Source organism: Phycicoccus elongatus Lp2 (assembly GCF_000367525.1).
Taxonomy (GTDB): Bacteria; Actinomycetota; Actinomycetes; order Actinomycetales; family Dermatophilaceae; genus Phycicoccus_A; species Phycicoccus_A elongatus.
In genome coordinates, this window is sequence record NZ_HF570956.1 from 3,129,811 (window position 1) to 3,174,691 (window position 44,881).

The following is a 44,881-nucleotide window of genomic DNA, read 5'->3' on the forward strand; positions in this document are numbered from 1 at the left end:
CGCAGGTTCAAATCCTGCCCCCGCTACGAATTTCAGGCGCGGAACCTACGGGTTCCGCGCCTGAAAGGTTTGTGGGACTTGATCATGTGTCCACTTAGGGTCCAGAAACTCTGTCCAGGAGCCCGTCTCGGAGCTGATCCCCGAAGCGGGTACGGAGTCGCACCGTTTGTTGGACTCAACCGGTGCCGACGTTGTGTCAGCAGGAGCAAGATGGGGCTATCTCCAACGACGGTCGGATCGGATATTTCCGGGCCCGCGTCACCCGCGACGGCGAAGCGATGGTGCGCCTGGGAAGCCACTGAATTGCTCAGCCGTGTGGCGGCAATCGGGTAGCGCATGGCGAGACGCTGGCTGTCCCAAGGACCAGAGGTAGCAAACCTCCGTCGGCGGTCGGATGTTCCCGCTAGCCTGGACGCGCACCGAGACAGGCCGCGAGGGAGGGGACACGTGAGGGAGCACCTCGCGACGCTGGGTGTCGTGTTGCGCAAGGTTATGGATCGGGAGCTTCCGTCCCTTGGTCCCGATTGGTGGCGTGAGGGTGTCCTTCTGAAGCTCTCCTACCAACAGCGCGCGACGGCCGATGAGAACGAGTGGTCGAGCCTGGTCGACCTCGATGTTGCTGCGCTCCTGCGCGTCGTTGACGGCAACTGGGAGCTGTTGCGGAGGCGAAACATCGTCAAGTGGGAAGCTCGCAACTGGCTCAAGGAGGCGGGCAGTGCCCGCAACCGGTGGGCGCACGAGGTTCCTGGACGAGAGCCGGGCGCAGACCGGATCTACCGAGATCTGGACACGCTCGCCCTCCTAGCCGAGGCCTTCTTGCCTGGTAGTGCTGAGGCGAAGCAGCTCGCTGACGCCCGAGCGGAGGCGCTGGCCGCTCTCGCCGCTGCGCCCGCAGCAGATGCGGCTGAGTCGGGGCCGACGACCCCAGCAGTGCCCGTTTCGGACTTCGCTCCTGGCGTGGTGGTGCGCGTGAAGGCTCGCCCCGAACTCACGGGCGTCGTCACACAAGTCGTCGAGTCGGGTTCACAGCTCCGCTTGACGGTCTTCCATGGGCAACTCACGCAGACGTATTACGAGTCGCAGGTGGAGCCGGTCGAATCAAGATCGGGCGAGCACGTGAGTGCCGAGGACCTCAAAGTGCGCCTCACTGCGGCGCACGTCCTTCACCCGTCTGTCAGCCGCCTCTACTCACTGAACAGCGGACGGATCGAGTACGAGCCGTACCAGTACCGCCCGGTCATGAAGCTCATCAACGCGGACCGCCCTCGGCTGCTGATCGCTGATGACGTCGGTGTCGGCAAGACGATCGAAGCTGGGCTCATCATCAAGGAGCTCCAGGCTCGTCAGAAGCTCGAGTCGATCCTCGTCATCTGTCCCAAGCCGCTGGTCGTCGAGGACAAATGGCGCCGCGAACTCAAGCGCTTCGACGAAGACTTCGCCCATCTGGACAGCGGGACCCTGCGCCACTGCATCGACGAGACCCGCGCCGAAGGCCGCTGGCCGGCTCGCTACCGGAAAGCGATTCTCCCGTACTCCCTGCTCGACGAGAAGCTGCTTCTGGGGGATGACACCGGACGGCGTTCTCGGACGGGCTTGGTCTCGCTCATGCCGCCAGTCAAGTTCGATCTCGTGATCATCGACGAGGCCCACCACGTCCGCAACAGCGCCACCTGGAGCCACCGAGTTGTCAAGCACTTCCTCGACTCTGCCGAGGCTGCTGTCCTGATCTCCGCGACCCCGATCCAGACCGGCAGCGAGGACCTGCGGACGTTGCTACGCCTGCTGCGTCCCGACACCTTCGTGGACAACCAAGCCTTCGACCTGATGCGGGAGCCCAACGCCCACCTGGCGAGCGTCGAGAGCGCAATCCGCCTGGCGGGCGAGGGATGGCAGCGTGCAGCGCTCAAGGAACTTGCCGGCGCACTAGAGACGTCGTGGGGGAGCCGAGTATTCCGAGCAGACCCGCGGGCGCAGGAAGTCCGCGACCTTCTCGACCAGGACGCAGTGAGCGACCGTGACCGGGTCAAGGCCCTCCGCATTGCGCAGTCGATGAACACTTTCTCGGGCCTCATCAATCGGACGCGGCGGCGCGACATCGGCTCCTTCACGACCCGCAAGCCGGAGACCTTCGAGGTCGACTTCACGCCTGAGCAGGGTGCGGTTCACGCCGATCTCCTCGACCTTGCTGGCCGGATATCGACAAGCAAAGGTCATGGCCAGTCCCTCGACTTTGTCCTCTCGACCTTGCAGCGGCAGGCGGCGAGCAGCCTCAATGGTCTGGCTCCGTTCGTCGAGGACCTGTTGCAGCATAAGCTCACCGCTGAGGAACTCAGCGAGGCCGACGCCGAGGTCGAGACGCTTGAGGCGTCCGCTCTCGAAGCTTTCGTGGCGGAGATCTCTGAGATCGCGGATCGGGCGGGTGCACTCACCGAGGACCCGAAGTTGGATCGCCTTCTCAGCTATGTCGACCAGAAGCGGCAACTGCCCAACAACAAACTCTTGCTGTTCAGCACCTTCCGTCATACGTTGCGCTACCTGCTCTCCAATCTGGAGGCCACCGGTGTTCGGGTTGGACTCGTGCACGGCGGGGTTCCAGACGACGAGCGCCGCGAGCTGCGAGCGCGGTTTGCCAAGGACAAGGGCGAGCCGGATGCGCTCGACGTGCTGCTGTCCTCCGAGGTCGGCACCGAGGGTCTCGACTATCAGTTCTGCGATGCCCTCGTTAACTACGACCTGCCGTGGAACCCGATGCGCATCGAGCAGCGCATCGGTCGTATCGACCGGCGTGGCCAGAAGAGCGAGACGATCGCGATCAAGAACCTCGTCGTCAGCGGTACCGTCGATGCTGTCATCTTCGACCGCTGCCTATCGCGTATCGGCGTCTTCCGTCGAGCACTCGGTGGCAGCGAGGAGATCCTCGGTGAACTCACTCGCGAGATCCGTCAGATCGGCGAGGACCTTACTCTCAGCGATGCCGAGCGAGCCCAGCGGCTGCAGCAAATTACCGACAACAAGATCGGCCGCATTCAGGAGCAAGAGGAACTCGAAGAGCGCGAAAGCGCGCTGTTCGGCCTGCCGCTCAAGAAGCTCGACGAGGAGGGTATCGAGCAGGCGGCCAGCCCGTGGCTCGCGCCCGACCAGTTGGCCCGCCTCGTAAAGCGCTACCTACTCGACCAGGGTTACGAACGAGCGGACTCGCTCTTTGATCGTCCAATCTCGCTCCTACGACCGAGCAAGGAAGTCCGAGCCACGTTGGCGGATGATCTCCGGGCGGTCGCTCCCGAGAGCACTTCTCCATGGAGCCGCTGGTTGGCTGGCGGTGCGGAGCAGTCGCGTCGCCTCACGTTCGATCCGAGCCAAGCGGACGGCGACGACGTCGAACTGCTCTCGCCGGTGCACGACTTGGTGCGCGCTTCGGCCGCCAGCCAGGCAGCGTTCGCTGCAGACTCGACTGTGGCGTTGCGAGTCGAGTCCAAGGCAGTCGCGCCTGGCCTGTACCCGGTCGCCATTCATGCCTGGACGTACCTCGGTGCGCGCGACGACTTCGAAGTCGTTGTCACGTCAGCTGAGGATGCATTGTCGGCGGACCTCGCCACACTTCTGGTTGCCGCCCAGGACTCGGCCACTTCATCCGAGCTGACTGCGCCGAGCGATCTGGAGGACCTCCACTACTTGTCGTGGACCGACGCCCGATCGGCCCACATCGATCGGGCTCGCTCTCATGTGGAGAGCCAGTTGGCATCGTTGAAGACCACGCATCAGGCGCGGGTGGAACTCGTTGAGGACCAGATTGCGGGTGCGTCCCACGAGAACATTCGTCGGATGCGCGAATCCGAGCTTCGGTCGGTAGAGGACGACTTCTCAACTCGGAGTGAGCGGCTGGAGGCCACGATCGCTCGGAGCGACGTGACGACGACGCTGCTGTGCGCTGGCATCGTGGAGGTCGTCTATGGCCAGTGAGCTGACGTTCGACGGCATCGCGGACGATGGACGCGCCATCGTGGAGGCGCACAAGCAGAAGCGGGGATTCGAGGAGGGCATCCGGCGCCTGCTATCGGAGCTTTATCCGGACAACGCCCACTTCATCTACGAGCTCCTGCAGAACGCTGAGGATGCAAAGGCATCGGTAGTTGAGTTCGAGCTCCGCGCCGATGGCTTGGAGGCGCGGCACAACGGCTCTCGTTCCTTCTCGCTGGAGGATATCGACTCGATTGCCAACATTGGCTACTCGACGAAGAAGGATGACGAAACCCAGATCGGCAAGTTCGGCGTTGGCTTCAAGGCGGTGTACTCCTACACCACCCGCCCGGAGATCCGGTCGGGTGAGTTTTCCTTCGCGATCTCCGATCTCTTCGTGCCAGAACGTATCGAGGGCCGCGCTCTCGATGGCTGGACAACATTTCTCTTCCCGTTCGATCGCAGCGACAAGCCTCCCGAGACAGCGGGTGCCGAGGTCGAGCGGGGCCTCCGCGAGCTGGATGAGAAGACCCTGCTGTTCCTCAGCAATATCCGCGAGATCACCTACGAGCTGCCGGGTGGGGATATCGGATTCTTCAAGCGGACAGACGTCGACGATGTCACGATCCGCGTAGAGGCATCCCAAGGCGAGGACTTCGTTGAGTCGAACTGGCTCCGGCTAGTTGGCCCGGCCAGCACAGAGCACAAGGGACAGCATCCCTTAACGGTCGCTGCTGCGTTCAAGCTGGAGCACAAAGAGCCCGGCCGGGGCCGCTCCGCTACTAAGGCCGGCACGCGTGCCGGCGCGCCGCTTGCCATCGTGCCGCTTCCAGTTGGTGACGTCTCGATCTACTTCCCGGCGGACAAGGAGACTTCCAATCTCAGGTTCCACATCCACGCGCCCTTCGCCTCGACTGTTGCACGAGACTCGGTGCGGGACACCTCCGAGAACGTCCAGCTCGTCGCTGACATCGGTGACTTGATTGTCCGTAACCTCAAGGGTTTCCGCGACCGTGGCCTGATCGACGACGGCTTCCTTGCTGCGCTGCCGAACGCCGAGGACAACCTGAAGCCGATGTATGGCCAGGTGCGAAGTGCGATCCTGGCGGCCTTCAACGAGCATGAGCTGACACCCGTGCGCGGTGGCGGATTTGGTGCCGCGCGAGAGCTGGTCTCCAGTCCCGGCGAGATCCGGCGACTCCTTCGCGAGCCCGATCTGGCAGTGCTGTTTGCTCTTACCAGCGTTGTGACGATGGGCGCGCCGCGATGGATCGCGGATCGCACCGGCCGCGCCGGCAAGTTTCTGGAGAGCCTGGAACCAATGGATTTCGGCTGGAGCGAGCTCACGGGCGCCTTCGGAGTCATGCAGCAGCGGACGGTCCCCAGCGACGTCGGGGGTCGGCTGGTCTATGGACCGCAGCCGGGCCAGCTGGCTGTGTTTGACGAGTGGATCACGACCAAGTCCGACGCGGAGCTGGTCGATATGTACCAGTTGCTCGGGATGGGTCGGATGACCCATCGGATGTCCTGGTCCGTCAAGCTCGGGTCAATCCCCATGATCCGGATCCGACGGCGGGGGAAGGCAGAGCACGTGCGGGGCGGCAGTGGCGACGTCTTTCTGCCCGCCAGCCGCAGCGACACCGTTCAGTCCCGCGTCCCGGTCGACCTGGCGTACTTCGACGACGAGGACGATGAGCGCGCGAACAATCTGAGGTCGTTCTACAACGCGGCCGGCGTTGCCCGATGGAACGAGAAGGCGCGGATTGCAGCGAAGCTCAAAGAGTACGGGTCGGGTGCTCGCGCCGTTCCTGACAATGACACGGAGGTGGCACGGCATCTGGAGGACATCCGTGGCTTCGCGCGCTTCGCCGCTGGAAACGAGAGCGTCGCGCGCGAGACCTTCGGGAACGTTCCATTCTTGCTCACGCAGGATCCTTGGGGTGCGCTGCGCTGGGTTGAGCCGAGTGACACTTACCTCGATGTGCCGTTCGTGACGACCGGACTCTCGGCGCTCTACCCCTGGAACCTCGTCACGGACGGCGATGACGAGTACGAAGTGTGGTGGGACGAACCCGAGAAGCATGCCCCCGCAGGCATTTACCTGAATGTTGAGGGCATCGAGGACTTTCTGCGCGCGGTCGGCTCTGGTGACGGGATCGACATCGCGCCGGCGGACGTCTTCGCAAACCCGAAGCTCAAGACGGAGTACTGGGTCAACAACCGGCACAGCGCGTATACTGTGACCCGCGACTGGCAAGTCGACGGGCTGTCAGAGATCGTCGCAACCGGTGACCCCACCCTGCTCCAGACCCTCTGGGACACCATCGTCGACTCCGACCAGACTTTTGCGACGGCGATCTACCAAGCAAATCGAAGCGCCGGGCGTCATCCGTTCGAATCGCAATTGGCGCAGCAACTGACCAGGATCCCCTGGATCCTTGATCGCGAGGGCGAGCTCAAGCTCCCACAGCAGATCTCGCTGGCAGAGCTCCGAGACGGGTGGAAACATCCACCAAGCAACTCCCTTGTGCTCAAGCTCGGTTTCGGTGCTGAGGCCGCGCAGTTCGAGCAGATCGAGGCAGACAAGCCCTTCCATGCAGAGCAGCTCGGCATCGAGGTCGAGGACGCCGAACTCCTAAAGGAGGCACACGCCGCTGGCATTACGTCAGATGACTTGCGGGAGTTCATCGCTCAGCGGCGCAGCCTAGAAGCCTACCCGAATGGGGCCTCGGATGACCCCGATCGGCGTTCTGCGATGGCCGCCCACGATGCAGATTCGGCGCCGATCCACACGACCGAGATCCGCGATCGCAGCGTCGTGGTCGGTCAGGGTCCCTCGGCTGAGGAGGCGAAGACCTACCTGCGGGGGCTCTACACCAACGCCGACGGGAACATGCATTGCCAAGCCTGTCACTTCGTCCTGCCCTTCAAGATCAAGGGCGAGTGGTACTTCGAGGCGATCCAGTTCGTCGGCAGTCGCAACCGAACTCATCGCCAGAACGCCTTGGCCCTGTGCCCGCTCTGCGCGGCGAAGTATCGGTACAAGCGCGAGACCACCGACGGAGCGATGCTGAACGCGCTTTCGGCGCTGGAGATCGAGGCTGGTGCGGGACGGATCGAACTCTCCGTCCTTGTGAACGGCGAGGTAGTTCGACTTTGGTTCACCGGAAAGCACGCTCTTGACTTGCAGGCCGCGATGGCTGTCGCTGGCGAAGTTCGGGGCGAAAGCTGAGCGGCCATGGCTCGCGGTAGTCCGTATCACCCAAGGGTGAGCGACTGGCTGACTCGGAGAAGACGGATAGCGGGAGGGTCAAGCCCGCTGGGGTGGTGTACGAGGTGATTCCTCGTTGTGAGGTTAGGCGCTGAGGGCGCTGGTGATGGTCAGTGGGTCCTCCTGGTCGGCGGGGGCGTTCTTCTTCTCCAGGGCGTGGCGGCACTCCTTGGGGACTTCGAGGCCGAGGTAGCGGCGTTGTTCGGTCCAGTCGTCGTGCTGCTCGGCGAGGACGGCACCGACGAGCCGGACGAGGGCCTCGCGGTTGGGGAACAGCCACGGCACCCACCGCCAGATCCGTCCGGGCGGGTGGCCTTCGGGAAACACCAGGAGCAGGGCGAACAGTCCGGCGAGGTTCACCGGCCACAGCCCGACCGCGACCGGTCCGACCAAGGACGCCGCCCCCGCCCCTGCGGCACCGTCGGCCACGTGCTCGGCCGTCATGCTTACCGCCACCGCGGCGCCGCACCACGCGAGCGCCGGACCGACCGGAGAGTCGGTGCGCCGCAAGACGATCAACCAGCCGAGCACCACCGCGCCCAGCAACGTCAGAGCGGGCAGCACCGCGTCTTGTGACGGACTCAACGCCACCGCCGCGCCCGTGACCAAGGTCGCCACGGCTGTGAGCCGACGGCGACCCTGGGAGACATGCCTCCATCGTCGCACCGGCGGCGTCGCCGGGAACTCCGTACTGGCACCTACGTCGAATCCCCATCGACTATCAGGCCCTGCGCCCATGTGTCTGCCGAGCAGCCACATGACGCTGGAAGACATCAGCCGTCTGCTCACCCGAGCCTGAGTTCAAGGGGTCCCATGAACGTCATCTACACCGTGTTGCTCGCCTTCGCGATCGGCTATTTCGTCAAGAACCGAGGCGTGGCAAGCGCCCTCTACCTGGCCGGCGGCGCCCTCGTCTTCGCGTTCCAGTCGGTCACCCTGCTCATCGAATGGGCCAGCGGAAAGAACACCAAGGCATTCGGCGACTTCCCGGACTACACGGCCTCGAACGTGTGGGGCTACGGCGTCGTCAACCTCATCATCACCATCATCGGCATCGGTCTGGTCCAACTCGGCGTCTGGGTTTCCCACAAACAGGCCGCGAAGAAGGGCGTGGTCCAAGTACCACGAGGGTGAAACTCGGGGGACAGGAATGCGATCACCGGTCGTTCCGGGACAGTCGTTCCGGGACTTCCACGCGCGCATTCTCGAGCCGCGCGCCCTACGCACGACGAGTCTGCCGGTCGCCTCGCCCCAGCGCGCGGGATCGGCGGTGCAGTCTTCAGCCAGAGTGCCTTCTTCGCTCAGGTCCCGAACAACGACCACGGCGTCGATGCCGTTGCCAGCCGTCGACGCCTACTGTTTCCCCTGCTCGCGGTTCTGCCTTGGGGTTGTTCATACCGGTCACCTGCATTCTCATGGGAGCGCCGCCGTGGTGAACCCAAGTGGGCACCGCTCCCGTTCTCCGCATTCCTCCGCCGGTCCCTCGAATGGAATGCGGCGCTGATCGCCCGGCTTCTGTGGAACTCACCTGGGCGGCCTGTCTGGGCCATGAGGGCGGAGTCGCCGGTCTCCCCACGTGGCGTGGATCGGCGCCCTCGTCGCAATCCAGCTGCCAGGCAGCCCACCGTTGTCGGTGCTCTGCTTGCAGTCGCGTGGGCGCGGGGGACGACGGACCTGGTTGACCAGATCGGTTGGTTCGCCCTCGCAGCCCTGACGTTCGCGGTAGGTCTAGGTTTCCGAGCCGAACGGTGAAGCAGCTCCGAAGACGCGCCGAACTCATAACCCGGAGGTCGCAGGTTCAAATCCTGCCCCCGCTACGAATTTCAGGCGCGGAACCTACGGGTTCCGCGCCTGAAAGGTTTGTGGGACTTGATCATGTGTCCACTTAGGGTCCAGAAACTCTGTCCAGGAGCCCGTCTCGGAGCTGATCCCCGAAGCGGGTACGGAGTCGCACCGTTTGTTGGACTCAACCGGTGCCGACGTTGTGTCAGCAGGAGCAAGATGGGGCTATCTCCAACGACGGTCGGATCGGATATTTCCGGGCCCGCGTCACCCGCGACGGCGAAGCGATGGTGCGCCTGGGAAGCCACTGAATTGCTCAGCCGTGTGGCGGCAATCGGGTAGCGCATGGCGAGACGCTGGCTGTCCCAAGGACCAGAGGTAGCAAACCTCCGTCGGCGGTCGGATGTTCCCGCTAGCCTGGACGCGCACCGAGACAGGCCGCGAGGGAGGGGACACGTGAGGGAGCACCTCGCGACGCTGGGTGTCGTGTTGCGCAAGGTTATGGATCGGGAGCTTCCGTCCCTTGGTCCCGATTGGTGGCGTGAGGGTGTCCTTCTGAAGCTCTCCTACCAACAGCGCGCGACGGCCGATGAGAACGAGTGGTCGAGCCTGGTCGACCTCGATGTTGCTGCGCTCCTGCGCGTCGTTGACGGCAACTGGGAGCTGTTGCGGAGGCGAAACATCGTCAAGTGGGAAGCTCGCAACTGGCTCAAGGAGGCGGGCAGTGCCCGCAACCGGTGGGCGCACGAGGTTCCTGGACGAGAGCCGGGCGCAGACCGGATCTACCGAGATCTGGACACGCTCGCCCTCCTAGCCGAGGCCTTCTTGCCTGGTAGTGCTGAGGCGAAGCAGCTCGCTGACGCCCGAGCGGAGGCGCTGGCCGCTCTCGCCGCTGCGCCCGCAGCAGATGCGGCTGAGTCGGGGCCGACGACCCCAGCAGTGCCCGTTTCGGACTTCGCTCCTGGCGTGGTGGTGCGCGTGAAGGCTCGCCCCGAACTCACGGGCGTCGTCACACAAGTCGTCGAGTCGGGTTCACAGCTCCGCTTGACGGTCTTCCATGGGCAACTCACGCAGACGTATTACGAGTCGCAGGTGGAGCCGGTCGAATCAAGATCGGGCGAGCACGTGAGTGCCGAGGACCTCAAAGTGCGCCTCACTGCGGCGCACGTCCTTCACCCGTCTGTCAGCCGCCTCTACTCACTGAACAGCGGACGGATCGAGTACGAGCCGTACCAGTACCGCCCGGTCATGAAGCTCATCAACGCGGACCGCCCTCGGCTGCTGATCGCTGATGACGTCGGTGTCGGCAAGACGATCGAAGCTGGGCTCATCATCAAGGAGCTCCAGGCTCGTCAGAAGCTCGAGTCGATCCTCGTCATCTGTCCCAAGCCGCTGGTCGTCGAGGACAAATGGCGCCGCGAACTCAAGCGCTTCGACGAAGACTTCGCCCATCTGGACAGCGGGACCCTGCGCCACTGCATCGACGAGACCCGCGCCGAAGGCCGCTGGCCGGCTCGCTACCGGAAAGCGATTCTCCCGTACTCCCTGCTCGACGAGAAGCTGCTTCTGGGGGATGACACCGGACGGCGTTCTCGGACGGGCTTGGTCTCGCTCATGCCGCCAGTCAAGTTCGATCTCGTGATCATCGACGAGGCCCACCACGTCCGCAACAGCGCCACCTGGAGCCACCGAGTTGTCAAGCACTTCCTCGACTCTGCCGAGGCTGCTGTCCTGATCTCCGCGACCCCGATCCAGACCGGCAGCGAGGACCTGCGGACGTTGCTACGCCTGCTGCGTCCCGACACCTTCGTGGACAACCAAGCCTTCGACCTGATGCGGGAGCCCAACGCCCACCTGGCGAGCGTCGAGAGCGCAATCCGCCTGGCGGGCGAGGGATGGCAGCGTGCAGCGCTCAAGGAACTTGCCGGCGCACTAGAGACGTCGTGGGGGAGCCGAGTATTCCGAGCAGACCCGCGGGCGCAGGAAGTCCGCGACCTTCTCGACCAGGACGCAGTGAGCGACCGTGACCGGGTCAAGGCCCTCCGCATTGCGCAGTCGATGAACACTTTCTCGGGCCTCATCAATCGGACGCGGCGGCGCGACATCGGCTCCTTCACGACCCGCAAGCCGGAGACCTTCGAGGTCGACTTCACGCCTGAGCAGGGTGCGGTTCACGCCGATCTCCTCGACCTTGCTGGCCGGATATCGACAAGCAAAGGTCATGGCCAGTCCCTCGACTTTGTCCTCTCGACCTTGCAGCGGCAGGCGGCGAGCAGCCTCAATGGTCTGGCTCCGTTCGTCGAGGACCTGTTGCAGCATAAGCTCACCGCTGAGGAACTCAGCGAGGCCGACGCCGAGGTCGAGACGCTTGAGGCGTCCGCTCTCGAAGCTTTCGTGGCGGAGATCTCTGAGATCGCGGATCGGGCGGGTGCACTCACCGAGGACCCGAAGTTGGATCGCCTTCTCAGCTATGTCGACCAGAAGCGGCAACTGCCCAACAACAAACTCTTGCTGTTCAGCACCTTCCGTCATACGTTGCGCTACCTGCTCTCCAATCTGGAGGCCACCGGTGTTCGGGTTGGACTCGTGCACGGCGGGGTTCCAGACGACGAGCGCCGCGAGCTGCGAGCGCGGTTTGCCAAGGACAAGGGCGAGCCGGATGCGCTCGACGTGCTGCTGTCCTCCGAGGTCGGCACCGAGGGTCTCGACTATCAGTTCTGCGATGCCCTCGTTAACTACGACCTGCCGTGGAACCCGATGCGCATCGAGCAGCGCATCGGTCGTATCGACCGGCGTGGCCAGAAGAGCGAGACGATCGCGATCAAGAACCTCGTCGTCAGCGGTACCGTCGATGCTGTCATCTTCGACCGCTGCCTATCGCGTATCGGCGTCTTCCGTCGAGCACTCGGTGGCAGCGAGGAGATCCTCGGTGAACTCACTCGCGAGATCCGTCAGATCGGCGAGGACCTTACTCTCAGCGATGCCGAGCGAGCCCAGCGGCTGCAGCAAATTACCGACAACAAGATCGGCCGCATTCAGGAGCAAGAGGAACTCGAAGAGCGCGAAAGCGCGCTGTTCGGCCTGCCGCTCAAGAAGCTCGACGAGGAGGGTATCGAGCAGGCGGCCAGCCCGTGGCTCGCGCCCGACCAGTTGGCCCGCCTCGTAAAGCGCTACCTACTCGACCAGGGTTACGAACGAGCGGACTCGCTCTTTGATCGTCCAATCTCGCTCCTACGACCGAGCAAGGAAGTCCGAGCCACGTTGGCGGATGATCTCCGGGCGGTCGCTCCCGAGAGCACTTCTCCATGGAGCCGCTGGTTGGCTGGCGGTGCGGAGCAGTCGCGTCGCCTCACGTTCGATCCGAGCCAAGCGGACGGCGACGACGTCGAACTGCTCTCGCCGGTGCACGACTTGGTGCGCGCTTCGGCCGCCAGCCAGGCAGCGTTCGCTGCAGACTCGACTGTGGCGTTGCGAGTCGAGTCCAAGGCAGTCGCGCCTGGCCTGTACCCGGTCGCCATTCATGCCTGGACGTACCTCGGTGCGCGCGACGACTTCGAAGTCGTTGTCACGTCAGCTGAGGATGCATTGTCGGCGGACCTCGCCACACTTCTGGTTGCCGCCCAGGACTCGGCCACTTCATCCGAGCTGACTGCGCCGAGCGATCTGGAGGACCTCCACTACTTGTCGTGGACCGACGCCCGATCGGCCCACATCGATCGGGCTCGCTCTCATGTGGAGAGCCAGTTGGCATCGTTGAAGACCACGCATCAGGCGCGGGTGGAACTCGTTGAGGACCAGATTGCGGGTGCGTCCCACGAGAACATTCGTCGGATGCGCGAATCCGAGCTTCGGTCGGTAGAGGACGACTTCTCAACTCGGAGTGAGCGGCTGGAGGCCACGATCGCTCGGAGCGACGTGACGACGACGCTGCTGTGCGCTGGCATCGTGGAGGTCGTCTATGGCCAGTGAGCTGACGTTCGACGGCATCGCGGACGATGGACGCGCCATCGTGGAGGCGCACAAGCAGAAGCGGGGATTCGAGGAGGGCATCCGGCGCCTGCTATCGGAGCTTTATCCGGACAACGCCCACTTCATCTACGAGCTCCTGCAGAACGCTGAGGATGCAAAGGCATCGGTAGTTGAGTTCGAGCTCCGCGCCGATGGCTTGGAGGCGCGGCACAACGGCTCTCGTTCCTTCTCGCTGGAGGATATCGACTCGATTGCCAACATTGGCTACTCGACGAAGAAGGATGACGAAACCCAGATCGGCAAGTTCGGCGTTGGCTTCAAGGCGGTGTACTCCTACACCACCCGCCCGGAGATCCGGTCGGGTGAGTTTTCCTTCGCGATCTCCGATCTCTTCGTGCCAGAACGTATCGAGGGCCGCGCTCTCGATGGCTGGACAACATTTCTCTTCCCGTTCGATCGCAGCGACAAGCCTCCCGAGACAGCGGGTGCCGAGGTCGAGCGGGGCCTCCGCGAGCTGGATGAGAAGACCCTGCTGTTCCTCAGCAATATCCGCGAGATCACCTACGAGCTGCCGGGTGGGGATATCGGATTCTTCAAGCGGACAGACGTCGACGATGTCACGATCCGCGTAGAGGCATCCCAAGGCGAGGACTTCGTTGAGTCGAACTGGCTCCGGCTAGTTGGCCCGGCCAGCACAGAGCACAAGGGACAGCATCCCTTAACGGTCGCTGCTGCGTTCAAGCTGGAGCACAAAGAGCCCGGCCGGGGCCGCTCCGCTACTAAGGCCGGCACGCGTGCCGGCGCGCCGCTTGCCATCGTGCCGCTTCCAGTTGGTGACGTCTCGATCTACTTCCCGGCGGACAAGGAGACTTCCAATCTCAGGTTCCACATCCACGCGCCCTTCGCCTCGACTGTTGCACGAGACTCGGTGCGGGACACCTCCGAGAACGTCCAGCTCGTCGCTGACATCGGTGACTTGATTGTCCGTAACCTCAAGGGTTTCCGCGACCGTGGCCTGATCGACGACGGCTTCCTTGCTGCGCTGCCGAACGCCGAGGACAACCTGAAGCCGATGTATGGCCAGGTGCGAAGTGCGATCCTGGCGGCCTTCAACGAGCATGAGCTGACACCCGTGCGCGGTGGCGGATTTGGTGCCGCGCGAGAGCTGGTCTCCAGTCCCGGCGAGATCCGGCGACTCCTTCGCGAGCCCGATCTGGCAGTGCTGTTTGCTCTTACCAGCGTTGTGACGATGGGCGCGCCGCGATGGATCGCGGATCGCACCGGCCGCGCCGGCAAGTTTCTGGAGAGCCTGGAACCAATGGATTTCGGCTGGAGCGAGCTCACGGGCGCCTTCGGAGTCATGCAGCAGCGGACGGTCCCCAGCGACGTCGGGGGTCGGCTGGTCTATGGACCGCAGCCGGGCCAGCTGGCTGTGTTTGACGAGTGGATCACGACCAAGTCCGACGCGGAGCTGGTCGATATGTACCAGTTGCTCGGGATGGGTCGGATGACCCATCGGATGTCCTGGTCCGTCAAGCTCGGGTCAATCCCCATGATCCGGATCCGACGGCGGGGGAAGGCAGAGCACGTGCGGGGCGGCAGTGGCGACGTCTTTCTGCCCGCCAGCCGCAGCGACACCGTTCAGTCCCGCGTCCCGGTCGACCTGGCGTACTTCGACGACGAGGACGATGAGCGCGCGAACAATCTGAGGTCGTTCTACAACGCGGCCGGCGTTGCCCGATGGAACGAGAAGGCGCGGATTGCAGCGAAGCTCAAAGAGTACGGGTCGGGTGCTCGCGCCGTTCCTGACAATGACACGGAGGTGGCACGGCATCTGGAGGACATCCGTGGCTTCGCGCGCTTCGCCGCTGGAAACGAGAGCGTCGCGCGCGAGACCTTCGGGAACGTTCCATTCTTGCTCACGCAGGATCCTTGGGGTGCGCTGCGCTGGGTTGAGCCGAGTGACACTTACCTCGATGTGCCGTTCGTGACGACCGGACTCTCGGCGCTCTACCCCTGGAACCTCGTCACGGACGGCGATGACGAGTACGAAGTGTGGTGGGACGAACCCGAGAAGCATGCCCCCGCAGGCATTTACCTGAATGTTGAGGGCATCGAGGACTTTCTGCGCGCGGTCGGCTCTGGTGACGGGATCGACATCGCGCCGGCGGACGTCTTCGCAAACCCGAAGCTCAAGACGGAGTACTGGGTCAACAACCGGCACAGCGCGTATACTGTGACCCGCGACTGGCAAGTCGACGGGCTGTCAGAGATCGTCGCAACCGGTGACCCCACCCTGCTCCAGACCCTCTGGGACACCATCGTCGACTCCGACCAGACTTTTGCGACGGCGATCTACCAAGCAAATCGAAGCGCCGGGCGTCATCCGTTCGAATCGCAATTGGCGCAGCAACTGACCAGGATCCCCTGGATCCTTGATCGCGAGGGCGAGCTCAAGCTCCCACAGCAGATCTCGCTGGCAGAGCTCCGAGACGGGTGGAAACATCCACCAAGCAACTCCCTTGTGCTCAAGCTCGGTTTCGGTGCTGAGGCCGCGCAGTTCGAGCAGATCGAGGCAGACAAGCCCTTCCATGCAGAGCAGCTCGGCATCGAGGTCGAGGACGCCGAACTCCTAAAGGAGGCACACGCCGCTGGCATTACGTCAGATGACTTGCGGGAGTTCATCGCTCAGCGGCGCAGCCTAGAAGCCTACCCGAATGGGGCCTCGGATGACCCCGATCGGCGTTCTGCGATGGCCGCCCACGATGCAGATTCGGCGCCGATCCACACGACCGAGATCCGCGATCGCAGCGTCGTGGTCGGTCAGGGTCCCTCGGCTGAGGAGGCGAAGACCTACCTGCGGGGGCTCTACACCAACGCCGACGGGAACATGCATTGCCAAGCCTGTCACTTCGTCCTGCCCTTCAAGATCAAGGGCGAGTGGTACTTCGAGGCGATCCAGTTCGTCGGCAGTCGCAACCGAACTCATCGCCAGAACGCCTTGGCCCTGTGCCCGCTCTGCGCGGCGAAGTATCGGTACAAGCGCGAGACCACCGACGGAGCGATGCTGAACGCGCTTTCGGCGCTGGAGATCGAGGCTGGTGCGGGACGGATCGAACTCTCCGTCCTTGTGAACGGCGAGGTAGTTCGACTTTGGTTCACCGGAAAGCACGCTCTTGACTTGCAGGCCGCGATGGCTGTCGCTGGCGAAGTTCGGGGCGAAAGCTGAGCGGCCATGGCTCGCGGTAGTCCGTATCACCCAAGGGTGAGCGACTGGCTGACTCGGAGAAGACGGATAGCGGGAGGGTCAAGCCCGCTGGGGTGGTGTACGAGGTGATTCCTCGTTGTGAGGTTAGGCGCTGAGGGCGCTGGTGATGGTCAGTGGGTCCTCCTGGTCGGCGGGGGCGTTCTTCTTCTCCAGGGCGTGGCGGCACTCCTTGGGGACTTCGAGGCCGAGGTAGCGGCGTTGTTCGGTCCAGTCGTCGTGCTGCTCGGCGAGGACGGCACCGACGAGCCGGACGAGGGCCTCGCGGTTGGGGAACAGCCACGGCACCCACCGCCAGATCCGTCCGGGCGGGTGGCCTTCGGGAAACACCAGGAGCAGGGCGAACAGTCCGGCGAGGTTCACCGGCCACAGCCCGACCGCGACCGGTCCGACCAAGGACGCCGCCCCCGCCCCTGCGGCACCGTCGGCCACGTGCTCGGCCGTCATGCTTACCGCCACCGCGGCGCCGCACCACGCGAGCGCCGGACCGACCGGAGAGTCGGTGCGCCGCAAGACGATCAACCAGCCGAGCACCACCGCGCCCAGCAACGTCAGAGCGGGCAGCACCGCGTCTTGTGACGGACTCAACGCCACCGCCGCGCCCGTGACCAAGGTCGCCACGGCTGTGAGCCGACGGCGACCCTGGGAGACATGCCTCCATCGTCGCACCGGCGGCGTCGCCGGGAACTCCGTACTGGCACCTACGTCGAATCCCCATCGACTATCAGGCCCTGCGCCCATGTGTCTGCCGAGCAGCCACATGACGCTGGAAGACATCAGCCGTCTGCTCACCCGAGCCTGAGTTCAAGGGGTCCCATGAACGTCATCTACACCGTGTTGCTCGCCTTCGCGATCGGCTATTTCGTCAAGAACCGAGGCGTGGCAAGCGCCCTCTACCTGGCCGGCGGCGCCCTCGTCTTCGCGTTCCAGTCGGTCACCCTGCTCATCGAATGGGCCAGCGGAAAGAACACCAAGGCATTCGGCGACTTCCCGGACTACACGGCCTCGAACGTGTGGGGCTACGGCGTCGTCAACCTCATCATCACCATCATCGGCATCGGTCTGGTCCAACTCGGCGTCTGGGTTTCCCACAAACAGGCCGCGAAGAAGGGCGTGGTCCAAGTACCACGAGGGTGAAACTCGGGGGACAGGAATGCGATCACCGGTCGTTCCGGGACAGTCGTTCCGGGACTTCCACGCGCGCATTCTCGAGCCGCGCGCCCTACGCACGACGAGTCTGCCGGTCGCCTCGCCCCAGCGCGCGGGATCGGCGGTGCAGTCTTCAGCCAGAGTGCCTTCTTCGCTCAGGTCCCGAACAACGACCACGGCGTCGATGCCGTTGCCAGCCGTCGACGCCTACTGTTTCCCCTGCTCGCGGTTCTGCCTTGGGGTTGTTCATACCGGTCACCTGCATTCTCATGGGAGCGCCGCCGTGGTGAACCCAAGTGGGCACCGCTCCCGTTCTCCGCATTCCTCCGCCGGTCCCTCGAATGGAATGCGGCGCTGATCGCCCGGCTTCTGTGGAACTCACCTGGGCGGCCTGTCTGGGCCATGAGGGCGGAGTCGCCGGTCTCCCCACGTGGCGTGGATCGGCGCCCTCGTCGCAATCCAGCTGCCAGGCAGCCCACCGTTGTCGGTGCTCTGCTTGCAGTCGCGTGGGCGCGGGGGACGACGGACCTGGTTGACCAGATCGGTTGGTTCGCCCTCGCAGCCCTGACGTTCGCGGTAGGTCTAGGTTTCCGAGCCGAACGGTAAGTCTCCGAAGAGGCGCTGAAGTCTCCCGGAGGTCGCAGGTTCAAATCCTGCCCCCGCTATCAAGGAATCGGCCGCTGATCTGCACACGCAGGTCAGGGGCCGCTTCGTGTGAGGTGACACGCAGCTGGGCCAAGGTGACGACGGGCCCGACACGTGGCGCGAACCCCGACGCTCGCCCGCGGTCAGGAGTGCGTGGCCGCGCGCACGGCCTGCATGGCCGCCGGCGTCACCGGATCCTCGAGATCCTGGTACTGCTCATGGCGCTCGATGAACTTCTTGACGTAAGGACACACCGGCACCACCCGCAGCCCTGCGTCGCGCGTCGCGTCGAGGGCCGCGGTCACGAGCACGGCGGCGAGGCCACGACCGCCGAACTCCTCATCGATCTCGGTGTGGAAGAAGATCCGCTGCAGACCCGCCTCGACGTACTGCGTGAAGCCGGCCAGGCTGCCATCCGAGGTGATCTCGAAACGGGTCAGATCCTCGTTCTGACTCACGGTGTCCGTCATGTCGACACCCTTGCACACCGTGACATCACGAACGTGTCCGTGCGTCAGATCATCTGCGCCCGGGCGTGGCGGTCCGCCTAAGGTGTCGGCATGCGCCTCGACTACCCGATCCATGAGCGCACCCTCGACAACGGCCTGCGGGTGGTCGTGTCGCCCGATCACACGGTGCCGACGGTGGCCGTCAACCTGTGGGTCGACGTGGGGTCGCGCCACGAGAGCCGGGGCAGGACCGGGTTTGCCCACCTCTTCGAACACCTGATGTTCCAAGGCTCGAGAAATGTCGCCTCGGGAGAGCACTTCTCGGCTCTGTTGGCCGTTGGTGCGCGTCTCAATGCGACGACCTGGTTCGACCGGACGAACTACTTCGAGACCGTCCCCACGGGCGCGCTCGACCTCGCTCTGTGGCTCGAGGCGGATCGCCATGGGCATCTCCTCGACGCGGTGAACCAGGCCAACCTGGACAACCAGCGTGACGTCGTGAAGGAGGAGAAGCGCCAACGCTACGACAATCCCCCCTACGGGCAGGAACTCCCCGATCTGTATGCCGCGTTGTTTCCCGAGGGGCACCCCTATGCCCACCCGACGATCGGGTCGATGGCTGACCTCGACGCGGCCACCCTCGAGGACGTGCATGCCTTCTACGAGCGGTGGTACGGCCCGAGGAACACCGTGCTGACCCTGTGCGGGGACGTCGAGGCGGAGGATGCCTTCGAGCGGGTGGAGCGCCAGTTCGGATCGCTTTCGAGCCGACCTCGCCCGGGCCACCCGATCCCGGTCGCTCTCGCTCCCCTCACCGAGCCCGTGCGGTTGACCCGTCGTGCTGACGTCCCGCACGACCGGCTGACCATCGCCTTCCGGCTCCCTGCGGACCGGACGCCGGGATTCCTGCCGGCCGCACTGGCCCTCGACATTCTCGGTGGGCTGGCGACATCGCGTGTGGTCCGACGACTGGTGCGGGGCAGCCAACAGGCGTTGAGCGTGCACAGCACGGCCTGGGGCCTGGTCGGTGGGGTGTCGATCGGCTTCCTTGCCATCGACGTCGCCAATGGCGAGGACCCAGACCGGGTCGAGGCGGCTGTGCTGTCCGAGGTGGAGGACCTCGCCCACGCCGGACCGACCAGTGAGGAGATGCAGGCCGTGCGCGCCCAATCGGAGCGCGGCTGGTTGCAGGCCCTCGCCCACCAGGACCAGCGGGCCGACCTGATCAGCCACCACACCCTGCTCCACGACGATCCTCACGCGGTCAACACCCACCTCGAGGAGGTACTGGCCGTGACGCCCGAGCAGATTCAGGCTGCGACCACGACTCTCTTGCGCCCGGAGCAGCGGGCCGTCGTGGCGTACCTGCGGGCGCCCCACGGCGCCGAGGAGGAGTCATGAGCGATCGACCCGGCGTCGAGCCACCCGGGCCCTGGCTCCAGCCCCTGCCGACCGAGGAGACCTTGTCCAATGGAGTCCGCCTGCTCAGGATGCATCTGCCCGGACAACAGGTCATTTCGGCGCGCTTGATGGTCCCGGTGACCCTCGCGGACGAGGAGCGTGTCCACGAGGGCGTCAGCGTCATGATGGCCCGACTGCTCGACGAGGGCGCGGGTGACCTCGATGCCGAGGCCTTCGCCGCCGCGCTCGAACGTCATGGGGCTGCCCTCGGCGCTTCCGCCGTGGAGGGTGGCCTCAGCGTCGACCTCGACGTCCCGGTGCGGCACCTGTCCGGGGCCCTACGCCTCATGGCCGACGCGGTCGGTCGGCCCACCTTCCCGGAGGATGAGGTCCGTCGGGTACTGCGCAACAGGCTGGCGGAGATCGACTATGAGACGGCGTCGGCTCCCCATCGCGCAGGGCGCGAACTGATCGCCACCCTCTGGGATCCGGCCAGTCGGGCGGCGCGTCCTGCGGCAGGGACGCCGAGCACGATCGGTGCCTTGACCCGATCGGCGATCGTCGAGCGCCACGCGGCCCTCGCAGCAGCTGGGGGCGCACTCGTCATCGCCGGTGATCTGCAGGGCATCGACGTCCGCGAAGCCGTCGAGGGGAGCGTGGGGGAGTGGACCGGCTCGGGCACGGCTGCGGCTGAGCCAGCAGCAGCGCTCCCACGCTTGGATGGACACACCGTTGTGGTCGTTGACCGACCTGGGTCGGTCCAGAGCGAACTGGCGATCGGTGCACCAGCGCCGGGGCGCGCCGACCCCAGCTGGGCGGCATACCCGGTCATGGCCTACCTCCTCGGGGGCAGTCCGGGGGCCCGCATTGATGCCGTGTTGCGTGAGGACAAGGGCTACACCTATGGCATCCGGGCCGCCATGCGCCCTCGGGCCCTCGGGGGCTCCTTCGCCGTCACCGGATCGGTGCGCACCGAGGTGACCGCGGAAGCTCTCGACCTCCTGAGGGGCATCCTCGCCGACACCGTGAAAGGCTTCAGCCGCGCCGAGCTCGCCACCGGCGTCGACTTCATCACGCGGGCGACCCCGGGCCGCTGGGCCACGGCCGACGTCATCGCGGACGAACTGAGTGCCCTGACCCTCGAGCGACTCCCGATGGACTTCCCATCGCTCACCCTCCGGGCCATGCGACGCCTCGCTCCCGACCAGGTGACCGAGGCGGCTGCCGCAGTGGCGTCCTCGGTGTGCTCGACGGTCATTGTGGGGGATGCCGACGCCATCATCGACGACGTTCGAGCCCTGGGCATCGGAGAGGTCCACGTCGTCACCGATTGACCGGAAGGAGCAACTCCGTGGGGCGGCCGGGGCATCATCCGAACTCGGCCTGCCGCCGGGACGTTGGCAGGCGCTGAGCCGGCTCACAGTCCGATGCGCTCCAGGACGTGGTCGTGGAGGTGGCCATTGGTGGCGAGTGCGTTGCCCCCGAAGACCCCGTCGGTGCCGTCGAGCGAAGTGAACCGCCCGCCGGCCTCGGTCACGATCGGTGCCAGGGCCGCCATGTCGTAGAGCGCGAGTTCTGGTTCGGAGGCGATGTCGACGGAGCCTTCGGCCAGCAGCATGTAGGACCAGAAGTCGCCATACGCACGCTGCCGCCAGCAGTCGCGGGCGAGATCCAGCACGGCATCTGTGCGCCCGACCGCATCCCAACTCGTGACGCTGGAGAGCGAGATGCTCGCGTCCGCCAGTCGCTGGACACCGGACGTGCGGATCCGTGTTGCCGACGTGAGGCTGCGCCCGGCATACGCTCCGCTGCCCTTGGCGGCCCACCAGCGGCGCCCGAGAGCCGGTGCCGCAACAAGGCCCATGACCGGTTCCTCGGCGACGACGAGCGCGATCAGGGTGGCCCACACCGGGACCCCGCGGACGAAGTTGTGCGTCCCGTCGATGGGGTCCACGATCCAACGCCGCGGCCCGTGACCCGTCGGCTCGAACTCCTCGCCCACCACGGCGTCGCGCGGTCGAGTCCGGGAGAGCTGGGATCGGATGAGTTCCTCTGCGGCCCGATCGGCGTCGCTCACGAGGGTCAGGTCCGGCTTGGTCTCGACCGCGAGATCCTGCGACCTGAAGCGGGCCATGGTCACCCGCTCCACCGCGTCCGCGAGCACATGGGCCAGGCGCAGGTCATCGTCGTAGGTCGTCACGGGGGACACGATAGGGAATGCCCTGCTGAGCATCACGGCACGCGCCCTCCGACACGGTTCCGGCTCGCTCTCATTGCTCACGGAACGGTCACAATCGGGTCTCGTCTCGCGCAGTGGACTCCCAATTGCCCTTTTCGTGGACTTATATGTAGGCGCTGCGTCACTGACAGCAGCGGCGTGGGTCCGACCGGGCTTTCACGATGCAAATGCCACCTCCCTGGGGTGGCGCACCACAAACAGGAGGACATCCATGCGGGGAACCACTCGCACGGTGGCCGTGGCCGTCATGTCGGCTGCTGCCCTGCTCGCGGCCGGTTGCGGCAGCGGCGACAGCGACGGGGGCACGAGCTCCGAGGGTAAGGCTGGCGGGGAGATCACGATCCGTGGTTGCAACCCGGAGAACCCGCTGATCCCGAGCAACACCACGGAGACCTGTGGTGGCAACATCATCGACGCCTTCGCGGCCAAGCTCGTGCACTACAACGCCGAGGACGCGAAGCCCGAGATGGACATCGCCGAGTCGATCGAGACCACGGACAACCAGAACTTCACGGTCAAGCTGAAGTCGGGCTACAAGTTCCAGGACGGCACCGAGGTCAAGGCGAAGAACTTCGTCGACGCATGGAACTACGCTGCGGCCGGCAAGAACGCCCAGGCGTCCGGCTACTTCATGGAGCCGATCGAGGGCTATGGCGACACTCAGTGCACCGGCACTGCCGAGGACCCCTGCACCGACGGGCCGGCCAAGTCCGAGACCATGACCGGACTGGCCGTCGTCGATGACCACACCTTCACCATCAAGACCACCGAGAAGGTCTCGAACCTCCCGGTCCGTCTGGGCTACTCCGCCTTCTCGCCGCTCCCGGACTCCTTCTTCAAGGACCCGAAGGCCTTCGGTGAGAAGCCGATCGGCGCCGGCCCCTACCAGGTCGAGTCCTGGACCAAGAACCAGTCCGTCGTCCTCAAGAAGTTCGCGGACTACTCGGGCAAGTTCGGCGGCAACCTGGACACGATCACCTTCAAGATCTACCAGGACAGTGACGCGGCCTACAACGACGTGATCGCCAACCAGCTCGACATCACCGACGAGATCCCGACGTCCGCGATGATCGACGACAAGTACAAGTCGGACCTCCCGGACCGCAACGCGCAGAAGGAGACCGGCGTCATCCAGACGGTCACCTTCGCCCCGCCGGCAGTCGACCCCGCCTACAAGGACCCGAAGGTCCGCCAGGCGATCTCGATGGCGATCAACCGTGAGGAGATCATCAAGCAGATCTTCAACAACACGCGTGTTCCGGCCACCGGTTGGGTCTCCCCGGTCGTGGACGGCTACAAGGCCGACCAGTGCGGCGAATACTGCACGTTCGACGCTGCCAAGGCCAAGGCTCAGCTCGAGGCTGCTGGTGGCTTCTCCACTCCGCCGATCACCTTGTCCTACAACGCTGACGCGTCGCACAAGGACTGGACCGAGGCAACCTGCAACTCGATCAAGAACGCCCTCGGTGTCGACTGCCAGGCGGTCGGTGTCGTGGACTTCAAGACCTTCCGTGGCCAGATCCGTGGTCGCGAGATGAAGGGCATGTTCCGCACCGGTTGGCAGATGGACTACCCGTCGATCGAGAACTTCCTCGCTCCGATCTTCAAGACCGGCGCGTCGTCCAACGACGGTGACTACAGCAACCCGGCCTTCGACAAGAAGCTCGAGGAGGCCGCTGCCGCGACCGACTCCGCGGAGTCGAACAAGCTGTACCAGGAGGCCGAGGCGATGCTCGCCACCGACTTCCCGGCCATCCCGATGTGGTACGGCAAGACGACCATGGGTTGGTCCGACAAGGTGACGAACGTCAAGATCACCGCCTTCGGCACCATCGACCTCCCGTCTCTCACGTTGAAGTGATCTGAGCCCGACAGGGCTGCCGACGCAACGCATCATCGGCCTGCCAGCCCCGCTGGCAGGCCGATGATGTGCCCGGCCTCGATTCCGGACACCGGCGCATGAAACACGGTTTCGCCACGCGTGGAATAGGGGGCGAACGTCGAGTAAGTTGCAAGTGCGCGTGGGCTCGGCAACGCCGCCGACCCGCCTGACCCGTTGCCGCTCACCCAGCGAAGTGAGCCGGCTGACCGAAGGGAGGTGACGTGTGGGGACCTACATCATCCGGCGCGTCCTCCAGATGATCCCTGTGCTCATCGGTGCCACCTTTTTGATCTTCGTCATGGTGTTCGCCCTGCCCGGTGATCCCACGGACGGCAAGTGTGGTGAGCGACCCTGCAGCCCCGCCTACATCGCGGAGTTCAAGAAGGAGTACAACCTCAACGACAACGTCTTCCTTCGTTACGCCAAGTACACGGGAATCTGGCCGACCGAGCAGGGCGGCCTCCTCCAAGGCAACCTGGGCAAGAACTACAACGGCTACAAGGTCGTCGACGACCTCAAGGAGCGCTACCCCACGACCGCCAAGCTCGCGCTGGTGGCGATCGTCTTCGAGGTGGTCATCGGTATCGCCGCTGGTGTGCTGACGGGGGTGAGAAAGGGCGGGTTCCTCGACAACCTGGTCCTGGTCAGCACCTTGGTGGTCATCTCGATCCCGATCTTCGTCATCGGTGCGCTGGGCCAGTACTTCCTTGGCGTCAAAGCAGGACTCTTCCCGGTGACCGTGGGCTCGAACCCCTCGTTCTACGAGTTGCTGCTCCCGGGTATGGTGCTCGGCTCGCTGTCGATCGCCTATGTGTCCCGACTGACTCGCACCAACCTGGTCGAGAACCTGCGCGCCGACTACGTGCGGACCGCCATTGCCAAGGGTCTGACCCGGCGCCGAGCCGTGGGAGTCCACGCCCTGCGAAACTCCCTGATCCCGGTCGTGACCTTCGTCGGTTATGACTTCGGCGGACTGCTCGGCGGCGCGATCGTCACCGAGCGCATCTTCAACATCCAAGGTGTCGGCAACTACATCTACCGCGGGATCCTCAATCGCGATGGCATGGCCGTCGTCGGTGCGGTGACCGTGCTCGTGTTCGTCTACCTCGTTGTCAACCTCATCGTGGACCTTCTCTACGGTGTCCTCGACCCCAGGATCAGCCATGACTGAGCCAGCGACCGAAGCCATTGCCCAGCAGCAGTCGACCGGGTCCCTCGATGCTCGAGGCGACGTCGGCGACGCACGATCCTTGTGGTCGGACGCGTGGCGCGCCATGCGGCGCAACCCGATGTTCTGGATCTCGGCGACGATGATCGCGGTCTTCATCCTCATGTCTGTCTTCCCGCAACTCTTCACGAGCACGGACCCCGCCCGCGCCATTCTCGAACGATCCCGGGAGAAGCCCTCGTCCGAGGCGTGGTTCGGGCGCAACATCCAGGGTTACGACATCTATGCCCGCTGCATCTACGGTGCGCGTGCCTCGATCCTGGTCGGACTGCTGACCACGATTTCGGTTGTCCTCGTCGGTGGTGCGGTTGGTGTCTTCGCCGGCTACAAGGGCGGCTGGGTCGACTCGCTCCTCTCGCGCATCGGTGATGTCTTCTTCGCGATCCCGCTGCTGCTCGGGGCGATCATCGTCCTGGTCTCGCTACCGCGGTCGACGAACTACTGGTTCATCATCCTCAAGGTCGTGCTGGCGCTGACGGTCCTCGGCTGGCCGAGCATCGCGCGGCTGATGCGATCGAGCGTGATCCAGGTCAAGCCCAACGACTATGTCCAGGCAGCCCGGGCCCTGGGGGCGAGCCCGTGGCGCGTCATTCGGTCGCACATCCTGCCCAATGCCCTCGCGCCGGTCATCGTGGTGTCGACCATCAACCTCGGTGGCTACATCGCGGCCGAGGCGACCCTCTCCTTCCTCGGCATCGGTCTGCAGTCGCCGGCCATCTCGTGGGGTATTGACATCAGCTCGGCCATCGTGGGCCTGCGCACCACGCCGCACATGCTGCTGTTCCCCTCGCTCTTCCTGTCCCTGGCCGTGTTGGCCTTCATCCTCCTGGGCGACGTCGTGCGTGATGCCCTCGACCCGAAGAACCGGTGAGCGAAACGATGACGACCACCACCACTCGGGCGGCCAAGAAGGCGGTCCCTGAATCCCGTTATGTCCCGGAGGACGGCCTGCTCCTCGACGTCGAGGACCTGCACGTCGAGTTCCACACTGCGGACGGCATCGCCAAGGCCATCAACGGTGTCTCCTTCCAGCTCCGGCAGGGAGAGACCTTGGCGATCCTGGGCGAGTCCGGCTCGGGTAAATCGGTGACCGCCCAGGCGATCATGGGCATTCTGGACATGCCGCCTGCGGTCATCCCGGAGGGCAAGATCCGCTACTGCGGCCAGGACCTGCTCACGATGGACCCGGAGGTCCGGCGCAAGACGCGTGGGCCGGAGATCTCGATGATCTTCCAGGACGCCCTGTCCTCGCTGAACCCGGTCTTCCCCGTGGGTTGGCAGATTGCCGAGATGTTCCGCCAGCACCGCGAGCTGAACAAGTCCGATGCGATGAACGAAGCGGTCCGCCTCATGGAGCGCGTGCAGATCCCTGCCGCCCGCGAGCGCGTCAAGGCCTACCCGCACCAGTTCTCCGGTGGGATGCGTCAGCGCATCATGATCGCTATGGCGATCGCCCTCGACCCGGCCGTGCTCATCGCCGACGAACCGACGACGGCCCTCGATGTCACGGTGCAGGCCCAGATCATGGCGCTCCTGGAGGAACTCCAGGAGGAGCGCAAGATGGGCCTGATCCTGATCACGCACGACCTCGGCGTGGTCGCCGACGTCGCGGATCGGATCGCGGTGATGTATGCCGGGCGGCTGGTGGAGACCGCAGACATCCTTCCGCTCTACGCCAGCCCCGCTCACCCGTACACGCGGGGCCTGCTCGAGTCCATCCCGCGGCTGGACCAGAAGGGCCAGACCCTGGCCGCCATCGGTGGCCTGCCACCGAACCTCATGCGCATCCCGCAGGGTTGTGCGTTCAACCCCCGCTGCCGGATGGCCCAGGACATCTGTCGTCAGGATCGGCCCGAACTGCGGGAGATCGTGTCGGGCCGGTTCTCCGCCTGCCACTTCGCCGAGGAGGTCATCGATGCCTGAGGTCATTCTCGAGGCGAAGGACTTGGTCAAGCACTACCCGATCAAGACGGGCATCATGCGCCGCACCACCGGGCACGTGAAGGCCGTCGACGGTGTCTCGTTCGAGTTGCACAAGGGCGAGACCCTCGGCATCGTCGGCGAGTCCGGTTGTGGGAAGTCGACCTTGGGACGACTGATCATGCGCCTGGAGGAACCCACCGCTGGCGAGGTGGTCTTCGAGGGGCTGGAGATGCAGAAGGCGTCCACCGGCGACATGCGCAAGCTGCGCCGCGACATCCAGATCGTCTTCCAGGACCCCTACACCTCGCTCAACCCGCGGATGACGGTCGGCGACATCATCGGGGAGCCCTTCGAGATCCACAGCGAAGTCGTCCCCAAGGGTGGGCGTCGGCAGCGGGTGCAGGAGTTGCTCGACCTCGTCGGTCTCAATCCCGAGCACATCAATCGCTATCCCCACCAGTTCTCCGGTGGCCAACGCCAGCGCATCGGCATCGCCCGAGGCATTGCGCTCAACCCCAAGGTTCTCGTCTGTGACGAGCCCGTCTCCGCCCTCGACGTGTCGGTGCAGGCCCAGGTGGTCAACCTAATGGAGAAGCTGCAGGACGAACTCGGACTGGCCTACATCTTCATCGCTCACGACCTGTCCGTCGTAAGGCACATCTCGGACCGGGTCGGGGTCATGTACCTCGGCAAGATGGCTGAGTTGGGAACCGAGGACGAGGTCTACGAACACCCGACCCATCCCTATACGCAGGCCCTGCTCTCCGCGGTGCCCGTCCCCGATCCCACTCTGCGTGGCAAGCGCGAGCAGATCGTGCTCGTCGGGGATGTGCCGTCGCCGGCGAACCCACCCAAGGGCTGCCGCTTCCACACCCGCTGCTGGAAGGCCCAGGAGAAGTGCAAGGTGGAGGAGCCGCAGCTCATCGACCGTCCCGACGGCCAGGGAGCGCATCGCTCCGCCTGTCACTTCGCCGAGTTGCGGACCATTGTCGAGACCGTCGACGTCACCCAGGTCGAGCCCGATGACCGTTTCGCCGGCACCGACGTGCGCGACCCGAGTGATGCCGAAGCAGCCGCCGACGTGCCCGCGCCCGAGTCCGTGAACGAGCACGTTGCGCAGGATCGGAACCTGCCGGGCGACGCCACGACCATGGTCCAGAACGACGAGGGCGCCCCAGACCGTCGCGAGATCTGACGTCCCGGTCGAGATCTCTCGGGGTCGAGCTTCCGCCGCATCGCGTCATGCGGTCGAACGCCTCGACCCCGGGAGTTTCTCGTGCAGCCAGCGGTCAGTCCGAGGACTGTGGGTTGCGTGCCCGGAGCAGGCGACGCAGGGACTCCAGGCGCGAGAGGCCGGACGGTCCGGCTCCGCCGCGGGCGACGAAGTCGTCGAGCGCGCACTCCGCCTCATCATGGGAGCACCCGCGCGGACATCCATCAGTGCCGGCCTCGAGGTCGGGGAAGTGAACGATGATGCGCTCGGGGTCGACATGGGCCAGACCGAAGGACCGCACACCAGGGGTGTCGATGACCCAACCGCCGGGGTCTGGCAGTTCGAGCGCGACAGCGGATGTCGAGGTGTGTCGTCCCCTGCCGGTGACATCGTTGACCTGACCGGTGGCCCGATCAGCCTCTGGCACAAGGGCATTGACCAAGGTGGACTTCCCGACCCCTGAGTGCCCGACCAGCACGCTGACCCGACCCGCCAGGGCCGCGCGCAGATCATCGAGACCCTGGCCGAAGTCTGTCGTGGTCGTCACCAGGTGGGGGACCCCGAGCGGTGCGTAGGTGGCGAGGAAGTCCTGGGGCGCGGCCAGGTCGGCCTTGGTCAGCAGCAACAGGGGATCCATGCCGGCGTCATAGGCCGCCACGAGGCAACGGTCCACCATGCGCGGTCGGGGCTCGGGGTCGGCGAGCGCCGTGACGATCACGAGTTGGTCGGCATTGGCGACGATGACGCGCTCGACCGGGTCGGTGTCGTCGGCGGTCCGGCGCAGGACAGTGGCGCGATCCTGGATGCGCACTATGCGGGCCAAACTGCCTTCGGCGCCGCTGGTGTCGCCGACCAGGTCGACCCGATCACCGACGACGATGCTCGTCCGCGTCAGTTCCCGGGCCCGCATGGCGGTCACCGGACGCTCGTCACGACCCTCACCGACCAACACGCGGTAGCGGCCGCGGTCGACCCCGACCACAAAGGCACTCACCGCATCCAGGTGCGCGGGACGGTCCTTGGTCCGGGGCCGGCTGCCGCGCCGATTGGGACGGATCCTGACATCCGATTCGTCGTAGTCGCGCCCAGGGGTCATGCGGGTGCCGGCCGCTCACCGGCCACCATGGCACTCCAGAGCTGCACGAAATCAGGCATCGTCTTGCCCACCGTGTCCGGATCTTCGACGACGACTCCTGGTGTCACCAGCCCGACCAGAGCGCCGGCCATGACCATCCGGTGGTCGGCGTAGGTGTGGAACGTGCCGCCGTGCAAAGGCCGGGGCGTGATCCGCAACCCGTCGGAGAGCTCTTCCACGCCTGCGCCCAGGCCGGTCAGCTCCGTCCTCAGGGCGGCCAGTCGATCCGTCTCGTGGCCGCGAATGTGCGCCACTCCGCGGATGAGTGAGGGGCCGTCTGCCAGCGCACACAGGGCAGCCACCACCGGGGTCAACTCACTCGCGTCGTGAAGGTCCACGTCAATGCCGCTGGGGCGTCCGGAGCCGCTCACTGTCAGGCCCGCGCGGTCCAGGTGCACCGTGGCGCCCATCTCGTCGAGGATGTCGCGCAGAGCGTCACCCGCCTGGGTGGTCCTCACCGGCCATCCCGGTACGTGCACCCGGCCGCCCGTGACGACGGCGGCGGCCAGGAATTGAGCGGCATTGGAGAGGTCGGGTTCCACGGTGACGTCCAGGGCGTTCACCTCGCTGGGCTCCACCCGCCAGGTGAGCGACTGGCTGTCGTCGACGTCGACACCCGCGTCGCGCAGGGCTTCCACGGTCATCTCGATGTGCGGCAGGCTCGGGACCTGCTGGCCCGCGTGCCGCACCGTGATGCCGCGCTCGTAGCGAGCCGCGGAGAGCAACAGACCCGACACGAACTGACTGGATGTCGAGGCGTCAATCGTGACCGTTCCGCCGGGGACGGCCCCCCGACCAGCGATCGTGAAGGGGAGGGCGGGGGACCCGGTGTCCTCGACACTCACCCCCACAGCACGCAGGGCGGTCAGGATCGGCGCCATCGGCCGCCGCCGGGCGTGGGCATCGCCGTCGAAGTGCACCTCGCCGAGAGCCAGTCCGGCCAGGGGTGGGACAAACCGCATGACATTGCCGGCGAGTCCGCAGTCGATGCTGGCGGGACCCGTCAGGTCACCGGGGGTGATCAGCCAATCGGTGCCGTCGACTTCGGTGATGTCTACGCCCAGCGCTTGCAGGGCCCCCACCATCAGGCGCGTGTCGCGTGATCGAAGGGGGCGTCGCAGTCGGGAGACGTCACGACCGAGAGCCGCGAGGACGAGGTAACGGTTGGTGAGGGACTTCGATCCGGGAAGGACGACGGTGGCGTCGATCGGCCCCTCGGCGACCGGCGCCGCCCACTCAGCTGAGGGCATTCTGGGCCTGGGCGGTTCGGAGCCGAGCTTCCTGGGCCGCGGCGTGGGTCAGGTGGCGGGCCTCACGTCTGGTGGTCCTGAGGGAACGCTGCACGCCCTGCCCCATGAGGCGCGCTCGGTAGGTGAGACCCGGCTTGCCCTCGGTGTCGACGGCAGCGAGGAGCAGCCCACCGAGCAGCCCGACGTTCTTGAGGAACTGCACCTTCTGCTGCTCGCGCCGCGCAGGGTCGGTCTCGGACCAGAAGGGGTGCCCGGCGATCGTGGTCGGGACGAGCGAGCCGGCCAGCAGGGTGGACGCGACGCGAGGCACCCGCCCGGTGGCGAGCAGCGCGCCTCCGGCGAGCATCGCCGCGCCATTGGCCCGGACCAGGGTCGCCTGGTCTGCCGGCAGCGGCACGACCGAGCCGACGGCATCGAGCAGAGGAGCCGCCGTGGCCACCTTGGCGGCCGGCCGGCGCAGTTGCGACAGGCCCCCGACCACGAACATGGCGGCGAGCATGGGTCGGGCGATCCGGCGGACGAGCATCGTGTCTCCTCTTTGTCGTGGCCCTCCTACCGTAGTTGCTCGATGCCATCGGGAGCGGTTCGGCGTCATTACCCTTGGCCTCATGTGTGGTCGGTATGCCGCGAGCGCGAACGTCGGTGAGCTCATCGAGGAGTTCGATGTCGAGGAGGACCGCACCGGCGAGCCCACTCGAACCCTGCTGGTGTCGAGCCAGGATCCCCCTGCCGGCACCCCTGACCACAACATGGCCCCCACGAAGCAGGCACCTGTCGTCCTGACCCGCCCTGCCCGCGGTGGCAGTGAGGTCTCCGCAGATCCGACCCGGCAACTGCGACTGCTCACGTGGGGCCTGGTGCCGAGCTGGTCCAAGGACACCTCTGGCGCCACGCGGATGATCAACGCGCGTGCGGAGTCCGTCGCGACCAAACCAGCCTTCGCCAAGGCCGTCGCCAGCCGACGGGCACTCGTGCCGGCGGAGGGTTGGTACGAATGGCAGGTTTCGCCGACCGCCGTGGACGCCAAGGGCAAGCCTCGCAAACAGCCCTTCTTCATCCACCGAGCCGATGGCGACCTGCTCGCCATGGGCGGCATCTACGAGTTCTGGCGCGACCCGAACGTGGCGGAGCCCGACGATCCCGCGGCCTGGCTGGTCAGCTTCGCCGTGGTGACCCACGCTGCGGAGGAAGGCCTGGACCGGATCCACGATCGTCAGCCGCTCGTGCTGGAGAAGGCCGATTGGGAACGCTGGCTGGACCCGGACCTGACCTCGACCGCCGCCATCGGCGACCTCTTGGCGCCCGGCCCCGCTGGACGCTTCGCGGCATACCCCATCGGTCGGGCCGTCGGGTCGAACCGGGCCAATGGCCCAGGCCTTCTCCTCCCTGCGTCGCGGGCGGACCTGGTCGGGGTGGTCGACCCCATGACCGGCGAGATCATCGGTGGCCCCGATGCGTGAACGCGTCGAGCTGATTCAGACCACGATGGGACCCGGGCGCGTCACCGTGTGCGGTGACGGTGATTCACTCCTTGCCATCGGACACGGCGCAGGTGGCCAGTCCTGGTCCAAGGACATCTTGGCCAGCCGCGACGCCGCCCTCGAGCGCGGGTGGGTCGTGGCCCTGGTCGACCAGCCGTGGCGGGTCGCAGGGCGCAAGGTGGCCGACCGGCCGCCGGTGCTCGACGACGCGTGGGTGCCCATCGTGGAGTCGCTGCGGACCACGAACGGCGCGCGACGCCTCGTGGTCGCCGGCCGCAGTGCAGGGGCACGGGTGGCCTGCCGGACCAGCAGCCGGCTCGGCGCGGATGCGGTGCTCTGCCTGGCCTTCCCGCTCCACCTGCCGGGGCGGCCGGCGGCGTCCCGGATCGACGAGTTGCGGCTGCCCATCGACGCGGGGCTTCCGGTGAGAGTCGTGCAGGGGGAGCGGGACCCCTTCGGTGGGCCGGACGAGGTCAGGGCAGGGATCACCGATCCGTCGGTGGTCGTGGCGGTGCCCGGCACCCACTCGATCTCGGCGACGGCCCGGGTCCGTGAGGTCGTCAGCACGTGGCTGGCGTCCCTGCCCGGGGAATGACGAGGCGTCCACGCGGTGTTGGACAACTCGTTCCCTCGGCACCGAAAGGTCGACTCGTGCTTCTCCTGCCCACTCCCGCCCCCACGGACACGCTGCGTCCGGGGATAGGCTGGACCGCGATGACTGCACCCATTGACCAACAGACCGATGTCGCCGACGTGTCCGACGATGCCTCGGTCGATGTCTCGACCGAGACCGAGCCCGAGCGGCGTGCCCGCTTCGAGCGCGAAGCGATCCCTCTGCTCGACCAGCTCTACTCGGCCGCGTTGCGCACGACGCGCAATCCCGCGGATGCCGAGGACCTTGTGCAGGAGACCTTTGCCAAGGCGTATGCCGCGTTCCACCAGTACCGTCCGGGAACCAACCTCAAGGCCTGGATGTACCGGATCCTCACGAACACCTACATCAACAGCTATCGCAAGAAGCAGCGCGAGCCCAAACAGTCGGACGCGGCCGAGGTCGAGGACTATCAGATTGCGCGTGCCGAGTCGCACACCTCTTCCGGCCTGAAGTCGGCCGAGGTGGAGGCACTCGAGCACCTGCCGGACAGCGAGGTCAAGCGCGCCCTCCAGGAGTTGCCCGAGGAGTTCCGCCTCGCGGTGTACTTCGCCGACGTCGAGGGTTTCGCCTACAAGGAGATCGCCGAGATCATGGGCACGCCGATCGGCACGGTGATGTCGCGTCTGCATCGGGGTCGTCGCCAATTGCGTGCGTTGCTCGCGGAGTATGCCGCGGATCGCGGCTTCCGGACGGAGGAGGAGTCGTGAGCACCCAGCACCCCGGTCACGCCGACTGTTCCGAGGTCCTGCACCGGATCTTCGAGTACCTTGACGGCGAACTCGACCCGGGTGACGTTGCCCGCGTGGCGGCCCACCTTCAGGATTGCGCACCGTGTTTGGCTGAACACGATCTCGAGCGGACCCTCAAGGCCGTGGTGCGTCGGTCCTGCGCAGAGGAAGCCGCGCCGGCCACGCTGCGGCTCTCGATCATGCAGCAGATCACGACGGTTCGGATCGAGCGCCAAGGCTGACCCCACGCACGAGAGGGGCGGAACCCGATGCGGTTCCGCCCCTCTCGCACGTCTCGCAGCGCTCAGGCGTTGGGCTTGCGGCCGTGGTTGGCCTTGTTGCCCTTGCGCGAGCGGCGCTTGCGGGCTCGCTTGCTCATGACACAGTCCTTGTCCTTGGGTGACACACACACGTGCTGCCAATTGTCGCACATGGGTCTGCATGAGAGGATTCTGAGAACCCGGGTGCACGCGTCGTGCAACCCCCAGCGGGAAAGCGGTGCCGATCATGCGCAAGCCCAGGTTCTTGGTGGTCTCGATCGCCCTTGCCTTCGCCTCACTCTTGGGTGGGCAGGCAGCCCAAGCCGACAGTGGTGGCCAGACGGCGGTGGCGCGGCTCCAGACCACGATCGCGGATACTGCGCCGTCGATGGCCGTCACCCAGTGGTTCTGGCGGCCCTGAACCCGACCCTGAAGTCGGTTCCGTGCTTCCCCGGTGAGTGACGAGGAGCCCTCTCCCACGCCGATTCCGGTGTCGGTGCGCCTGTTCATCTCTGGGGCCGTGATCGCGACCGCGTCCCTCTTCGCGGTGGTACTGAGGGATGGTTCCGTGCCCGGTCCGGCCGCCCTCGCGGCGTTTCTGGCGCTCGCGGTGCCCGTGTGGTGGATCGGGGAGACACGGATCTCCGGGGCAGTGACGATCTCGCTCATCAGTGTGCTGCTGCTGGGTGCGGCCGTGGTGCTGGGGCCCTTGGGCGCGGGCCTGCTGGGGTTGGGTTTTGGGCTGCTGACCCGAGGGGGTATGCCGGCGTGGGCTCGGGTCTTCAACGGAGCCCTGGGTGCCGCCAGCGGCTTGGTGGGTGGCTTGGCCTACCTCGCGGCCGGCGGGTCCACACAGCCGGCGACGCTGCACGGCGCGGCGAGCCTGGCCACCGAGTTGGGGTTTCCACTTCTCGCCGCGGACGTCTGCCAGGCCCTCGTCAACGCCGTCCTGATCGCCGGGATCATGAGGGTGTCGCAGGGCGTCCCCTTGCGCCTGATGGCAGCGCGTCTGTTGGAGTCCGGCCCGGTCTATGTCGCCTACGGCATCCTCGCCTTCCTGCTCATCGTCCTGTGGTTCCCCGCGGGGGTCGGCCCGGCGAGTTCACTGCTCATCCTTCTTCCGCTCGTGGCGGCCCACTGGACCTATGTTCAGTACGCAGCACAGGAACAAGCACGCGAGCAGTCCCTCGACCTGCTGGTGGGTGCACTCGAACTCAAGGTTCCTGCCCTGCGGGGGCACAGCAGCCGGGTCGCGGACCTGGCCGCCAGGGCCGCCGAACACCTGGGCATGGGCCCGGCGGAGGTGCTCGATGTCCGGCGGGCCGCAATGCTCCACGACCTGGGTCATTTGCGCCACTCGTCGGGCGACGGCCCTCGGCACGCGCAACGCGCCGAGGACGCAGCGCGGCTGGTCGGCGGACTGTCGTTCCTGGCCGGGGCCTGCGAGGTCCTGCGGTCACTGGCCCGACCGGTGGGTGGCCGGTCCCGATCGGCCCAACTCGTCAGCGGTGCCTCCGCCCTCGACCGAAGTCAGGTCGTGGAGCCCGATGACCGCAGCGCCGCTGCGGTCGTCATCGACCTGCGCAACGCCGGGCTGGTGTCGGCAGAGGTGGAGGATGCGCTGGTGTGGGCCATTTCCCGCACCGCCGGCGGACCCGGGGGACACCCGTGACGCGGGCTCGGCATCCGATCGTGATGGTCGGCCTGTGTGCGCTGATGGTCGGCGAGGCCGTCTGGTCGATGCGCAACGATCTGATCCCGACGGTGTCGCACCACGCCGTGGTCGTGTTGTCCGCCGTCGTCATGGTGCTGGTCGGCGAACTGGTCAGGGTGCACATGCCCAGTGGTCGGGTTCTGGCACCCATCAGCTCGGCCGTGGGTTTCACCTTGGTGTCGTTGGGCGCGGTCCAGGGGTCGGCGTCGTTCGACGTGCGCCCGGGTGTGGTCATCCTCTGCTACGCCACCGGGCAGGTGCTGGCCGCCGTACTACGTCGGGAGGTGGACACTACCGGTGGGGCGGCGGCTCGCCTCCTCTCGGTGGGGATTCTCGTTCACCTGATCCGGGGGGTCGACGTCGCGGGCCGAACCCTGTGGGAGTGGCAACTGGTCAGCTCGACGCCCCGCTGGGTCGTGGCGGCGGCCCTCGTGTGCGGCGCGTCGACCGCCCTCGTGATCGAGCGATTGTTGACCGCCATGCACCGGGCGCACACCCTCCGGACCAGCACGGCGACGGCCCTGCGTGACGAGTTCGAGGAGGCACCCACGGTCACCTTTGCAGGGGCCGCCCCAGGCCCGATCGCCACCCTGATCGCTCCGGTGGCGGGTGTTCTGGCCCTGCCGCTGGCCTTGATTCCCCTGGTCATCACGATGATCTCTGTTCGGCGCTACGCGGAGGTCTGGCGGACTCTGCGCCAGACGATCCAGACCTTGTCCCGGCTGACCGAGGCCGGGGGATACACCCCACCGGACCACGCCCACCGGACCGCACAGTTGGGCCGGGCCATGGCACAGCGGATGGGCCTTGGGGAGCGCGAGGTCACCGCCTTGGAGTACGCCGCGCTCCTCCACGACCTCGGGCAGGTCGTTCTCGCCGATCCCATCCCGGGAGGGGCCACCGTGCTGGCCGCGCCCGCCGATCAACGAATGATCGCGAGCACCGGAGCGACGATCATTCGGCACGGACCGGACTTCGCCGCGGTGGCAGACCTCGTCGAGGCCCAAGCGGTGCAGTATCGCTCGATCCTCGAGCACGAGGCGCGAGCGCCGCTGGCCTCTCGAATCCTGCGGGTCGCGAACGCCTTCGACGACCTCACCGGGGGGATCCAGGAGCCAGCCACGGTTTCGAGGGCACTGGAGCGGATCCACCTGGGCCTGGGCTATGACTACGACCCCGAGATCGTGGCCGTCCTCGAGGCGACCGTCGCACACGGCCCGATCCCACTCCCGGACGGTGGCCCCAGGGGGCTGGGCGGGTCGAGACGATCGACCGATTGAGCCGGCCGGGCTGCAGGTAGGCTTGGCGCCGCCCAATGACGAGGAGAACCGTGCACAGACTCATCCCGGTGGTGTTCAACGACGACTGGGGTTCTCACGTCTCCATCGCGAGTGTCACCGGTCGCCGCATACCCACGGAACAACCGGAGTCCGAGCTGTGGATGGGTGCGCACGAGGCCGGACCAGCAGGGCTGGTCGATGGCCCCCATGCCACCTTGCTCGACCTCGTCGCCGCAGATCCGTCGGGGACCCTGGGTGAGCTCGCCGACGAGTTCGGTGGTCGGCTGCCCTTCCTGCTCAAGGTCCTCGCGCCGGGCAAGGCGATCTCCATCCAGGTGCATCCGACTCAGGAGCAGGCGGTCGAGCAACGGCAGCTCTCCGGGGATGCGGTCTATGTCGATGACTGGGCCAAGCCCGAGTTGCTCCTCGCGCTGGCCCCCTTCGAGGTCTTCGTCGGGCTGCGGGAGTTCGAGGAATCGGTGGCGCTCATCGACCGGCTCGCCCTGGCAGACCTCGTCGGTCTGGCTGCAGACGCCCGCCATGCCGGCGACCCCGTCCATGCCCTCCTCACAGCCATCCTGTCGACCCCGCCCGGCGAGGTGGCCGATCTCGCCCGCCGGGTCGTCGCGAGTTGCGTGCGCGTCTCGGCAACCGACGACGAGTTCGGCGAAGCCACCGCGGCCATCGTCGGCATCGCCGAGGACCACCCCGATGACATCGGCCTGGCAGTCCTGCTGCTCATGCGCCACCGGGTGCTCCACCCCGGTGAATTCATCGACGTGGCCGCCGGGGTGCTGCACTCCTATGTGCGGGGCCTGGGCATCGAGGTGCTGGCGAACTCCGACAATGTCGTGCGAGCCGGCCTCACGGCCAAGCCGGTCAACGTGCCGGAGCTGCTCCGCATCGTGGACACCTCGGCGGACGGGGTGGCCGGTCGGCCGCGCCGCCTGAGCGACGGGGTCGAGATCTTCGATTCGGCCTCCGACCGCTTCCGTCTCTTCCGGGTGGACGCGTCCGCCGATCCGATCGCCCTTCCGGGCGGGGGTCCGAGGATCGCGTTTTGCCTGCGCGGCAGAGTCGAGTTGGTGGGACCGACCGGTGAGGTGGCCGTGCTCGGCGACGCCGAGTCGCTCTTCCTTCCCGCGTCGACCGCTGCGATCACGGCCACTGGCGACGGCGAACTCTACGTGGTCGCCACGCCCGCGGACTGACCACGCGCGCCGCTCGGGAGCGGGACACGCGAAGGGCCACCCCAATTCGGGGTGGCCCTTCGCTCGTGCCCGGTCTCAGGCCTTCTTGGTCTCGGCGAAGATCTCGGCGACGCGGTCGATCTTGGCGAGCAGCTCGTCGGCGACGGACTCGTCGAAGCTGCCCTTGGTGCCGGACGCACCGGCGAGCTTGGTCGCCTCGTTGATGAGGGAGTGCAGCTCGGGGAACTTCTCGAAGTGCGGCGGCTTGAAGTAGTCGGTCCACAGCACCCAGAGGTGGTGCTTGACCAACTCGGAGCGCTGCTCCTTGATGATGGCGGCGCGGACGCGGAAGTCGGGGTCGTCGCTGTCGGCGACCTTCTTGTCGATGGCCTTGATCGACTCGGCCTCAATGCGGGCCTGGGCGGGGTCGTAGACACCGCAGGGCAGGTCACAGTGGGCGCTGACCTCGATGATGCGCAGGGAGCGGAGGGCGGTGGCGAACATGGGACTCCTCACTGTCCGGAAACGGTCAATCCCAAACCTACCCCTGCTCCCTCACCGTCGGGTCACTGAGGTCCTCCGGAGTGGGGGCAGCCGGCCGATCACGACGGCCCGGACTGCGCTGGCCTCCACGGCGCCGACGTCGAAGGAGGTGACGCCCTCGGCGGGATTGTCCGAGTCGATCCACCAGCCTCCATCGCTCTCGCGGTGGGCCAACCGCTTCACCGACAGTGGCCGCGGCCTACCGTGGCCATCGGGGGGGAGTCGCACCACGGCCACGTCGCCGGCCCGAGGGGCGCGCCGCCGATCGATGACCAGGAGGTCGCCGTCGCGCAACGTTGGCAGCATCGAGCGACCGGTCACCCGGACCAGACCCCACCGCACCATCACCCCCGAATGCTCCCACCGACGTCACCGGGATCACATGGGCAGGCACGAGGCGCTGTGAGAGGATGACGCGATTGCGCGGACATCCACCGCTGCGCCGCCTCGAGGGTCCGCCACCGCGGGCCGCCATGAGCCGCGGCATACCAGTGAGAACCCAGGAGAGCCCCGCTATGTCCGCCGCGCCCCACGACCGCCCGTTCGACCCCGAGAGTGCTGTCTTCCGGGCTCACGAGGGCGGCAAGTTGGGGGTACACGCGACACAGCCATTGAGAGATCGGGCTGACCTGGCTCTGCTCTACACCCCCGGCGTCGCCGAGGTCTCCCTCGCCATCGCCGCCGATCCGTCGCTCTCCACGACCTACACCGCCAAGGCCAACACGGTCGCGGTCATCTCCGACGGCACGGCCGTGCTCGGCCTGGGAGACATCGGCCCACTGGGCGCCATGCCCGTGATGGAGGGCAAGGCTGTGCTGTTCAAGCACTTCGGCGGTGTGGATTCCATCCCGATCGTCCTCGAAAGCGGGTCGGTCGAGGACCTGGTCGAGACGATCGCGCGCATGGCACCGTCCTTCGGTGGGATCAACCTGGAGGACATCTCGGCCCCTCGTTGCTTCGAGATCGAGGAGCAACTCAAGGAGCGGCTGGACATTCCGGTCTTCCACGACGACCAACACGGCACGGCCATCGTCGTCCTCGCGGGACTAATCAACGGGTGTCGCGTGCTCGAACGGTCCTTGCCCGAGCAGCGGGTCGTCGTCGCCGGCGCCGGGGCCGCCGGTGTGGCAGTCACCAAACTGCTTCAGCGGGCTGGCGTCCGGGACATCGTCGTGTGTGACAGTCGGGGCATCCTGGTGCCGTCGCGCGTCGACCTCACCGATCACAAGCGTGCGCTCGCCGCGTCGACGAATCCGCGAGGGGTGCACGGTGGCCTTGGTGAGGCACTCGAGGGGGCCGACGTCTATGTCGGTGTTTCGGGTGGGCAGGTCCCGGAAGAAGACATTGCCCGAATGTCCGATGGCGGCATGATCTTCGCGCTGGCGAATCCCACCCCGGAGGTGCACCCCGACCTGGCTCACCGGTATGCGGCCATCGTCGCCACCGGGCGTTCGGACTTCCCGAATCAGATCAACAACGTGCTGGCGTTCCCGGGCATCTTCCGGGGTGCGCTCGACAGCGGCGCCCGACAGATCACGGAGGCGATGAAACTCGCTGCGGCACGGGCGATCGCGGACTTGGTCGTCGAGCCGACCAGGGACGAGATCGTGCCCTCGGTGTTTCAGGAAGGTGTGGCCGCTGCCGTGGCGGCGGCCGTTGCCGGGCTCGCCTGAAACGCAGAAGTTGGTTGGGTCCGAGGAGTGTCAGCTCGAGGCGAGCTCCGCGGCATACGACTGGCATTGCTCCCACGTCGGGAGGAGGCCGGTGTCGAGCGCCTCGGCGAGTGAGGGTGCCTTCGAATCCTTCTCGGAGAGAAGGGGTTCGATGCCCTCGGGAAGGGTGAGTCCGATCGTCGGGTCCAGCGGATGTATGCCGTGCTCGCCGGTCGGGTTGTAGGTCGCGGTCACGAGGTACATCGCCGTTGTGTCGTCCTCGACCGCGCAGAAGGCATGCCCCATGCCTTCGGGCAGATAAACGGCCCTGCGGTCGACCGTGTCGAGGAGCACCGACTCCCACTGGCCGAAGGTCGGGGAACCGACCCGGATGTCGATGATGTAGTCGACGAGGGCGCCGGAGAGGCAGGTGATGTATTTCGCCTGACTCGGCGGGACGTCGGCGAAATGGATGCCGCGTACGGTGCCGCGCGCGGAGACCGAAACGTTGGTCTGGACGATGTCCGGTCGGTGCCCGAGCTGCTCGGCGAGCTTGTCGCCGCGGAAGGACTCGAGGAAGACGCCGCGCCCGTCCGGGAACTGGCGCGGGGTGATGACGTAGGCACCGGCGATCGACAGGGGGGTGATCTCCATCAGGGCTTGCCTCGCTCCAGCTGGGCGTGGATGTAGGCGCCGTATCCCGACTTGGCGAGGGCGTCACCCAGAGAACGGAATTGATCGTCGTCAATCCAGCCTGCGCGCCAGGCGATCTCCTCGACGCAGCCGATCTTGTAACCCTGGCGGGCTTCGACGACATGGACGAACTGGCTGGCGTCCATGAGTCCCTCGAACGTCCCGGTATCGAACCAGGCCGTGCCGCGGGGAAGGACGGTCACGGTGAGTTCCCCGCGCTGGAGGTAGGCGTCGTTGATGCCGGTGATCTCGAGTTCTCCGCGGGCGCTGGGCTTGAGGTTGCGGGCGATCTCGACGACCTCGTTGTCGTAGAAGTAGAGGCCGGGCACCGCGAAGTCAGACTTGGGCTCGCTGGGCTTCTCCTCGATCGACAGCACGCGCCCGGTGTCGTCGAACTCGACGACGCCATAGGCCGTCGGGTTGCTCACGTGGTAGGCGAAGACGTGGCCTCCGGAGATGTTGGCCAGGCCACGCAGCGAGGTCCCCAGGTGACTGCCGTAGAAGATGTTGTCGCCGAGGACGAGGGCGACCGAGTCGTCGCCGATGAAGTCGGCGCCGATGATGAACGCCTGGGCCAGGCCGTCGGGGGAGGGCTGCACGGCATACGTGATCTCGATCCCCCACTCCGAACCGTCGCCGAGGAGACGCTGGAACTGCTCCTGATCCGCCGGGGTCGTGATGATCAGGATCTCCTTGATGTCGGCCATCATCAGGACCGAGAGCGGGTAGTAGATCATCGGCTTGTCGTAGATCGGCATGAGCTGCTTGCTGATGCCCTTGGTGATCGGGTGCAGGCGCGTGCCCGACCCGCCGGCGAGGATGATTCCCTTCATGGCACCGGAGCCTATCGACCGCGAGCGAGGCGGCTCCACCGGCGCGCGTCGGTAGGCTGCGCAGCATGCAGATCCTCGTCACCGGCGGCGCCGGGTTCATCGGTAGCAACTTCGTCCACCTGACCCTCGCCCAGCGCCCGGACGCGCAGATCACCGTCCTGGATGCACTGACCTACGCGGGCACCAAGGCCTCGCTCGATGGCGTGCTGGACAAGATCACCTTCGTCGAGGGCGACATTGCCGACGCCGAGCTCGTCGACCGGCTCGTGGGAGAGGCCGACTTGGTCGTGCACTTTGCCGCCGAGTCGCACAACGACAACTCGTTGGCCAACCCGTGGCCCTTCGTGCAGACCAACCTGATCGGCACCTACACGCTCTTGGAGGCGGTCCGCAAGCACAACGTGCGCTACCACCACGTCTCCACCGACGAGGTGTATGGCGACCTTGAGCTCGACGATCCCGAGCGTTTCAGCGAGTCCACTCCTTACAATCCGTCCTCCCCCTACTCCTCGACCAAGGCTGGTTCGGACCTGCTCGTGCGCGCCTGGGTCCGGTCCTTCGGCGTGCAGGCGACGATCTCGAACTGCTCCAACAACTACGGCCCGCGCCAGCACGTGGAGAAGTTCATCCCGCGCCAGATCACCAACGTCATCGACGGGGTGCGGCCCAAGCTCTACGGTGCCGGCCTCAACGTGCGCGACTGGATCCACGTCGACGACCACAACACCGGCGTCTGGGCGATCATCGACCGCGGTCAGATCGGGGAGACCTACCTCATCGGTGCCGACGGCGAGGTCAACAATGTGACCGTCGTCCGTGACATCCTCGAGCTGATGGGCAAGTCCGCGGGCGACTTCGACCATGTCACCGATCGTGCGGGTCACGACCTGCGCTATGCCATCGACTCGACGCGGTTGCGCACCGAGCTCGGCTGGGAGCCCCAGTACCGTGACTTCCGCTCCGGGCTGCAGGCGACGATCGACTGGTACAAGGACAACGAGGCGTGGTGGCGGCCGATGAAGGCCGAGACCGAGGCCAAGTACGCCAGCACGCAGCAGGTGGTCCAGGCTCCCGTCGGCGACGCGGCTGAAGGCGAGTCGCACTGATGCGCTGGTTCGTCGCCGGCGCCAACGGCATGCTCGGCCAGGACCTCTGCGAGGTCCTCGAGGCCGCCGGTCACGACGTGACCCGCCGCGACCTGCCCGAACTCGACATCCTCGACGCGGCCCAGTGCCTCGAGCAGGTCGCCGGGCACGACGTCGTCGCCAACTGCGCGGCCCACACCGCGGTCGACAAGGCCGAGGAGGAGGAGGGCCTCGCCTTCGCGATCAACGCCGTCGGCGCCGCCAACCTCGCCCGCGCCGCTGCCGCGACCGGCGCCTCCATGGTGCAGATCTCGACCGACTACGTCTTTGCCGGCGACGCCGATTCCCCGTATGCCGCGGACGCACCGCCCGCTCCCGTCTCCGCCTATGGCCGCACCAAGGTCGCGGGCGAGTGGGCGGTGCGCGCCGAGTGCCCGCAGTCGTGGATCGTCCGGACCGCGTGGCTCTACGGTGCCGCAGGCCCGACCGGCTTCCCCAAGGCGATGAAGCGCCTGGCCGCGGCCCGCGACTCACTCACCGTGGTCAGCGACCAGGTCGGCCAGCCGACGTGGACCCGCGACCTCGCCGAGGCCGTCGTGCGCCTCGTCGACCAGGGGGCGCCCTTCGGCGTCTGGCACGGCACCGGCTCGGGCCAGTGCTCGTGGTTCGACTTCGCCCGGGCGACCTTCGAGGAGCTCGGCCTCGACCCCGAGCGGGTCCAGCCGATCACCAGCGCCGAGTATGCCGCGATGTATCCCGCGGCCGCCGCGCGCCCGGCATACTCCGTCCTTTCCCACGACAAGTGGGCCGCGGCCGGGATTGCCCCCTTGCCCGACTGGCGTGACGGCTTGCGTCGTGCCGCCCCGACGGTCCTGGCCGACTGAGGCGCAGACCGGGAATCTCTCCATTTCTCGACCCAGTTCGTCGTTGGCGAAGTGTGCAAGCGGTCTCGCACGCCCGATGCGCCGAAACCGGATGGGAAATGTGGGTAGTGTCGATGCATGCTCGCTGCCTATGCCGCCCGCCAGTCCGCCGACGATCCGTTGTCCGGGCTGGAGGTTGGTGAGATCGACGCACCGTCCACGCCCGAGGGGTGGGTGACGGTCGATGTCCGGGCCGCCGCCCTCAACCATCACGATGTCTGGTCGTTGCGTGGGGTCGGCCTGCCTGCCGACCGGCTGCTGCCGATGATCCTCGGGTGTGACGCGGCCGGCACCGACCCCGAGGGCAACGAGGTGTTGGTCCACTCGGTGATCGCCTCCCCCGGATGGGCCGGAGACGAGACCCTCGACCCGCGTCGTTCACTGCTGTCAGAGGTCCACCCCGGCACCTTGGCCGAGCAGGTGCGCGTGCCCGCCCGCAACTTGGTCCCCAAGCCCGCCGAGTTGTCCTGGGAGCAAGCGGCGTGCCTGCCGACGGCGTGGCTCACGGCATACCGGATGCTCTTCACCAATGCGGGAGTGCAACCCGGCGACACGGTCTTGGTGCAAGGGGCGGCCGGTGGCGTGGCGACGGCACTGGTGCAACTCGGCAGCGCGGCGGGGCTGCGGATGTGGGTGACCAGTCGGGACGCGGCCAAGGGCGAAGCGGCGGTCGCCCTCGGCGCGCTGCACGCGTTCGACTCCGGCGCGCGCCTGCCCGAGCGGGTGGATGCCGTCATGGAGACCGTCGGAGCGGCGACCTGGTCGCACTCGGTGAACTCGCTGCGCCCCGGTGGCCGGATCGTCATCTCGGGCGCCACGAGCGGCGACGCGCCGGCGAAAGCCGAACTCACCAAGATCTTCTTCAAGCAGCTGCAGGTCATCGGGTCCACCATGGGCACCCGTGACGAGCTCGAACGGTTGACGAAATTCGTTGTTGCCCAAAGCATCCAGCCCAAGATCGACCGGGTGCTGCCGCTGGCCGAGGCCCGCGAAGGCTTCGCGGCGATGGCCGCGGGTCAGGTCGACGGCAAGGTCGTCTTCACCACCTGACGGCCACGTCGAGCGGCGGGGGGGGGGGGGGGGGGG

Annotated in this window: 35 protein-coding genes and 2 pseudogenes; 25 read left to right on the forward strand and 12 right to left on the reverse strand. The window is 66.4% G+C overall.

The features are described 5' to 3' along the window. Positions 1–447: 447 nt before the first annotated feature. On the forward strand, positions 448–3,960 hold the full coding sequence (locus tag BN10_RS15185; RefSeq protein WP_010852122.1) for an SNF2-related protein: 3,513 nt from the start codon (positions 448–450) through the stop codon (positions 3,958–3,960). After that, positions 3,950–7,189, forward strand: coding sequence for a sacsin N-terminal ATP-binding-like domain-containing protein (locus BN10_RS15190; RefSeq protein ID WP_010852123.1), 3,240 nt, complete (start codon positions 3,950–3,952; stop codon positions 7,187–7,189). The genes BN10_RS15185 and BN10_RS15190 overlap by 11 nt, the downstream gene beginning before the upstream one ends. A 123-nt stretch (positions 7,190–7,312) precedes the next feature. Here the strand turns inward: BN10_RS15190 and BN10_RS17910 are convergent. Then, positions 7,313–7,504 (reverse strand): annotated as a pseudogene (locus BN10_RS17910) (transposase); the annotation flags it as partial. A 537-nt stretch (positions 7,505–8,041) separates the two neighbouring features. On the opposite strand from BN10_RS17910, the gene BN10_RS15200 reads away from it, so the two are divergent. The 3 genes from BN10_RS15200 to BN10_RS15215 all read left to right on the forward strand — a co-directional run bounded on the left by BN10_RS15200 (position 8,042) and on the right by BN10_RS15215 (position 16,208). Further along, positions 8,042–8,362: a hypothetical protein gene (locus BN10_RS15200; RefSeq protein ID WP_010852125.1), complete on the forward strand. Its 321-nt coding sequence runs from the start codon at positions 8,042–8,044 to the stop codon at positions 8,360–8,362. 1,104 nt (positions 8,363–9,466) lie between these two features. Beyond that, on the forward strand, positions 9,467–12,979 hold the full coding sequence (locus BN10_RS15210) for an SNF2-related protein (protein ID WP_010852122.1): 3,513 nt from the start codon (positions 9,467–9,469) through the stop codon (positions 12,977–12,979). Then, positions 12,969–16,208 carry a sacsin N-terminal ATP-binding-like domain-containing protein gene (locus tag BN10_RS15215; RefSeq protein WP_010852123.1) on the forward strand — a complete coding sequence of 1,080 codons (3,240 nt, stop codon included), beginning with the start codon at positions 12,969–12,971 and terminating at the stop codon, positions 16,206–16,208. The genes BN10_RS15210 and BN10_RS15215 overlap by 11 nt, the downstream gene beginning before the upstream one ends. Before the next feature lie 123 nt (positions 16,209–16,331). Here BN10_RS15215 and BN10_RS17915 read toward each other — a convergent pair. Continuing rightward, positions 16,332–16,523, reverse strand: a pseudogene (locus tag BN10_RS17915) (transposase); the annotation flags it as partial. 537 nt (positions 16,524–17,060) lie between these two features. Between BN10_RS17915 and BN10_RS15225 the strand changes: the two are divergent. Next, positions 17,061–17,381 (forward strand): hypothetical protein, encoded by a 321-nt coding sequence (locus BN10_RS15225; RefSeq protein WP_010852125.1) that lies wholly within the window; start codon positions 17,061–17,063, stop codon positions 17,379–17,381. Between the two features lie 800 nt (positions 17,382–18,181). On the opposite strand, the gene BN10_RS15230 is transcribed toward BN10_RS15225, so the two are convergent. Further along, entirely contained in the window at positions 18,182–18,508 is a 327-nt protein-coding gene (locus BN10_RS15230; protein ID WP_010852127.1) for a GNAT family N-acetyltransferase, read from the reverse strand. 90 nt (positions 18,509–18,598) lie between these two features. On the opposite strand from BN10_RS15230, the gene BN10_RS15235 reads away from it, so the two are divergent. Next, positions 18,599–19,888, forward strand: coding sequence for a M16 family metallopeptidase (locus tag BN10_RS15235; protein ID WP_010852128.1), 1,290 nt, complete (start codon positions 18,599–18,601; stop codon positions 19,886–19,888). Next, positions 19,885–21,222, forward strand: coding sequence for a M16 family metallopeptidase (locus BN10_RS15240; protein ID WP_010852129.1), 1,338 nt, complete (start codon positions 19,885–19,887; stop codon positions 21,220–21,222). Before BN10_RS15235 ends, BN10_RS15240 begins: the two co-directional genes overlap by 4 nt. A gap of 83 nt (positions 21,223–21,305) precedes the next feature. Here BN10_RS15240 and hisN read toward each other — a convergent pair whose 3' ends face one another. Next, on the reverse strand, positions 21,306–22,121 hold the full coding sequence (gene hisN, locus BN10_RS15245) for a histidinol-phosphatase (protein ID WP_040753912.1): 816 nt from the start codon (positions 22,119–22,121) through the stop codon (positions 21,306–21,308). A gap of 217 nt (positions 22,122–22,338) precedes the next feature. Here hisN and BN10_RS15250 point away from each other — a divergent pair, with 217 nt between their 5' ends. The 5 genes from BN10_RS15250 (at position 22,339) to BN10_RS15270 (ending at position 28,355) form a co-directional block, all read left to right on the forward strand. Next, complete coding sequence (locus BN10_RS15250) at positions 22,339–23,988, forward strand: peptide ABC transporter substrate-binding protein (RefSeq protein ID WP_010852131.1); 1,650 nt, start codon at positions 22,339–22,341, stop codon at positions 23,986–23,988. Between the two features lie 244 nt (positions 23,989–24,232). After that, positions 24,233–25,180 (forward strand): ABC transporter permease, encoded by a 948-nt coding sequence (locus BN10_RS15255; RefSeq protein WP_010852133.1) that lies wholly within the window; start codon positions 24,233–24,235, stop codon positions 25,178–25,180. Further along, positions 25,173–26,108 (forward strand): ABC transporter permease, encoded by a 936-nt coding sequence (locus tag BN10_RS15260; protein WP_010852134.1) that lies wholly within the window; start codon positions 25,173–25,175, stop codon positions 26,106–26,108. The genes BN10_RS15255 and BN10_RS15260 overlap by 8 nt, the downstream gene beginning before the upstream one ends. An 8-nt stretch (positions 26,109–26,116) precedes the next feature. After that, positions 26,117–27,160: an ABC transporter ATP-binding protein gene (locus tag BN10_RS15265; RefSeq protein ID WP_051369750.1), complete on the forward strand. Its 1,044-nt coding sequence runs from the start codon at positions 26,117–26,119 to the stop codon at positions 27,158–27,160. Continuing rightward, entirely contained in the window at positions 27,153–28,355 is a 1,203-nt protein-coding gene (locus tag BN10_RS15270) for an ABC transporter ATP-binding protein (RefSeq protein ID WP_010852136.1), read from the forward strand. Before BN10_RS15265 ends, BN10_RS15270 begins: the two co-directional genes overlap by 8 nt. A 94-nt stretch (positions 28,356–28,449) precedes the next feature. Here BN10_RS15270 and rsgA read toward each other — a convergent pair whose 3' ends face one another. From rsgA to BN10_RS15285, 3 genes are read right to left on the reverse strand one after another with little or no spacing between them, the layout of a single operon-like run. Beyond that, positions 28,450–29,469: a ribosome small subunit-dependent GTPase A gene (rsgA, locus tag BN10_RS15275; RefSeq protein WP_010852137.1), complete on the reverse strand. Its 1,020-nt coding sequence runs from the start codon at positions 29,467–29,469 to the stop codon at positions 28,450–28,452. Continuing rightward, positions 29,466–30,758, reverse strand: coding sequence for a 3-phosphoshikimate 1-carboxyvinyltransferase (aroA, locus tag BN10_RS15280; protein WP_010852138.1), 1,293 nt, complete (start codon positions 30,756–30,758; stop codon positions 29,466–29,468). The genes rsgA and aroA overlap by 4 nt, the downstream gene beginning before the upstream one ends. Beyond that, positions 30,745–31,284 carry a DoxX family protein gene (locus tag BN10_RS15285; RefSeq protein ID WP_010852139.1) on the reverse strand — a complete coding sequence of 180 codons (540 nt, stop codon included), beginning with the start codon at positions 31,282–31,284 and terminating at the stop codon, positions 30,745–30,747. Before BN10_RS15285 ends, aroA begins: the two co-directional genes overlap by 14 nt. Positions 31,285–31,366: 82 nt before the next feature. Between BN10_RS15285 and BN10_RS15290 the strand changes: the two genes are divergently transcribed. The 4 genes from BN10_RS15290 (at position 31,367) to rsrA (ending at position 33,864) form a co-directional block, all read left to right on the forward strand. Next, the gene (locus tag BN10_RS15290) at positions 31,367–32,218 is read left to right on the forward strand and encodes an SOS response-associated peptidase (RefSeq protein WP_010852140.1); all 852 of its coding nucleotides are present in this window, start codon (positions 31,367–31,369) and stop codon (positions 32,216–32,218) included. After that, the gene (locus tag BN10_RS15295; RefSeq protein ID WP_010852141.1) at positions 32,211–32,834 is read left to right on the forward strand and encodes an alpha/beta hydrolase family protein; all 624 of its coding nucleotides are present in this window, start codon (positions 32,211–32,213) and stop codon (positions 32,832–32,834) included. Before BN10_RS15290 ends, BN10_RS15295 begins: the two co-directional genes overlap by 8 nt. A 119-nt stretch (positions 32,835–32,953) precedes the next feature. After that, a complete protein-coding gene (locus BN10_RS15300) occupies positions 32,954–33,601 on the forward strand; it encodes a sigma-70 family RNA polymerase sigma factor (protein ID WP_040752065.1) in 648 nt (215 codons plus the stop codon). After that, on the forward strand, positions 33,598–33,864 hold the full coding sequence (gene rsrA, locus BN10_RS15305; protein ID WP_040752067.1) for a mycothiol system anti-sigma-R factor: 267 nt from the start codon (positions 33,598–33,600) through the stop codon (positions 33,862–33,864). The genes BN10_RS15300 and rsrA overlap by 4 nt, the downstream gene beginning before the upstream one ends. A 62-nt stretch (positions 33,865–33,926) precedes the next feature. Here rsrA and BN10_RS18325 read toward each other — a convergent pair whose 3' ends face one another. Next, positions 33,927–34,001, reverse strand: a complete 75-nt coding sequence (locus BN10_RS18325; protein ID WP_009775747.1) for a 50S ribosomal protein bL37 — start codon at positions 33,999–34,001, stop codon at positions 33,927–33,929. 128 nt (positions 34,002–34,129) lie between these two features. Between BN10_RS18325 and BN10_RS15315 the strand changes: the two genes are divergently transcribed. The 4 genes from BN10_RS15315 to manA are packed head-to-tail and all read left to right on the forward strand — an operon-like array spanning position 34,130 to position 38,087. Continuing rightward, positions 34,130–34,303, forward strand: a complete 174-nt coding sequence (locus BN10_RS15315) for a hypothetical protein (RefSeq protein WP_156917263.1) — start codon at positions 34,130–34,132, stop codon at positions 34,301–34,303. A gap of 33 nt (positions 34,304–34,336) precedes the next feature. Beyond that, positions 34,337–35,554: an HD domain-containing protein gene (locus tag BN10_RS15320; protein WP_010852145.1), complete on the forward strand. Its 1,218-nt coding sequence runs from the start codon at positions 34,337–34,339 to the stop codon at positions 35,552–35,554. A gap of 23 nt (positions 35,555–35,577) precedes the next feature. After that, entirely contained in the window at positions 35,578–36,876 is a 1,299-nt protein-coding gene (locus BN10_RS15325) for an HD-GYP domain-containing protein (RefSeq protein ID WP_233354385.1), read from the forward strand. A 50-nt stretch (positions 36,877–36,926) separates the two neighbouring features. Further along, positions 36,927–38,087 carry a mannose-6-phosphate isomerase, class I gene (manA, locus tag BN10_RS15330; RefSeq protein WP_010852147.1) on the forward strand — a complete coding sequence of 387 codons (1,161 nt, stop codon included), beginning with the start codon at positions 36,927–36,929 and terminating at the stop codon, positions 38,085–38,087. A 75-nt stretch (positions 38,088–38,162) separates the two neighbouring features. Here the strand turns inward: manA and sodN are convergent, their stop codons facing one another. Together sodN and BN10_RS18330 are read right to left on the reverse strand one after the other, a co-directional pair. After that, positions 38,163–38,570, reverse strand: a complete 408-nt coding sequence (gene sodN, locus BN10_RS15335) for a superoxide dismutase, Ni (protein ID WP_010852148.1) — start codon at positions 38,568–38,570, stop codon at positions 38,163–38,165. 51 nt (positions 38,571–38,621) lie between these two features. Then, on the reverse strand, positions 38,622–38,954 hold the full coding sequence (locus BN10_RS18330) for a S24 family peptidase (RefSeq protein ID WP_040752071.1): 333 nt from the start codon (positions 38,952–38,954) through the stop codon (positions 38,622–38,624). A 170-nt stretch (positions 38,955–39,124) separates the two neighbouring features. Between BN10_RS18330 and BN10_RS15345 the strand changes: the two genes are divergently transcribed. Continuing rightward, positions 39,125–40,282, forward strand: coding sequence for an NAD(P)-dependent malic enzyme (locus tag BN10_RS15345; RefSeq protein ID WP_010852150.1), 1,158 nt, complete (start codon positions 39,125–39,127; stop codon positions 40,280–40,282). A 30-nt stretch (positions 40,283–40,312) separates the two neighbouring features. On the opposite strand, the gene BN10_RS15350 is transcribed toward BN10_RS15345, so the two are convergent. Together BN10_RS15350 and rfbA are read right to left on the reverse strand one after the other, a co-directional pair. Next, entirely contained in the window at positions 40,313–40,915 is a 603-nt protein-coding gene (locus tag BN10_RS15350) for a dTDP-4-dehydrorhamnose 3,5-epimerase family protein (RefSeq protein WP_010852151.1), read from the reverse strand. Next, positions 40,915–41,787, reverse strand: coding sequence for a glucose-1-phosphate thymidylyltransferase RfbA (rfbA, locus tag BN10_RS15355; RefSeq protein WP_010852152.1), 873 nt, complete (start codon positions 41,785–41,787; stop codon positions 40,915–40,917). Before rfbA ends, BN10_RS15350 begins: the two co-directional genes overlap by 1 nt. Positions 41,788–41,852: 65 nt before the next feature. On the opposite strand from rfbA, the gene rfbB reads away from it, so the two are divergent. From rfbB to BN10_RS15370, 3 genes are all read left to right on the forward strand, one after another. Next, positions 41,853–42,893, forward strand: coding sequence for a dTDP-glucose 4,6-dehydratase (gene rfbB / locus BN10_RS15360; protein ID WP_010852153.1), 1,041 nt, complete (start codon positions 41,853–41,855; stop codon positions 42,891–42,893). Next, complete coding sequence (gene rfbD / locus BN10_RS15365) at positions 42,893–43,756, forward strand: dTDP-4-dehydrorhamnose reductase (protein ID WP_010852154.1); 864 nt, start codon at positions 42,893–42,895, stop codon at positions 43,754–43,756. The genes rfbB and rfbD overlap by 1 nt, the downstream gene beginning before the upstream one ends. Before the next feature lie 117 nt (positions 43,757–43,873). Then, entirely contained in the window at positions 43,874–44,845 is a 972-nt protein-coding gene (locus tag BN10_RS15370) for a zinc-binding dehydrogenase (protein WP_010852155.1), read from the forward strand. Positions 44,846–44,881 lie beyond the last annotated feature (36 nt).

Excerpts from the sequence above, each read along its gene's own strand:
- BN10_RS15190 (WP_010852123.1), top strand. The coding sequence starts at position 3,950 with ATGGCCAGTGAGCTGACGTTCGACGGCATCGCGGACGATGGACGCGCC.
- BN10_RS15200 (WP_010852125.1), top strand. The coding sequence starts at position 8,042 with ATGAACGTCATCTACACCGTGTTGCTCGCCTTCGCGATCGGCTATTTC.
- BN10_RS15215 (WP_010852123.1), top strand. The coding sequence starts at position 12,969 with ATGGCCAGTGAGCTGACGTTCGACGGCATCGCGGACGATGGACGCGCC.
- BN10_RS15225 (WP_010852125.1), top strand. The coding sequence starts at position 17,061 with ATGAACGTCATCTACACCGTGTTGCTCGCCTTCGCGATCGGCTATTTC.
- BN10_RS15230 (WP_010852127.1), bottom strand. The coding sequence starts at position 18,508 with ATGACGGACACCGTGAGTCAGAACGAGGATCTGACCCGTTTCGAGATC.
- BN10_RS15235 (WP_010852128.1), top strand. The coding sequence starts at position 18,599 with ATGCGCCTCGACTACCCGATCCATGAGCGCACCCTCGACAACGGCCTG.
- BN10_RS15240 (WP_010852129.1), top strand. The coding sequence starts at position 19,885 with ATGAGCGATCGACCCGGCGTCGAGCCACCCGGGCCCTGGCTCCAGCCC.
- hisN (WP_040753912.1), bottom strand. The coding sequence starts at position 22,121 with ATGCTCAGCAGGGCATTCCCTATCGTGTCCCCCGTGACGACCTACGAC.
- BN10_RS15250 (WP_010852131.1), top strand. The coding sequence starts at position 22,339 with ATGCGGGGAACCACTCGCACGGTGGCCGTGGCCGTCATGTCGGCTGCT.
- BN10_RS15260 (WP_010852134.1), top strand. The coding sequence starts at position 25,173 with ATGACTGAGCCAGCGACCGAAGCCATTGCCCAGCAGCAGTCGACCGGG.
- BN10_RS15265 (WP_051369750.1), top strand. The coding sequence starts at position 26,117 with ATGACGACCACCACCACTCGGGCGGCCAAGAAGGCGGTCCCTGAATCC.
- BN10_RS15270 (WP_010852136.1), top strand. The coding sequence starts at position 27,153 with ATGCCTGAGGTCATTCTCGAGGCGAAGGACTTGGTCAAGCACTACCCG.
- rsgA (WP_010852137.1), bottom strand. The coding sequence starts at position 29,469 with ATGACCCCTGGGCGCGACTACGACGAATCGGATGTCAGGATCCGTCCC.
- aroA (WP_010852138.1), bottom strand. The coding sequence starts at position 30,758 with ATGCCCTCAGCTGAGTGGGCGGCGCCGGTCGCCGAGGGGCCGATCGAC.
- BN10_RS15285 (WP_010852139.1), bottom strand. The coding sequence starts at position 31,284 with ATGCTCGTCCGCCGGATCGCCCGACCCATGCTCGCCGCCATGTTCGTG.
- BN10_RS15290 (WP_010852140.1), top strand. The coding sequence starts at position 31,367 with ATGTGTGGTCGGTATGCCGCGAGCGCGAACGTCGGTGAGCTCATCGAG.
- BN10_RS15295 (WP_010852141.1), top strand. The coding sequence starts at position 32,211 with ATGCGTGAACGCGTCGAGCTGATTCAGACCACGATGGGACCCGGGCGC.
- BN10_RS15300 (WP_040752065.1), top strand. The coding sequence starts at position 32,954 with ATGACTGCACCCATTGACCAACAGACCGATGTCGCCGACGTGTCCGAC.
- BN10_RS15315 (WP_156917263.1), top strand. The coding sequence starts at position 34,130 with ATGCGCAAGCCCAGGTTCTTGGTGGTCTCGATCGCCCTTGCCTTCGCC.
- BN10_RS15325 (WP_233354385.1), top strand. The coding sequence starts at position 35,578 with ATGGTCGGCCTGTGTGCGCTGATGGTCGGCGAGGCCGTCTGGTCGATG.
- sodN (WP_010852148.1), bottom strand. The coding sequence starts at position 38,570 with ATGTTCGCCACCGCCCTCCGCTCCCTGCGCATCATCGAGGTCAGCGCC.
- BN10_RS18330 (WP_040752071.1), bottom strand. The coding sequence starts at position 38,954 with ATGGTGCGGTGGGGTCTGGTCCGGGTGACCGGTCGCTCGATGCTGCCA.
- BN10_RS15345 (WP_010852150.1), top strand. The coding sequence starts at position 39,125 with ATGTCCGCCGCGCCCCACGACCGCCCGTTCGACCCCGAGAGTGCTGTC.
- BN10_RS15350 (WP_010852151.1), bottom strand. The coding sequence starts at position 40,915 with ATGGAGATCACCCCCCTGTCGATCGCCGGTGCCTACGTCATCACCCCG.
- rfbA (WP_010852152.1), bottom strand. The coding sequence starts at position 41,787 with ATGAAGGGAATCATCCTCGCCGGCGGGTCGGGCACGCGCCTGCACCCG.
- rfbB (WP_010852153.1), top strand. The coding sequence starts at position 41,853 with ATGCAGATCCTCGTCACCGGCGGCGCCGGGTTCATCGGTAGCAACTTC.
- rfbD (WP_010852154.1), top strand. The coding sequence starts at position 42,893 with ATGCGCTGGTTCGTCGCCGGCGCCAACGGCATGCTCGGCCAGGACCTC.
- BN10_RS15370 (WP_010852155.1), top strand. The coding sequence starts at position 43,874 with ATGCTCGCTGCCTATGCCGCCCGCCAGTCCGCCGACGATCCGTTGTCC.